Annotated in this window: 40 protein-coding genes (2 of these 40 cut by a window edge); 12 read left to right on the top strand and 28 right to left on the bottom strand. The window is 59.0% G+C overall.

Annotated features, from left to right (window positions below; translation table 11 throughout):
* The 12 genes from xylB to FFH90_RS16525 all read right to left on the bottom strand — a co-directional run.
* Positions 1-93, bottom strand: partial view of a xylulokinase gene (gene xylB, locus FFH90_RS16580; RefSeq protein WP_138867615.1) — the 5' end (the start) only. It extends 1404 nt beyond the left edge of the window; only the first 93 of its 1497 coding nucleotides appear in the window; the start codon lies at positions 91-93; its stop codon lies beyond the left edge, outside the window.
* A gap of 126 nt (positions 94-219) precedes the next feature.
* On the bottom strand, positions 220-1695 hold the full coding sequence (locus FFH90_RS16575) for a mannitol dehydrogenase family protein (protein ID WP_138867614.1): 1476 nt from the start codon (positions 1693-1695) through the stop codon (positions 220-222).
* Positions 1696-1711: 16 nt separating this feature from the next.
* Positions 1712-2815 carry an ABC transporter ATP-binding protein gene (locus FFH90_RS16570; protein WP_138867613.1) on the bottom strand — a complete coding sequence of 368 codons (1104 nt, stop codon included), beginning with the start codon at positions 2813-2815 and terminating at the stop codon, positions 1712-1714.
* Positions 2816-2847: 32 nt separating this feature from the next.
* Positions 2848-3678, bottom strand: a complete 831-nt coding sequence (locus tag FFH90_RS16565) for a carbohydrate ABC transporter permease (RefSeq protein ID WP_018926039.1) — start codon at positions 3676-3678, stop codon at positions 2848-2850.
* A gap of 10 nt (positions 3679-3688) precedes the next feature.
* Positions 3689-4618, bottom strand: a complete 930-nt coding sequence (locus tag FFH90_RS16560) for a carbohydrate ABC transporter permease (RefSeq protein WP_064618053.1) — start codon at positions 4616-4618, stop codon at positions 3689-3691.
* A 183-nt stretch (positions 4619-4801) separates the two neighbouring features.
* The gene (locus FFH90_RS16555; protein WP_111453622.1) at positions 4802-6112 is read right to left on the bottom strand and encodes a sugar ABC transporter substrate-binding protein; all 1311 of its coding nucleotides are present in this window, start codon (positions 6110-6112) and stop codon (positions 4802-4804) included.
* 288 nt (positions 6113-6400) lie between these two features.
* Positions 6401-7306, bottom strand: coding sequence for an AraC family transcriptional regulator (locus FFH90_RS16550; protein WP_111453623.1), 906 nt, complete (start codon positions 7304-7306; stop codon positions 6401-6403).
* A gap of 80 nt (positions 7307-7386) precedes the next feature.
* Positions 7387-8268: a phospholipase gene (locus FFH90_RS16545; protein ID WP_138867612.1), complete on the bottom strand. Its 882-nt coding sequence runs from the start codon at positions 8266-8268 to the stop codon at positions 7387-7389.
* A 189-nt stretch (positions 8269-8457) separates the two neighbouring features.
* Positions 8458-9324 carry a phospholipase gene (locus tag FFH90_RS16540; RefSeq protein ID WP_111453624.1) on the bottom strand — a complete coding sequence of 289 codons (867 nt, stop codon included), beginning with the start codon at positions 9322-9324 and terminating at the stop codon, positions 8458-8460.
* 149 nt (positions 9325-9473) lie between these two features.
* Positions 9474-10769, bottom strand: coding sequence for a glycosyltransferase (locus FFH90_RS16535; protein ID WP_064618045.1), 1296 nt, complete (start codon positions 10767-10769; stop codon positions 9474-9476).
* Positions 10770-10915: 146 nt separating this feature from the next.
* Complete coding sequence (locus FFH90_RS16530; RefSeq protein WP_138867611.1) at positions 10916-14707, bottom strand: hypothetical protein; 3792 nt, start codon at positions 14705-14707, stop codon at positions 10916-10918.
* A 200-nt stretch (positions 14708-14907) separates the two neighbouring features.
* Complete coding sequence (locus tag FFH90_RS16525; protein WP_138867610.1) at positions 14908-15270, bottom strand: response regulator; 363 nt, start codon at positions 15268-15270, stop codon at positions 14908-14910.
* A 258-nt stretch (positions 15271-15528) separates the two neighbouring features.
* Here FFH90_RS16525 and FFH90_RS16520 point away from each other — a divergent pair, with 258 nt between their 5' ends.
* From FFH90_RS16520 to FFH90_RS16505, 4 genes are all read left to right on the top strand, one after another.
* Positions 15529-19020: a response regulator gene (locus FFH90_RS16520; protein ID WP_138867609.1), complete on the top strand. Its 3492-nt coding sequence runs from the start codon at positions 15529-15531 to the stop codon at positions 19018-19020.
* Positions 19020-19832, top strand: coding sequence for a protein-glutamate O-methyltransferase CheR (locus FFH90_RS16515; RefSeq protein WP_018926029.1), 813 nt, complete (start codon positions 19020-19022; stop codon positions 19830-19832). The genes FFH90_RS16520 and FFH90_RS16515 overlap by 1 nt, the downstream gene beginning before the upstream one ends.
* Before the next feature lie 78 nt (positions 19833-19910).
* On the top strand, positions 19911-21125 hold the full coding sequence (locus tag FFH90_RS16510) for a hybrid sensor histidine kinase/response regulator (RefSeq protein WP_138867608.1): 1215 nt from the start codon (positions 19911-19913) through the stop codon (positions 21123-21125).
* Positions 21126-21169: 44 nt separating this feature from the next.
* The gene (locus tag FFH90_RS16505; protein WP_018926027.1) at positions 21170-21547 is read left to right on the top strand and encodes a response regulator; all 378 of its coding nucleotides are present in this window, start codon (positions 21170-21172) and stop codon (positions 21545-21547) included.
* Between the two features lie 29 nt (positions 21548-21576).
* Here the strand turns inward: FFH90_RS16505 and FFH90_RS16500 are convergent, their stop codons facing one another.
* The 4 genes from FFH90_RS16500 to FFH90_RS16485 all read right to left on the bottom strand — a co-directional run bounded on the left by FFH90_RS16500 (position 21577) and on the right by FFH90_RS16485 (position 26918).
* Positions 21577-23247 (bottom strand): ATP-binding protein, encoded by a 1671-nt coding sequence (locus tag FFH90_RS16500; protein WP_138867607.1) that lies wholly within the window; start codon positions 23245-23247, stop codon positions 21577-21579.
* On the bottom strand, positions 23244-24746 hold the full coding sequence (locus tag FFH90_RS16495; RefSeq protein ID WP_138867606.1) for an ATPase domain-containing protein: 1503 nt from the start codon (positions 24744-24746) through the stop codon (positions 23244-23246). The genes FFH90_RS16500 and FFH90_RS16495 overlap by 4 nt, the downstream gene beginning before the upstream one ends.
* Positions 24747-24886: 140 nt before the next feature.
* Complete coding sequence (locus FFH90_RS16490) at positions 24887-25942, bottom strand: tetratricopeptide repeat protein (protein ID WP_018926026.1); 1056 nt, start codon at positions 25940-25942, stop codon at positions 24887-24889.
* Between the two features lie 76 nt (positions 25943-26018).
* Positions 26019-26918 carry a bestrophin family protein gene (locus tag FFH90_RS16485; RefSeq protein WP_138867605.1) on the bottom strand — a complete coding sequence of 300 codons (900 nt, stop codon included), beginning with the start codon at positions 26916-26918 and terminating at the stop codon, positions 26019-26021.
* Positions 26919-27128: 210 nt separating this feature from the next.
* Between FFH90_RS16485 and FFH90_RS16480 the strand changes: the two genes are divergently transcribed.
* The 7 genes from FFH90_RS16480 (at position 27129) to FFH90_RS16450 (ending at position 41549) form a co-directional block, all read left to right on the top strand.
* Positions 27129-29276: an FUSC family protein gene (locus tag FFH90_RS16480; protein WP_138867604.1), complete on the top strand. Its 2148-nt coding sequence runs from the start codon at positions 27129-27131 to the stop codon at positions 29274-29276.
* Complete coding sequence (locus FFH90_RS16475) at positions 29266-29466, top strand: DUF1656 domain-containing protein (protein ID WP_008026537.1); 201 nt, start codon at positions 29266-29268, stop codon at positions 29464-29466. Before FFH90_RS16480 ends, FFH90_RS16475 begins: the two co-directional genes overlap by 11 nt.
* A 180-nt stretch (positions 29467-29646) precedes the next feature.
* Positions 29647-29805 carry a DUF3309 family protein gene (locus FFH90_RS16470; protein WP_105341824.1) on the top strand — a complete coding sequence of 53 codons (159 nt, stop codon included), beginning with the start codon at positions 29647-29649 and terminating at the stop codon, positions 29803-29805.
* Positions 29806-29926: 121 nt separating this feature from the next.
* Positions 29927-38431, top strand: coding sequence for a GH36-type glycosyl hydrolase domain-containing protein (locus FFH90_RS16465; protein ID WP_138867603.1), 8505 nt, complete (start codon positions 29927-29929; stop codon positions 38429-38431).
* An 86-nt stretch (positions 38432-38517) separates the two neighbouring features.
* On the top strand, positions 38518-38664 hold the full coding sequence (locus tag FFH90_RS16460) for a lmo0937 family membrane protein (RefSeq protein WP_105341819.1): 147 nt from the start codon (positions 38518-38520) through the stop codon (positions 38662-38664).
* Between the two features lie 18 nt (positions 38665-38682).
* The gene (locus FFH90_RS16455; protein WP_138867602.1) at positions 38683-40026 is read left to right on the top strand and encodes a glucoamylase family protein; all 1344 of its coding nucleotides are present in this window, start codon (positions 38683-38685) and stop codon (positions 40024-40026) included.
* The gene (locus tag FFH90_RS16450) at positions 40026-41549 is read left to right on the top strand and encodes a mercuric reductase (RefSeq protein ID WP_111453635.1); all 1524 of its coding nucleotides are present in this window, start codon (positions 40026-40028) and stop codon (positions 41547-41549) included. Before FFH90_RS16455 ends, FFH90_RS16450 begins: the two co-directional genes overlap by 1 nt.
* Here FFH90_RS16450 and tkt read toward each other — a convergent pair.
* From tkt to FFH90_RS16420, 6 genes are all read right to left on the bottom strand, one after another.
* Positions 41520-43610: a transketolase gene (gene tkt, locus FFH90_RS16445; RefSeq protein ID WP_138867699.1), complete on the bottom strand. Its 2091-nt coding sequence runs from the start codon at positions 43608-43610 to the stop codon at positions 41520-41522. The two genes, FFH90_RS16450 and tkt, sit on opposite strands and share 30 nt — an antisense overlap.
* 190 nt (positions 43611-43800) lie before the next feature.
* Positions 43801-44055, bottom strand: a complete 255-nt coding sequence (locus FFH90_RS16440; protein ID WP_111453637.1) for a DUF1652 domain-containing protein — start codon at positions 44053-44055, stop codon at positions 43801-43803.
* A 114-nt stretch (positions 44056-44169) separates the two neighbouring features.
* Entirely contained in the window at positions 44170-44898 is a 729-nt protein-coding gene (locus tag FFH90_RS16435) for a Crp/Fnr family transcriptional regulator (protein WP_105342226.1), read from the bottom strand.
* Between the two features lie 253 nt (positions 44899-45151).
* Positions 45152-46174 (bottom strand): sensor histidine kinase KdpD, encoded by a 1023-nt coding sequence (locus FFH90_RS16430; RefSeq protein ID WP_138867601.1) that lies wholly within the window; start codon positions 46172-46174, stop codon positions 45152-45154.
* A 9-nt stretch (positions 46175-46183) separates the two neighbouring features.
* Positions 46184-47659 carry an ATPase domain-containing protein gene (locus FFH90_RS16425; RefSeq protein WP_111453638.1) on the bottom strand — a complete coding sequence of 492 codons (1476 nt, stop codon included), beginning with the start codon at positions 47657-47659 and terminating at the stop codon, positions 46184-46186.
* The gene (locus tag FFH90_RS16420; protein WP_225602876.1) at positions 47656-48090 is read right to left on the bottom strand and encodes a hypothetical protein; all 435 of its coding nucleotides are present in this window, start codon (positions 48088-48090) and stop codon (positions 47656-47658) included. Before FFH90_RS16420 ends, FFH90_RS16425 begins: the two co-directional genes overlap by 4 nt.
* Before the next feature lie 383 nt (positions 48091-48473).
* Here FFH90_RS16420 and FFH90_RS16415 point away from each other — a divergent pair, with 383 nt between their 5' ends.
* The gene (locus FFH90_RS16415) at positions 48474-49445 is read left to right on the top strand and encodes an HlyD family efflux transporter periplasmic adaptor subunit (protein WP_371924272.1); all 972 of its coding nucleotides are present in this window, start codon (positions 48474-48476) and stop codon (positions 49443-49445) included.
* Positions 49446-49682: 237 nt separating this feature from the next.
* Here the strand turns inward: FFH90_RS16415 and FFH90_RS16410 are convergent, their stop codons facing one another.
* From FFH90_RS16410 to FFH90_RS16385, 6 genes are all read right to left on the bottom strand, one after another.
* Positions 49683-51104 (bottom strand): efflux transporter outer membrane subunit, encoded by a 1422-nt coding sequence (locus FFH90_RS16410; protein WP_018926021.1) that lies wholly within the window; start codon positions 51102-51104, stop codon positions 49683-49685.
* Positions 51101-54292 (bottom strand): efflux RND transporter permease subunit, encoded by a 3192-nt coding sequence (locus FFH90_RS16405; RefSeq protein ID WP_018926020.1) that lies wholly within the window; start codon positions 54290-54292, stop codon positions 51101-51103. Before FFH90_RS16405 ends, FFH90_RS16410 begins: the two co-directional genes overlap by 4 nt.
* Positions 54293-54307: 15 nt before the next feature.
* Positions 54308-55561 carry a multidrug efflux RND transporter periplasmic adaptor subunit MexE gene (gene mexE, locus FFH90_RS16400; protein WP_111455248.1) on the bottom strand — a complete coding sequence of 418 codons (1254 nt, stop codon included), beginning with the start codon at positions 55559-55561 and terminating at the stop codon, positions 54308-54310.
* Positions 55562-55872: 311 nt separating this feature from the next.
* Entirely contained in the window at positions 55873-56577 is a 705-nt protein-coding gene (locus FFH90_RS16395; protein ID WP_138867599.1) for a YafY family protein, read from the bottom strand.
* Between the two features lie 2 nt (positions 56578-56579).
* On the bottom strand, positions 56580-57320 hold the full coding sequence (locus FFH90_RS16390) for an NAD(P)-dependent alcohol dehydrogenase (protein WP_256663579.1): 741 nt from the start codon (positions 57318-57320) through the stop codon (positions 56580-56582).
* Between the two features lie 40 nt (positions 57321-57360).
* Positions 57361-57671: the 3' end of a Gfo/Idh/MocA family protein gene (locus FFH90_RS16385; RefSeq protein WP_111455245.1), read on the bottom strand. 724 nt of this gene lie beyond the right edge of the window; the window shows 311 of its 1035 coding nt (coding positions 725-1035); its start codon lies off the right edge, out of view — the gene reads right to left on this strand; the stop codon is at positions 57361-57363.

Genomic DNA, 57671 nt, shown 5'->3' with positions numbered 1-57671 from the left:
ACCGAGGACCTGACCGCTGTGTGCGTCGAGGATCACGGCTTTGGTGCCTTGGGTGCCGCAGTCGATGCCCAGGAATAGTTGTTGGTTTGCCATGGAAACACCCTACCGAAGATTGTTCCCACGTTCTGCGTGGGAATGCATCAATGGACGCTCTGCGTCCGCTTCTGGATGGGACGCGGAGCGTCCCGGGCTGCATTCCCACGCAGAGCGTGGGAATAATCAGACGGCCAGCACTCGTTCGAGCGTCTGCGTCACGCCAACTTCCCGCAAGCTGTTACAGCACCACTCGAACGCCGCGACGAACTCTGGCGAACGCGGAATCGCCGTGCCGAAAATCTCCTCAACCTCCAGCAGCCGCTGGGTGATCAATGCATCATCGGCCACCAGCGCCTGACAGAACGCCGCCCGCGGATCCGGAATTGCATAGGTCTGACCGTTCTCATCCACGCCTTTGAGGTACAGCGCCCAGGCCGCCACCACCAGCGCCGCACGTTTGGTCTCGCGGCCGTCGGCGATCAAGCGGTTGAGGGTCGGCACGGTGAATTTCGGAAACTTCGATGAGCCGTCCGAACACACCCGCTCCAGTTGATCGGCAATCGCCTGATTGGAGAAGCGCGCCACCAGGGTGTTTTTGTACTCGGTCAAATCGATGCCCGGCACCGGCGCCAGTTGCGGCGTCACGTCCAGGTCCATGTAGGCGCGCATGTAGCGCACGAACAGCGGGTCGTTCATGGTTTCGTGAACGAAGCGGTAACCCTTCAAAAAACCCAGATAAGTCAGGGCCAGGTGACTACCGTTGAGCAGTTTGATCTTCATCTCTTCGTAAGGCGTGACGTCGTCGGTGAACTGCAGGCCGACTTTTTCCCAGGCCGGGCGACCATTGACGAATTTATCTTCCAGCACCCACTGCACAAACGGTTCGCAGACCACTGGCCAGGCGTCGTCAATGCTGTGTTTGTCGTGCAATTGCAGGCGATGCTGGATGCTGGTCATCGGCGTGATGCGGTCGACCATGGCGTTGGGGAAGCTGACGTTGCGCTCGATCCAGTCGCGCAGGTCGGCATCGCGCAGGGCGGCGAATGCGAGCAAGGCTTTGCGGGTCACCGCGCCGTTGTGCGGCAGGTTATCGCAGGACATCAGCGTGAACGCGGGCGTGCCGGCGGCACGCCGTTTGGCCAGCGCGGCGCAGAGGAAGCCGAACACGGTTTTCGGCGTGTTCGGATTGCTCAGGTCGTGCTGGATCTGTGGCAGATGCGCCATGAACTCGCCGTTGCTGTCGTCGATGCAGTAGCCGCCCTCGGTGATGGTCAGCGAGACGATGCGGATCTCGGGGCTGGCCAGTTTATCGATCAGCGCCTCGGCGCCGTCTTCGGCCAGCAGCATGTCGCGGATCGCGCCGATGACTCGCACTTCGGTGTCGTCGGTATCGCCGAGTTCAAACAAGGTGAACAGGTAATCCTGTTCTTTGAGATCGTCCCGGGCACGACGGTCTTCGGCGCGCAGGCCAACCCCGCAGATGGCCCAGTCCAGTGCTTCGCCGGTGTTCATCAAGGCGTCGGTGTAGTACGCCTGATGTGCGCGGTGGAAACCGCCGACGCCAATGTGCGCGATGCCCTGGCGGGTGTCGCTCAGGGTGTAGGCGGGCAGGGCCACCTCGGGGGCGAGGCGGTTGAGGTTGGATTTATTCAGTTTCATCGCATGTTCTCTGATATCAGGCTGCGGCGCGCAGTGGACGGGTCAGCGCCACGCCGTCGGCATCGAATAAATGGCAGTGTTCGGCGTCCAGGTGCAGGCTCAGGGTTTCGCCATAACGGCTGGCCAGATCGCCGCGAACGCGCATGGTCAACGCTTCGCCGGACGACGTCAGCACATGGCAGAAGGTGTCGCTGCCCAAACGTTCGCTGACATCGGCGGTGACTTGCAACGTGCAGTCGCCAGGTTGCGCCAACTCCAGGTGTTCCGGGCGAATGCCCAGGGTCACCGCGCCGCCGACGCTCAGGTTGGCCGCGCTCAGCGGCAGAGTGATGCGGGTGCCGGCGTCCAGCAGCACTTCGCAGCCCCGGCTTTCAATACGGGTGACTTTGCCTTTGAGGAAGCCCATTTTCGGTGTGCCGAGAAAACCTGCGACAAACAGGTTGGCCGGCTGGTGATACAGGTCCAGTGGCGAACCGACCTGCTCGATCTTACCGCCATTGAGCACGACGACTTTGTCGGCCATGGTCATGGCTTCGACCTGATCGTGGGTCACGTAGATCATGGTGGCTTGCAGTTCTTTGTGCAGGCGCAACAGTTCCAGGCGCATTTGCACCCGCAGGGCGGCGTCGAGGTTGGACAGCGGTTCGTCGAACAGGAAAATTTTCGGGTTACGCACGATGGCCCGGCCGATCGCTACGCGCTGACGCTGACCGCCAGACAGCTGTTTCGGTTTACGTTCGAGCATCGGCCCGAGCTCCAGGATGCGCGCTGCTTCGCCGACCTTCTTCTCGACTTCGGCTTTCGCTACACCGGCCAGGTCGAGGGCGAACGACATGTTTTTACGCACGCTCATGTGCGGGTACAGGGCGTAGGTCTGGAACACCATCGCCAGGTCGCGCTTGGCCGGGCTGACTTCGGTGATGTCGCGGCCATCGAGCTCGATGGTGCCGCCGCTGACTTCTTCAAGGCCGGCGATCAGCCGCAGCAGGGTGGACTTGCCGCAACCCGACGGGCCGACGAACACCACGAATTCCTTGTCGTTCACTTCCAGGTCGATGCCTTTGATGATGGAAAAACCTTCGAAGCCTTTTTGCAGATTTTTGATTTTCAGGTTGGCCATGATGGCGCTCCTTTATGTTTATTCTTTGAGGGCTATTTCACGGCGCCAAACGACAGGCCGCGGACCAGCTGTTTCTGGCTGATCCAGCCGAAGATCAGGATCGGCGCGCAAGCCAGGGTCGACACCGCCGACAACTTGGCCCAGAACAAACCTTCGGGGCTTGAGTAAGAGGCGATCAGTGCGGTCAGTGGCGCGGCTTTGGACGAGGTCAGGTTCAGCGACCAGAACGCCTCGTTCCAGCACAGGATCAGCGACAGCAACACCGTGGAAGCCAGGCCGCCCTTGGCGATCGGCAGCAGCACCCGGACCATTTCCTGCCACAGGGTGGCGCCGTCCAGGCGTGCGGCTTCGAGGATGTCCTTGGGGATGTCTTTGAAGTAGGTGTAAACCATCCAGACCACGATCGGCAGGTTGATCAGCGTGTAGATCACGATCAGCGCGATTCGCGTATCCAGCAGGCCAAAGCTCTTGGCCAACAAGTAGATCGGCATCAGCACGCCCACTGGCGGCAGCATCTTGGTGGAGAGCATCCACAGCAGCGTGCCTTTGGTGCGCTGGGTTTCGTAGAACGCCATGGAATAGGCGGCCGGCACCGCGATCAGCAGGCACAAAGCGGTGGCGCTGAAGGAAATCACCACCGAGTTCCAGGCGAAGCTGAAGTAATCGCTACGCTCGTTGATGTGCAGGTAGTTCGAAAGCGTCGGCGTGAAGATGAACTGCGGTGGCGTGGCGAAGGCGTCGATTTCGGTCTTGAAACTGGTCAGCACCATCCAGAAGATCGGGAAGAAAATCAGGATCGCGATGGCCCAGGCCAGGGTGCCGAGCAGCAGGCTTTGCAGACGACGGGATTGTTGAAGAGTCATGGCGCGGGCCTCAGGCTTTGTCTGTCAGGTTTTTGCCGATCATGCGCACCAGCACGATGGCCGCGATGTTGGCAATCACCACCGCGATCAAGCCACCGGCGGAGGCCATGCCGACGTCGAACTGCACCAGCGCCTGGTTGTAGATCAGGTAGGCGAGGTTGGTCGAGGCGTAACCGGGGCCACCGTTGGTGGTGGTGAAGATTTCGGCGAACACCGACAGCAGGAAGATGGTTTCGATCATCACCACCACCGCAATCGGCCGCGCCAGGTGCGGCAAGGTCAGGTGCCAGAAGATGGCGATCGGGCCGGCACCGTCCAGGCGCGCGGCTTCCTTTTGTTCCTGGTCGAGGGACTGCATGGCAGTCATCAGGATCAGGATCGCGAAGGGCAGCCATTGCCAGGACACAATGATGATGATCGACAGCAGCGGGTAGTGCGCCAGCCAGTCCACCGGCTGCGCGCCGAACAGCTTCCAGATGTAGGCGAGAATTCCCGAGACCGGGTGAAAGATCAGGTTCTTCCAGATCAGTGCACCGACGGTGGGCATGATGAAGAACGGCGAGATCAACATCACCCGCACGATGCCGCGACCGAGAAACTCACTGGCCTCCAGCAACGCGCTGATCAACACGCCGAACACCACGCTGATCAGCAACACACTGCCCACCAGCAACAGGGTATTGGTTGCGCCGGGCAGGAAACCCGAATCGCTCAGGAAGTAGCTGAAGTTCTCCAGCCCCACGAATTCGTTTTCGCCGGGGTAGAGCAGGTTGTAGCGGATCATCGAAAAGTAAATGGTCATGCCCAACGGCACGATCATCCACAGCAGCAGCAACGCCACCGAGGGGCTGACCAGAAACCAGCCGGGGTTGGTCAACCGGCTTTTACGCACCGGTTGCGGGATGTCCATGTGAGCTTTGACAGTGGTTGAAGTATTCATGGCGATCAGAACCGATTGGGAACAGACAAATGAAGATCAACTGTAGGGGCGAGGCTTGTGTGGTGAGGGAGCTTGCTCCCGCTGGGTCGCGAAGCGGCCCCAAAAACACTTTGCGACTGCTTCGCAGCCGAACGGGGGCAAGCCCCCTCGCCACACAAACCTGTTCCCACATGGGGGCGCTGGTTATTTGGGATAACCGGCGCGCTTCATTTCACGTTCGGTGGTTGACTGGGCGGCGGTCAGGGCCTGGTCGACCGTGGTCTGGCCGATCAGCGCCGCCGAGAACAGCTTGCCGACCTGGGTGCCCACGGCCTGGAATTCAGGAATGGTTACCAGTTGGATACCGATGTAGGGCACGGGCTTTTGCGACGGTTGGCTCGGGTCCGCGGCTTTCAGCGATTCCAGCGTCACCTTGGCGAACGGCGCGGCATTCATGTAAGCCTCGGTGTAGGTCGAGGCGCGAGTGCCTGGTGGCACGTTGGCGATGCCGTCTTTTTCCGCGACCAGGGCTCCGTACTCCTTGGACGTGGCCCAGGCGCTGAAGGTTTTCGCCGCTTCCTTGGCCTTGGAACTGGTGGGGATAGCCAGTGCCCACGAATACAGCCAGGCCGAACCTTTGTCGGTGACCTGATGCGGTGCGTAAGTAAAGCCGACGTGGTCGCTGACTTTGCTCTGGGTTTTGTCGGTCACGAACGAGCCGGCCACACTGGCATCGACCCAGATCGCGCATTTGCCGCTGTTGAACAGCGCCAGGTTCTCATTGAAACCGTTGCTCGATGCGCCGGGCGGGCCGGACTTTTTCATGGTGTCGACGTAGAAATTCAGTGCATTTTTCCACTCAGCACCGGTGAATTCCGGCTGCCATTTCTCATCGAACCAGCGCGCGCCATAGGCGTTGGCGACAGTGGTGATCAGCGCCATGTTTTCGCCCCAGCCAGCCTTGCCACGCAGGCAGATGCCGTACTGTTCTTTATCTTTATGGGTGAGTTTGCTGGCGAATTCGCCGATCTGTTCCCAGGTCGGGCGTTCCGGCATGGTCAGCCCGGCGTCCTTGAACAGGTCGGTGCGGTAATAGGTGATGGAGCTTTCAGCGTAGAACGGCAGGGCATAGAGCGAGCCCTTGACCGAAAGACCTTCACGCACCGAAGGGAAAACGTCGTCGAGGGCGTAGTTGGCCGGCAAGTCCTTCATCGGTTCCAGCCAACCCTTGGCACCCCAGAGTGCGGCTTCGTACATGCCGATGGTCAACACATCAAACTGCCCGCCCTGGGTGGCGATGTCGGTGGTCAGGCGTTGGCGCAGGACGTTTTCTTCAAGCACCACCCAATTGAGTTTGATGTCCGGATGCTCAGCTTCGAAGGTTTTCGAGAGCTTTTGCATGCGGATCATGTCGCTGTTGTTGACGGTGGCGATGGTCAGGGTCTGAGCGCCGAGGCTGACGCTGCTGAGGGTCATGCAGGTGAGGGCAAGCAGAGCTTTTACCGAAGGTTGCATCGTGCACTCCTTTTCTGCACCCGGGGGTTACAGAAGGACAGTTATTGTTTTTGTGTCTTCCTGCGGAGGGAAGAATGTGCAGCGATTACAGCCTTCAATTGACAGGCTGACAAATCATCCATCGCACTGTGATCGATACTTTTTTGCACTGGGCTTTGGCGGGGGAGATGCAAGGACAGGCTTTGCAGAGGCGAGCGGTCATTGAATTTGTACAGGTTTCATCGGCCTCTTCGCGGGTAAACCTCGCTCCTGCAAAAGCGAGGCTTGCCCGCGAAGGAGATCTAAAAATCAGCCGAGGTTTTGCTCAGTCAACCGTTGCACCGCCAGCCGCCGGTAGTGCGACGGCGTCATGCCCTTGAGTTGCTGAAAACGCCGGTTGAAGTTGGAAATGTTGTTGAAGCCCGACTCGAAACACACATCGGTCACCGTTTTGTCGCCATCGGCCAGCAGCTCGCAGGATTTGCTGATGCGCAGGCGATTGACGAACTCGATGAAGCAGCGTCCGGTGGCCTGTTTGAACACTCGGCTGAAGTAGGTCGGCTTCAGGCCCAGATGCTCGGCCACCTCTTCCAGCGTTAAATCCCTGGCGTAATGGGCAAAGATGTAATCCACCGCCCGGTTGGTACGGTCGATATTGTGTTCATCGGCCAATTGCGGCGTTGTGGCACCGGACAGCAACTGGTAGTCATCGGACGCCGCCAGCAACTCCAGCAGAATGAAAAAATACCCGAGCCGGGTCATGCCTTGGGTGTCGGCGATGCGCTGCATCAAGGTCATGGCCTGGCGTATGGTGCGCTTGCAGCGAAACTCGATGCCGTACTGCGCGCGCTCCAGCAAGGGCGCAATTGTCTTGAGTTCGGCGAATACCTGATGGCCACTTTCGAACAGCTCGTCAGTGAAATTGACCAGCATGTCGCGCTCGGGCACCACTTCGTCTTCGGCCACCTGGCTGATCCAGTTGTGGGGCAGGTTGGGGCCGGTCAGGAACAGTGTTTCCGGGTAGAAGTTACCGATGTAGTCACCGATGAACACCTTGCCGGAGCTGGCGATGATCAAGTGCAGTTCGTATTCCTTGTGGAAATGCCAGCGCACCAGGGGGCAGGGGAATCCGTGTTGGCGATAGATGATGGACAACCCGTTGTGGTCGTCCATCAATTCGTAGGAAGGATCGGTGACTCTGGCTGTTCGGGTCATGTCAGGGCGCTTTTATTGTTATCGCCTCTTGATCATGCCTCTTTCGGGGCGCCTAAGGCCAGCTTGCAACGCGACTGTGCTCAGGCGGGGGCATGCAAGGCATCACCGTATACCGCTTTCATGCTGGTGGCACTCCAGCAGTAACGAACGATTTCGGATTCGTCGAAAAAGTAGGTATTGATGATGCTGCAGCGCGTGACCCAGTCCCGGGTGGGATTGAACCAGTCATTGATGTGGTTTTTGATGTCTTGAGGCCCTCCCAGAAACGCGTAGCTGGTGGCCGATAACGACCATAAAAATGTTTCGTATGGCGCGTCTTTGAGTGTGTTGGAAATATGGGTTTTCAAATCCTCGGTGTCGGTAAACCGCTTGTTGATCCACTTGTGTGCAATACGCGGCCAGAAATAATTCTCATCCAGTTCCCGCCGTACGGGCGCCGCTAATATCACCCGGCGCAGAGCACTGATCCGCTTGAGCTCGCCGATCGTTTTTGTGGCGTTGTCGGGCGGTATCACTCGCTGTCCGAGTTGGCTGACCAGAAGCTCATTGAGTTTCTGATAGTCAAAGCGATTGTTACCGTCCCCTAGCTGATGAAAGTCCAAAACCACGAATTCATCCGGGTTTCGGTCCAGGAAAGATGAAACTGCGCTGATGAGTTCATCGAGAACCCGATGTGATTGATATCCATGGTGATGGAAATAGAAAATCGACTGCTCAGCCCCCTCGGTGTAGCCCAGGCGGATATCGAATGCCCGTGCGCCATTGGACAATTGCCATGCAAATGAACCGTTTTGACATGTCGTCCAGTTGCCGACGACCACCTCATAATTAGGCGCCTGTTTATCCATGCCGGCGTTATGGGCGCCGGGCCAGATAACATCAGTCAGTTTTATACGATCGATGTCGAGGGCATTACTCATCCATTTTTGTTTATCCAGCGTGATTACTGCGTTATGGGTCATGACAGTTCCTTGTCGTAGACTCGTCCCCTCCATGGAGGGGACGAGGTCCATGTTTCGGGTGTGGCTGCGTGCCATACCTCTATTGCTCGCCTGCGTAGAAAGGCTTTCATGACCCAGCATAGAAGTGCGCGACTGCATTGCCAGTCACGGAAATACTTGCATAAGAATTAACCCTTTAATGGCTCGGCGCTAGTTGGCGCGCTTGGCCGCTTTACTCAGGTTTGCGGTCAGGCAATACGAAACGATGTTGCTTTCTTCAATAAAGTCGACATTGATAATGTTGCACCGTGTTGCCCAGTCGCTTTTATTCGGGTCAAACCACGAATTAAGCTCATCGTGAATATCTACCGGACCACCGAGAGCGCTATAACTGGTCGCGGACAGGGACCATGGTGCCCATGTGCCTGGCGGGAATTTCAGCACTTTTATAATGTGCTGTTCCAACTCGGAGGCACTGGTGAGGCCGTTGCCAGACCATTTGTGCTCGATTTGCTGAATGAACACGTTCTTGTCAATTGCCCAGTGCCAAGGCGCAGCAACCACAACGCGTTGGCTGTCGCTGAGACGTTTGAGTTGGCCGATGCTCAACGAGCGATTTTGGTTGGGAATCAAGCGGTATCCAAGGAAATGGATCATCATCTTATTGAAGTAAGCGTAATCAAAGGTATCCCCATTCAACTCATGAAAATCCAGGATGATGAATTCATTGGGGTTTTCTTGCAGAAATATTTCTACGTCTTTGACAAGGTGCCCAAACGTGCGGCCGTTACGGTAGCCGTTGTGATGAATGCAGAACTTGCCGAGCCCCGGCGCACTGGCGTCATACGTCAAACGGATGTCAAGCACTCGGGAACCATGGCGCAGTTGCGAGTAAAACGATTCGTGCTGACACGCCAGCCAATGGGCGCCTGGGATCAGCGGCCAGGATGCCTTCCAGTCGCTGCCGGCGTTATGGGTGCCTGGCAGTGTCAATTCGGCGAGCGACAAAGTATCAATCGCCGGCGTGGCGCCCATCCAGTTTCTAAATGCGTAGTTGTTCTGAACAATGTTGTCCATTTAATGCTTCCTTGCATAGTTTGATAGGTGTTGTTGGTTGGCCGAAGTGAGTGACTGCCACCCACTTCGGTCAAGAATTTATAAAGGGAAAGAGAGGGGTGATCAATTGTCGTGATAATGCAAGATGTGTGTATTTAGTTGTGTGTAACTTAGGCGGGGTTTCGGTTTTTCGCCTCAATCCATTGCGCCATGTATTGCGTACTTTTATGGTGGTGATGGCGCAACATACTACCGGTAAAGTTATCGCGTCTAAGTTGAGTCAAGTGCTGTTGGCAGTGCAACAACTTCTTGATCAATGCCGGGCCATGTTCCGACATTTTATATCGATCGGCCAGCAACCTCTGCCCGTGGGATTGGGCCTGCGCCCAAAGCGCTTCATCCTTATACAGCCGCACCGCACAGTCAGCCAGTTCCCGTGCCGTGCGGGCCACGGTCCCAGGCCAGGGATGATTGCCATGCATGGCTTCGGCGCCGATGGGCGTCGTCACCGTGGGGGTGCCACATAACATGGCGTCGACGATCTTGCCTTTGATACCGGCACCGAAGCGTAGAGGCGCCAGACAAATGCGTGCCGCCGACATCACTTGCAAAGCATCTTCTGCCCAGTTCATGACATGAAAACCCTGGGCCGGGTTGTGCAGCGCGGTAGCTTTGGGGGGCGTGTAAGCACCGTAGATATGCAACTGAGCCGTGGGCAGTTGCTCGCGGATCAACGGCCAGATGGCTGTTTTCATCCAGAGCACCGCATCCCAGTTCGGCGCATGTCGAAAATTGCCGATGCTGAGAAAGTGCGCCCGATCTTCAAAGGCTGTCGGCGGCACGAGCTCAGGTTCGACCATCAGCGGACACCAGTGCAACAAGTTGCGCGGCAGCTTGAATTGCTCGACCAGCAATTCGATCTCCACTTCAGAGATCATCAGGTTCAAGTCGCAACGGTACAGCGCAGCAATCTCCCGTTTGGCGAGATCGGTATCAGCCATCAGTTCGAACTCTTCGCGCAACGCCGGCGCGAACAAGTCGCTGAAATCATTATTGTCGTCATTGACCTTCAAGCGATCCTTGAGGCGCTGATGCCGGGCGTGCCGCAAGCTTTGCAGATCCGATGTCTCGAGGACACGCAGGGCATCGGGACAGTATTTTTCGACCCGCCAGCCAAACTGCTCCTCCATCATGAACTGGTCGAACAGCACTATGTCCGGAGCAAGTTCACTGACGAAGTCGTCGAAACTGCTGTTGTTCAATTCAATCGGAATTTCACGAATGCCCAACGCCGTCAGATCAGCCCGATGTTCGCCGGTGCCGGCCGGGCTACTGAAGGTGACGTCCCAGCCTTGCTGCAAGAATGTTTCAAGGATTTGCATGACGTGCCCACCGGCCGCTGAAGAACGGGGCTCGGGCCAGACGTAACCAATGACCAGGACTTTGGTTGCGTTGAGCTGACTCATGACAGTGTTCCTTGGTGTAGGCGAGGAGGGACGAAGAAAAGGCCGCAATTAAACCACAGGAGGCGATTCCTGTGAGTTTGCGGCCGTTTACTTGAGTCGACGGGAGGTCAGCGCCCCCGTTGACAGAGATTTTCTGTTCCAGGCATCTAGGCGAGTGTAGACAGATTAATGATCACAGCCTCCGTGATGTGCTTACCAGTTGCGGTATCGAACTTGCTCCTCATCCGGCCCAGGTTTTCGAGAAAGCGCGGGTAATTGGCCGATCGTTGATTCAGCAAGCCAATAGCCAGGGCGTAAGAGTCGGCGTTCAGGAGTGCAGGAGCCTCGGCAACGATCTTGGGCAAGTCTTTTTTAAGCTGGTTAAACTCACGGAACCCCTTGTGATCGGCATCCCGCAATGTGAAAGGATCTAATCCTTCCGGATGCTTCGCCAGATTCATCAACTGAGTCACATCGACATCGCCGGCCTTACCAAATGCGGGATCCGGGTTGCCATACATCAGGTCAATCGTACGTTGTGAGCCATGAGACATCTCATGCACCACGCCATCAGCGATCCGTCCTTTGTCGAACCTTTCCTTTTGGAAAAAGTCAGTCATATTGTCCGAGTAGATCTTAATGAATCGACTTTCAACCGAGTCAGCGGAGTAATTCGCTGCTTTCCATCGCGCGAAGGTCTCGGGAAGCATTGCCGCCAGCGCGCCGTCCGAAGGTTTTTTTACAATATCTATGTTCTTCAGGGAGATGTGATTGAGGTCTTTTTTCATTTTGCGTAATGCTTCGGTCAGGTGCTCAACAGTTTGAGCGGAACTGTTGCCGAAGAAATACTTTATTACTGCTTTTACTTCGAAATCAGCACTGTTCGCCACCAGTTGATGCAGTGCGGTGTCAATTTTTGTCTGGGCGATCGGTAAGCTTCTTTTGACATAGGCGGAGACGAAGCTATCCGGGAGGAGTTTCTTGCGAACGTAGGACTTGAAACTCAAGTCGAAGTTTTTGAGTTTCTTTCCCCACGGCTGCCCCAGCCGGTTGAGAGCGTACCAGTCATCCTGCATGCGGACCGCCGACACGACGAGAGTATCTCCAGAGCTACCCAGCGGACGCCAGGTTCCTTGTCCGATATCAGTTCGTTGCGCCGCTTTGATCAAGTCATAAGCGTCAGCGCTGCCGGTCAGTCTTCGAAGCTGATGGGTTGCACTTTCCAAAGAGTTCAAGCCAGCTCGACTGATACCCCATACACCTTTCTTTAAATACTTTCCGACGCCCAGGATCAGCTCTGGCGTACCGTCCAGCGGGTTGAACACAGAGTGGAGAAACCCTAGGCCCAACTTGGCTAGCGCTCTGGTCTTCGAGGCCGTGGAAACGGCCTTTGCCGCAACGCTAGCGGCTTTTGCGGCGACGCCAACAACCAGCAAAACGGTCATCGCTAGTTCAAGCGTGCAGGACAACGTACTGCCCCTGTTACGGTCCGGATCGTCGGAGAAGAAGTCTTCGATGCAGGATTTAAAAGGCACAATAATATTAATGAATGTCTCGAATTGTTGTTCTTCCTTTGAGTGTCTTTGCTCCAGTTCCGTTCGGCCCCGTGCGTCTTCTATCAGTTCGTCGTACGTCCAGAGGGGGCGATGCTTCAAAATGAAATTTGTCAGGGGGCTGAATTCTTCGCTTTGATAGCTCTCATAATAACCAGGCTTAATAGTGCGTGTTGTTTTTACCGATGCGTTCAATGATCCCAGTTTTTCAATTACCCCATGACTGGACCGGGTGTTGCCGGGTGGAACTCCATGGGTATAGCTCTCTATATCAGTTGGCAAATTGTGGATTTTTTCGGCTTTGCTCAAACTGTTGATGTGATCGGTAAAGTCCAGTCTCGCAGGTTGTGCCAGCAGACCTTCTTTTTGCACAAGTGCTGCCAGTTGAGGGTTCTCCCTGCATTCACCGTGTAAGGTGAACAGTTCATAACAATACAACCGGCCTTCATATTTCGAGCACATCACGACGCCATAGCGACCCGTGGCTTCATCTTTGGCTTTCTGTTTTTCCTGAGGAAACAAATCGGGAGGCTGGATGATGGCAACCGAGGGTCGGATAGTGAAGAAAGTGACTTCACCGCACAGCAAACGAACCCGGTCAGCCGGCGGTAACGCCGACAAAGCCAGCTTGACAATACTGGCCATCGCTTTTTCCAATGGCGCATAAGCCTGGTCAAAACGACGTTTGAAAATCCCCTCCGTAGAGACCAGATTAGGCACAAGGTGCGGAAATCTCTGGTAGAGACTAGGGCTTCTTTTCAAATCCCAGTTCAGTGTCCCCAGATGGTTGGACATGTTGAGCTCTACCATGGACATGGCTAACGGCTCGAAATTGTTGAACTCGTGCCAACCCCGTTGTTTCTCGAACAGTATTTTTTCGTCGATGAAATCGCAGTCCGGCACGATCTGCTCAAGTATCTCCCGGGAAATCGCTTTTCGGCTGGGCAGTGGGGTCGATAACGTGGCGACTGCTTGCGAATAGGCATCTGCAAAGGTCTGATAAGCCTCAATGGCACGATCACCAGAACCTTTATAGTCACTGACCACCTGCTCAAGAGTAATCACGTTGTTCAACAGCGCCCAGTCAATAATCGGGTCGACTGACAGCACGCTGTGCAGAATTTCCTGCTCCTTGTTGACTGGCTCAATCGCTTCAAGTTGCATGACGTTGGCAAATGTCATGGAAAGCACGGAACCGCAAGCGTTGGCTTCTGCTATGGCAACGCCCCGACAGAACGTAATCCATTCGGGGGTGCCCAGTCGCAATGATTCGGGCAGATTTCTTACCAGAAATTCGGGTGCCCTGCCTGCCAGCAGCAAGTAGGCGGCGAGCGTACTGGTGTTAGAAGGAATGTCATGCTCATTCTCAAGATGCCGTTCCAGTTTGGTGAAAACCTCTGGAACCGATTTCTCTATGTTTTCAGGTGCATAAAGGTTGTAACCCGCGATGTGATTTCGACGCTCGTCGCCTCCCGCGTCCGGGTAAATGTCGAGAATAATTGCAGTCATGAGCACCTGCTCGAGGTTCAACTCTGAGACGGACTCACCTGATTTGGATCCGTACCAGTCAAGCGCTTTTAAATAACTTTCGGACCAGCTTTTGAAATAGGGGTGTACACCCAATTCATGCAGCAGTTCGCGGCAATTCAATCGGTTTGCTGTTTTCGAACGATTTCCCAATGCAATGCTACACAGGTCCACCAGCAGTTTTCCGCGTCCGCCGATGTGCTGAGCGGTCAAGGTACGAATTGTTTGCCTGTCATCCGCCGACAACACCAAAGCCCTGTCCTCACTGCTCGTGATGGCTTCCCAGTAGTTACCCAATGCAGGGGAAGGGTGGTAGTCAAACTCTAGATGTTTGATCAGGTTTTTTATGCGTTTTACATCTTCGGGCAGTTCGTATTCGTGGAATGTGATCCATTGAGCAACACCCAGCCGATTGTCGAAGAACACCACTCTGTCGATGGTTGCTGCAATATCCGCGATTGCAACCAAATCATCATTGAGGTCCGGATCAAGTTTGGTCTTTGCGGTCAATCGTATTTCGCGGCCATTATGGGAGGCGATGATGTGACCTGCATCGACAACATAGAACGAAGCATCGGGATGGACGGAATAGTAGGCGAGCACTTCTTTAAAGGCGGGCTTGTCGATCATGCTCTGCAACATGACAGCGCCGGGGCGCAGCGCCTGTTCGAACGAAGAACCTTCGGTCACTGTAATGAATAGCTCTTCCCAGTCTATCTGCTCATTGTTTTCTTTTCCGGAAATAGCCTTTTTAAGCTGTGCGATGATTTCGCCTCGCTCGATTTTATCGCTCTCAATGCCTTGTTTAAGTCGAGGGGTGATGTCTTGAGGGTTGGATAGTTGCAAATTATAATTCGCAGCTGTGTGCTGTTGGTCCATTAGTAGTTCCTTCTACTGGTTGTTGCTTAAAGGTGTGGGGATCCTCTTTTAGTTTAAGTTATTGGGCAACTGGCATTGTATTAGTGCCTGTTTCAGGTGGGGTTATAAAGTATTTATGGGTGCGGACTGTTCCGTTGCGGAACAACTAAGAAGCACCGCTATTTTCAGGAGCAGGTGCTTGGCGCGGCTTAAGCGCTTAGTTACGTTTCAAGTATGCCCTTGACCTTATCCCGCAGTTGATCAATCGAGAACGGCTTGCCGATCACATGCATGCCGTCAGGCACCTCGATGCTTTCGGCATAACCGCTGGCGAACAGAATCGGCAACTCGGGGCGCAGCATGCGTGCCTGCTTGGCCAGCTCCCGACCGTCCATGATTGGCAGCCCCACATCGGTCATCAGCAGGTCGATGTGCTGGTCCTCATCGTTGATGAAATCCAACGCCTCTTCACAGCCATCGGCCTCAAGTACCCGGTATTCCAGTTCCTCCAGCACATCGACGATCAGCGTGCGCACGATGGCATCGTCTTCGACGACCAGGATGGTGGATGTGTTGGTGGACATAGTGGGGCTCTCAAAGGTTGGATTTACGATAGCGTCGATCGAAATCGCCGGGCTCTTGCATCAGTATGGGACGGATCACGACAAGTTCCCGAGGCGTTACAAAGAACAATAGCCGCACAAGAGCCGCGAAGAATAACCGCTCCTTTGCGCCGGAGCAGTGAAATGCAGGATATTGCCGAAAAACGTGTCAGAAAAATGGATCCCCTCGGCCGATTTGGGGCAGACTCGATGGCTTCCAACAGTTCGACAAGGCTTCCCATGACCTCTGCGCCTGCGGTTGATGAGCAACGATTCCGTAAACTCCTGAGCCGCAACGTCAGCCTGCCGTTGGGTGTCGGTGTCATCAGCGCGGCGTTCTTTGTCTTGCTGATCACCTATCTGTTGTCGGTGATCCAGTGGGTCCAGCACTCGGACCGGGTGATCAATAATGCCAATGAAGCGGTAAAACTGACCGTCGATCTGGAAACCGGTATGCGCGGTTTCCTGCTCAGTGGCGACGAGCATTTTCTCGAGCCCTATGAGACGGCCAAGCCAAGAATAGTGGCCGCCCTCAATACCTTGCTCGAACTGACCGCGGACAATTCGGTGCAAACCGACCGCTTGCACCGGCTCCAGGCCTTGCAGACGGAATGGGCCAATTACGCGCAATCGATAATCGATTTGCAGCGCGCAGGCGGTGATTACCGCAGCGTCGTCAAGGTCGGGCGCGGCAAACGGTTGACCGATGAGATCCGCAAGCAATTCGAAGACGTGATCGACATGGAGCAGCAGTTGCGTGCCACGCGCAATGAAGAAGTGCGAAGCGCCACAATCTGGAGCATCGCCCTTTATCTGTTGTTCGTAGCCGGTATCAGCGGATTGCTGGCCTATGTCGGCCGCCGGGATCTACTCAACCTGTCCCGCAGCTACAGCGTCAACCTCGCCGCGCAACAGGCCAGCGCCCGGCGTCTGGAACAGCAGGCCTGGTTGCGCAATGGCCAGACCGAACTGGCCGAGCAAGTCCTGGGGCAGTTATCGCTCAATCTGTTGGGCCGCAATATCCTGCAGTTCTGCGCGCAATACCTGGGCAGCGCCGTCGCGGCGATCTATGTCCGTGAGGAGCATGGTGGCCTGAAGCGCATCGCGTCTTACGGTTTCTCCCGGGAACAGGAAGCACTTGAGCAGCAGATTTACAATGGCGAAGGGATTGTCGGCCAGGTGGCGCAACAGGCGCGTCTGATTCGTCTTGATGAGGTGCCAGGGGACTACTTCAAAGTCAGCTCCGGCCTGGGCGAAGGTTTACCACGCAGTGTACTGGCGGTGCCGACCTGCGATGACGATCGCGTCAACGGGGTGATCGAGCTCGGTTTCCTGCGACCGCTGACAGATCGTGACATCGAGTTGCTCGAACTGGTTGCCGGCAACATCGGCACCTCGATCGAAGCGGCGCGCTATCGCCAGCGCTTACAGGAAGTGCTGGCCGAAACCCAGCAACTCAATGAAGAGTTGCAGGTTCAGCAAGAAGAACTCAAGAGCGCCAATGAAGAGCTGGAAGAGCAGTCGCGGGTTCTCAAGGAGTCCCAGGCTCACCTGGAAACCCAGCAGATCGAGCTGGAGCAAACCAACGAGCAACTCGCCGAACAGGCGCAGATCCTGGCCGAGCAACGCGACGCCATGGACCTGAAGAACAGTCAGCTGAATCAGGCCCAGCTCGAGCTCGAGGCCCGCGCCGAAGAATTGCAGCGTGCCAGCAAGTACAAATCCGAATTCCTTGCCAACATGTCCCACGAATTGCGCACGCCGCTGAACAGTTCGTTGATTCTGGCGAAATTGCTGGCGGAAAACCCGCAGGAAAACCTCAGCGCCGAGCAGGTCAAGTTCGCCGAGTCGATCTATTCCGCCGGCAACGACTTGCTCAACCTGATCAACGACATTCTCGACATTTCCAAGGTTGAGGCCGGCAAGCTTGAGGTGCGTCCGGAGAACACCAGCGTTGCGCGCCTGGTGGAAGGCCTGCGAGGAATGTTCGAGCCGTTGGCCGCGGACAAGAAACTGGATTTTGAAGTCGAATTGCGCGCTGACGCACCGCTGATGCTGTTCACCGATCGCCAGCGCCTGGAGCAAGTGATCAAGAACCTGTTGTCCAACGCGGTGAAGTTCACCGAAAAGGGCACAGTCAGCCTGATTGTCGCGGCTCAGCCAGGCGAGGGCATCGCCTTTATCGTCCGTGATACCGGGATCGGCATTGCGCCGGATCATCAGGACAGCATTTTTGAAGCCTTCCGTCAGGCCGACGGCACTACTAACCGTCGTTACGGCGGAACCGGCCTGGGCCTGTCGATCTCTCGTGATCTGGCCACCTTGCTGGGCGGCTCCGTCAGCCTGACCAGCACGCCGGGGCAGGGCAGTGTGTTCACCCTGGTGTTGCCGCAGCACTACATCGAACCGGGCGATACGGCTGTCGAAACGATGAAAGCCACGCCGGTGACCATGCCGCAAGCCATCGTGGTTACCGCGCCTGTGCCGCAGGTTGCCGAGGTCGAAATCGCGCGTTTCGATGATGATCGCTACGGGGCGCCGTTCGCCACTCGTTGCATCCTGGTGGTGGAAGATGAGCCGGACTTTGCGCGTATCCTCTACGATCTGGCCCATGAACTGGGTTATCAGTGCCTGGTGGCCTACGGCGCCGATGAAGGCTACGACCTGGCCAGGCAATTCATCCCCGACGCGATCCTGCTGGACATGCGCCTGCCGGATCATTCCGGGCTGACGGTGTTGCAGCGCCTGAAAGAGCAAGCCGAAACCCGGCACATTCCCGTGCATGTGATCTCGGTCGAAGACCGTGTCGAGGCCGCCATGCACATGGGCGCCATCGGTTACGCGGTCAAACCGACTACGCGCGAGGAGCTCAAGGAGGTGTTTGCCCGCCTCGAAGCCAAACTGACCCAGAAGGTCAAACGCATATTGCTGGTCGAAGACGACGATCTGCAGCGTGACAGCATCGCCCGATTGATCGGCGACGAGGACGTCGAAATCACTGCCGTCGGCCTGGCGCAGGATGCACTCGATTTGCTGCGCACCACGATTTTCGACTGCATGATCATCGACCTGAAACTGCCGGACATGCTTGGCAACGACTTGCTCAAGCGCATGTCCTGCGAGGATATCTGCTCGTTTCCACCGGTGATCGTCTATACCGGACGCAACCTGACCCGGGACGAAGAGGCCGAACTGCGCAAGTATTCGCGCTCGATCATCATCAAGGGCGCGCGTTCGCCCGAGCGGTTGCTGGATGAAGTGACACTCTTCCTGCACAAGGTCGAATCCCGGTTATCCCATGAACGCCAGACCATGCTCAAGACCGCCCGCAGCCGCGATAAGGTGTTCGAGGGGCGCAAAGTGCTGCTGGTGGACGACGATGTACGCAATATCTTCGCCCTGACCAGTGCGCTGGAGCACAAGGGCGCGGTGGTGGTGATTGGCCGTAACGGTCGTGAAGCAATTGAGCGATTAAATGAAGTCGAGGACATCGACCTGGTGCTGATGGACGTGATGATGCCGGAAATGGATGGTTTCGAAGCCACCCAGGAAATCCGCAAGGATCTGCGCTGGCGCAAGCTGCCGATCATTGCGGTGACGGCCAAGGCGATGAAGGACGATCAGGAGCGCTGCTTGCAGGCCGGCTCCAACGACTACCTGGCCAAGCCCATCGACCTGGATCGCCTGTTCTCGCTGATTCGTGTGTGGTTACCGAAGATGGAACGCCTCTAATGGAGCGCAGCGAAATCGAACTGAGGTTGTTGATCGAAGCGATCTACCTCAAATACAGCTACGATTTTCGCGATTACTCCGGCGCGTCGATCAAGCGTCGGGTCAACCATGCATTGAGCCAATTCGAGTGCAATACCATCTCGGCGCTGCAAGAGAAGGTCCTGCACGACCCAACCGCGTTCATGCAGCTGCTGCAATTGCTGACGATTCCGGTCAGCGAAATGTTTCGCGACCCTTCGCACTTCCTGGCGCTGCGTCAGGAAGTGGTGCCGCTGCTCAAGACCTATCCGTCGATCAAGGTCTGGATTGCCGGTTGCAGCACCGGCGAAGAGGTCTATTCGATGGCGATCCTGCTGCGCGAAGAAGGCTTGCTGGAGCGCACCATCATCTACGCCACCGACATCAACCCGCGCTCGCTGGATAAAGCCAGGCAGGGGATTTTCTCCCTGCAGAATGTTCGGGCCTACACTCACAATTATCAGCAGGCCGGTGGTCAGCGTTCGTTCGCCGATTACTACACGGCGGCTTATGACTACGCGATTTTCGACAAGAGCCTGTGCGACAACGTAACGTTCGCCGATCACAGCCTGGCCACTGATAGCGTATTCTCCGAAACTCAATTGATTTCGTGTCGTAATGTGCTGATTTACTTCAACAAAAAGCTTCAGGATCGAACGTTCGGCTTGTTTCACGAATCTTTGTGTCATCGGGGCTTTCTGGCACTGGGCAGCAAGGAAACCCTGGATTTTTCGGCCTATGGCAATCAGTTTGAGCCGTTGGTCAAACAAGAAAGGATCTACCGCAAATCATGAACCGTGCAGGTATTCCTTGTGTAGAAGCTATCGTGATCGGTGCTTCGGCCGTCTTCGTGTCGAGCGGGAACAAATCCCATGCCAAGTGACATCCAGACCAAACTACTGATCGTCGACGACCTGCCGGAGAACCTGCTGGCGCTTGAGGCGTTGATCAAGCGGCAGGACCTCATCGTCTACAAGGCCTTGTCCGCCGACGAAGCCTTGTCGTTGTTGTTGCAGCACGAATTCGCGCTGGCCATTCTCGATGTGCAGATGCCCGGCATGAACGGCTTTGAGTTGGCCGAGTTGATGCGCGGCACGGAAAAAACCAAAAGCATCCCGATTGTGTTCGTCAGTGCCGCTGGCCGTGATCTCAACTACGCATTCAAGGGCTACGAAAGCGGAGCCGTGGATTTTCTGCACAAGCCGCTGGATGTTCACGCGGTCAAGAGCAAGGTCAATGTCTTCGTCGATCTGTATCGCCAGAGCAAGGCGATGAAGCAACAGGTCGAAGCCCTGGAGCAAAGTCGCCGCGAACAGGGGGCGTTGCTCGAACAGTTGCAGAACACCCAGAAAGAACTGAAGCAGGCGGTGCGCATGCGCGATGACTTCATGTCCATCGTTGCGCATGAAGTCCGTACACCGCTCAATGGCCTGATCCTCGAAACCCAGTTGCGCAAAATGCACCTGGCCCGGGATAACGCCGCGGCGTTCACCCTGGACAAAATGCACGCCATGGTCGAGCGCGACGAACGGCAGATCAAAAGCTTGATCCGCCTGATCGAAGACATGCTTGATGTGTCGCGGATCCGCACCGGCAAGCTGTCTATCCGCCCCAGTCGGTTTGACCTGGTGCAACTGGTGCACAATCTTTTGCAGAACTTCGCACCGCAGGTTGAGGCCGCAGAGTCGTCAGTCAGCTTGATCGCCGACCAGCCCGTGATGGGCGACTGGGACGAGTTTCGTATCGAACAAGTGATTTGCAATCTGCTGACTAATGCGTTGCGCTATGGTGCCAAGAGCGCGATCGACGTTCGCGTGTACAATCACCACGGGCAAGCGCGGGTTGAGGTTCAGGATCGCGGTATCGGGATCGGTGTAGAGAATCAACAGCGCATTTTTCAGCAGTTCGAGCGGGTTTCCACCAGGGCCGTGGTGGCGGGGCTGGGCCTGGGGTTGTTTATTTCGCAGCAGATTGTCGCCGCCCATGGTGGCTCCATTACCGTCGAGAGCCGGATTGGCGAAGGCGCCTTGTTTCGCGTTTGTCTGCCGCTGCAGGAAAACAGCCCGATGAACGCAACCTCTGATTGACCACATGGTCGTATCAGCAGCTATTGACCGAACAAAGGTTTTCCATGAGTGAAGATGCACAAGACGTGGTACTGATCGTTGAAGATGACCCTTCGATTTTGATGGTGCTGTCCGCTTATTTGTCGGGTGAAGGTTACCGGGTGCTGCAAGCCGAAAATGGTGAGCAGGCCTTTGAGATCCTGGCGAGCAAACCAAACCTGGACATGATGATCACCGATTTCCGCCTGCCTGGCGGGATTTCTGGCGTGCAAATCGCCGAACCAGCCGTGAAGCTGCGACCGGAACTCAAGGTGATCTTCATCAGCGGTTACCCGCAGGAAATCCGCGAGACCGACAGCCCGATCACCCGCAAGGCACCGATCCTGGCCAAGCCATTCGATCTGGATGTGTTGCAACAGATCATGCAGGACATGCTCTCCTGAAGCTGCGGCAGCTCCTATGCAAGAGTGCTTCAGATTCTGATCATTTCCCGTACCTTCGCCGTCAGCAGGTCGAAAGTGAACGGCTTGGTGATCATCTGCATGCCGGGGTCAAGAAAACCACCGCGCACGGCAGCGTGTTCGGCATACCCGGTGATGAACAACACTTTGAGGTCGGGCCGGTATTGGCGGCCGATTTCCGCCAATTGTCGGCCGTTCATCCCGGGCAACCCCACATCGCTGATCAACAGGTCGATACGCTGCCCGGAGTCGAGTATCGGCAGCGCGCTATCGGCATCGCCCGCCTCAACGAAGGCATAGCCCAATTCACTCAATACGGCGCTGACCAGGACTCGTACCGCGGGATCGTCCTCGACGATCAGCACGGTTTCGCCTTCCCGGGCGTAAGGCGCGTGTTGCAGATCGGCTTGTGTATCTTGAACGAGCTCACCACGAAAACGCGGTAGAAACAGACTGACCGTGGTGCCTTTTCCGACTTCACTGTGGATGGTGACGTGGCCGCGGGACTGTTTGCTGAAACCGTAAATCATCGACAACCCCAGGCCCGTGCCCTGGCCGATGGGTTTGGTGGTGAAGAACGGGTCAAAGGCCCGGTTGATGGTGCTTTCCGGCATACCGTAACCGGTATCGGTGACGCTCAGGGCGATGTAATCACCGGGTTGGAGATTGTTATGGGCTTGGGTGTATTGCGCATCCAGATGCTGGTTGGAGGTTTTGACCAGCAGTTTTCCGCCGTCGGGCATGGCATCCCGGGCATTGAGTACCAGGTTGAGCAGGGCGCTTTCGAGTTGGTTGGGGTCTGCCTCGGCCACCCACAGCTGGTCGTCCAGTTGCATTTCCAAGTGAATGCTTTCGTTGATGCTGCGCTGTAACAGTTCATCCATGGATGCCACCAGGACGTTCATCTCCACGGGTTTTGAATCCAGCGACTGGCGTCGGGAGAACGCCAGCAGTCGGTGAGTCAGGCCCGCCGCGCGGTTGGCGGACGTCACCCCGAGGTCGATCAGGCTGTCCAGGTCCTCGGTGCGCCCTCGGGCCAGGCGTCGACGCAGCAGCTCCAGGCTGCCGATGATGCCGGTCAGCATGTTGTTGAAGTCATGGGCAATGCCGCCGGTGAGTTGACCGACCGCTTCCATTTTCTGCGATTGTCTGAGGGCTTCTTCGTTGTGACGCAATTGTGCCGTGCGTTCTTCGACCTGTTGTTCGAGGGTTTCCAGGGTATTTTGCAGGCGCAGTTCGCTTTGGCTCAGATCAATCAGTCGGTCCCGGGCTTCATACTGCCGTCGTCGCCCGCGCAACGCGGTGGTGACCAGGCTGATCAGGGTCACGGGATGAAATGGCCGCTCGAGAAACGTTACATTGCCCAACTGAGGGCCGAGCCGCGATGCCGGGTTCTGTTCCGGGCCTCCGTGGTGGGTCAGCAGTACGATCGGCAGGTCGGACCATGCCGGTTGCTGCTCGATCAGACCGAGCAGCGGTTCCAGGTCTGCGCCCAACAAGGCCTCGGACGCGATCACCAGCAATCCGGCGCCTTGCTCAAGTTCACTGCACAACGCAACAAGATCCGGGGTGATGATCCCGTCGAACCCGGCTTCGTTGAGTATCATCAGCGCGATCTGGCTGTCGCGTCCCACCGGCGCAAGAATGATTGCGCGTTCGGACATCGCCTCGATGACGGTCACTTGACGTCTTCCTGAAGCAACGGATTACTCGCGCCCATGTAAGTCGGCACGCCGCGCAACACACCCTGGAATGCATCCAGCGGCTCACCGATGGTGATGCCCTGGCTGCTGATGCGGTATTCGCGAATGGTCGATTCGTGGCTGCCGGTGCGTTTCTTGATGATCGAGATTGCCCGGCGAACCTTGCCCAGCGCCTCGAAGTAGCGCAACAGAATGACGGTGTCGGCCAGATAGGTAATGTCGACGGGCGCCTGCATGTCCCCCACCAGCCCATGCTGAGCGACGGTCATGAACGTCGCGGCGCCCTGACGATTGAGGTACAGCAGCAACTCGTGCATGTGCAGCACCAGCGCATTTTCCTCGGGCATCGCGGCCTGATAACCGTTGATGCTGTCGATCACCACGGTTTTGATCTGGCCCTCATCGACATAACGGCGAACCCGGTGGGAGAACTCGCCGGGGGACAATTCGGCGGCGTCCACTTGCTCGATCATCAGGTTGCCGGTGTCTTGCAATGCCTGAAGGTCGATGCCGATGTTTTTCATCCGTTCGAACAGCAGTCCCAGCTCTTCATCGAAGATGAACAGCGCGGCCTTCTCACCACGGGCCACTGCCGCAGCGGCGAAGATCATCGAGATCAGCGATTTGCCGGTCCCGGCCGGACCGAGAATCAACGTGCTGGAGCCCGTCTCGATACCGCCACCGAGCAGGGCGTCCATTTCCGTGATGCCACTGGTCAACTGCTGGCGGGTATAACGCCCGCGGTGTTCGGCTGCGACCAGTCGCGGGAACACATGCACGCCGTCGCCCATGATAGTGAAGTCATGGAAACCGCCACGGTATTTCTGGCCGCGGTACTTCACCACGCGGATGCGTCGGCGTTCGGCACCGTAGGTGGGCGTCAGCTCTTCGAGACGAATCACTCCGTGGGCCACGCTGTGTACGGTTTTGTCGAGGGATTCGGTGGTCAGGTCATCGAGCAGCAGCACCGTGGCGTCGTAGCGCACGAAGTAATGCTTGATGGCCAGAATCTGCCGGCGATATCGCAAAGAACTCTGGGCCAACAGACGGATTTCGGACAGGCTGTCGAGCACCACGCGAGTCGGCTTGACCCGTTCGACCACTTCGAAAATCTGTTTGGTGGTTTCACCCAGCTCCAGGTCCGAGGAGTACAGCAGGCTCTGCTGATGCTCGGCATTGAGCAGGCTTTCCGGCGGCGTCAACTCGAAGATGTGGATGTTCTCATCGAGCTCCCAGCCGTGAGACAACGCGCCCTGGCGCAGCTCGCGCTCGGTTTCCGACAGCGTGATGTACAACGAGCGTTCGCCGGCAGAGGCGCCAGCCAACAGAAAATGCAACGCGACGGTGGTTTTGCCGGTTCCGGGTTCACCCTCCAGCAAGAACAGATGGCTGCGGGACAATCCACCGGCCAGGATGTCATCCAGACCTTCGATACCGGTACCGGCTTTTGCGCTGATCAACTCGTTAGATGTAGTCAAAAAATGCCCTCTCATGACTAGGGGAAGCGAGGCAGCAGGCTTCAAGTGCCTGAAATGGGCTGCCTGATCACTTGACCTTTCGTCGAGTCGGCGGTTCAACCTTTTCTTGCTCTGATTTGTAGCGGCTACCGAGAGATCGTTTATAGCCCTTGCTGCAACGCCGGATCATCCGGATTGAGCTGCTCGAGCTGCGCCAACAGGATCTGTACGTTCTGCAACTGTCCGCTTTCCTTCCAATAGTTGATCAACAGCACGCGCGCTTTGCGATCGGCCGGGTGGCGCTGGACGATTTCCTGCAGCTGTTTCTGCGCGGCCTCCAGCTCTTGTTCACCATGCAACGTGGTGGCCAGGTCGTAGCGGTAATCCTTATTGTCGGGTTCAAGCTCCACGGCTTTGGACAGCCCGAGCAAGGCGAACTCACTTTGCCCGTGATGCAGCAACCAGAGCCCCAACGCATGTTGCAAGTAGGCCGAATCGGGCTGGGCCTTTAACTGCTTCGCCAACAATTGCTGGGCGGCATCGCTTTGGCCCAGTCGATCCAGCACGTCAATCTGCATCACCAGTGCCGGCAAGTTGCCGGGCGCCAGTTGCAACGTGCGCTCCAATGCCTGCTGCGCGTCCTTCAGTTCGGCATTATGCAAATGCAGGCGCGCCAGTTGGTACTGGGTGTCGGCGCTTTCCGGCTGCTGCTTGAGGACCTGCTCCCAAGCGTCAATGGCTTGCTCCAGGGGGCCGAAATACAACCCCAGCTCATCCGGAGACAGCCCCAGCAAGGCGTTGACCGCCGCAAACCGGACGCTTGGGTCGCTGTCATCGAGCAAGGGCCCGAGCAACAGACTTCGCTGTCCATTGGGCACTAAACCGCTGATGCTTTTGATCGCCGCGATGCGTACCTCCGCCGATGGATGTTGCAGGTCCGCATCCGCCAGTTTCAAGGCTTGCGGGCTGGGGTAGTTGGGCAGTTCGGCATGCAGCCAGACGCGGCGTTTGTCGGACAGGTCAGGGCGGCCCAATTGCTGGTAAAGAACCCGCGCCGCCCCCGGTTGACCCATGCGTGCCTGGGTCAGCGCTTCGCTGTAGCCGCGTCGAATTGCCTCCGGCACCACGGGCGTCGTGCTGCGCAAAAAAAACCAGGCAAGGGCGAGGGCAAACAGTGCACAGAGGCTGATGAGCAGATAGCGGCGGGACTGAGGCATGCAGGAATCCGGGAGCTGACAGGCTTTTACAAGGTCACCAGCTTCGGTCAGGCCGGGCTGTGAGTCAAACCCTGGCTCAGTTCAGCACGTAGTCATCGGGCTCAAGGGCCGGTGGCAAGTCGGTTTGCCCCAGCGCTGCCAGCACTTCGCGCTCCAGCGTGCGCAAAATCGCATTGCACGGCAGATCGTTCTCATCGAAGCCGAACGGGTCTTCCAGATCGTCGCCAATTTCGTCGAGGCCGAAAAAGGTGTAGCTGACAATGGCGGTAATCACCGGTGTCAGCCAGCCAAGAGATTCGGCCATGGCGAACGGCAACAAGATGCAGAACAGGTAGATGGTGCGGTGCAGCAACAGGGTGTAGGGGAAGGGCAGCGGCGTACTTTTGATGCGTTCGCAACTGGCCTGGACCTGACTGAGGCTGACCAGTCGCGTTTCCAGTTGGGTATAACGCCATTCGCTGATCTGGCCGCGTTCGGCAAGGGCCGAGCACCGGACGCCGATCCGCTGCAAGAGCGCGTCAGTGATGTTCGGATGCTCTGCGTCCACGGCATCCTGCGTCCACGGCTTGATGGCGCTCATCTCGTTTTCAACGCGCAGGCGGGCGATCAGGCCATGGGCGAACCCGCAGAGCTCACGCAGCATAAGTTCACGTTCGGCCGCCACCATCAGCCCCTGGGTTTGACGAATCAGCGATCGCACTTCGATGATCAACTGCCCCAGATGCTTGCGGCCCTCCCACCAGCGGTCGTAGCAGGCATTGTTGCGAAAACTCATGAAGATCGACAACGACAGACCCAGCAGGGTGAACGGCGTGGCGTTGACCTTGGAGAAATACGCCGGGTGCCAGATCTCCACCAGCACGATTACCGACGCCAGCAGGGTCACCAACAGACTGCGCAAGGCAATGCGCTTGGCAATCGAGCCTTTAAGGGAAAACAACATGCCGAGCAGGTTCGGCTTGGGACGCACAATCATGGGCAGGGGCTTTATAGAGAGAGTGACGCTTTCGCAGCGATTTCAGCCTAGGGGCATGGGGGGATCCTGTCCAATCGCTTTGGCTGACGAAGTGATCGACAGGCTCTATCGACGCAGGCGTGTCCATCGGCGAAATGGCCTACAGGTCTTGTCGACATTGAAACTCGTCGAAGCAAGGAAGCAATGACTACGCTTCCAGGAGATGACTCGATGAGCGCTCCCATGCAACCGCTGCTTCAATACTTCAAGGCCATTCTCAACCCCGGACGCGAGGTGCTGCTGTTTGCCCTGAGAACCATCGTGGCCGGGTTGCTGACGCTGTACCTGGCCTTTGTGTTCGACCTCGACCAGCCCAAGTGGTCGATCATGGCGGTGATCATTGTCAGTCAGCCATTGGGCGGCATGGCCCTGGCCCGAAGTTTCGGCCAGATCATCGGCACCACGTTGGGCGCGGCGGTCGCGGTGTTGATCATGGCCATTTTCCCCCAGGCGCCGCTGCCCTTCATCATCACCCTGGCCTTGTGGTTGGCGCTGTGTACCGCCGGCGGCACTTTGTTGCGCTACACCAGTTCCCAAGCGTTTGTCCTGAGCGGTTACACGGCGGTGGTGGTGGCACTGCTGGCGCAACCCGATCAGGAGGGTACGTTCCTGCTGGCAGTCACTCGCGTGACAGAAACATTGCTGGCGGTGGCCTGCGTGTGCGTTGTCAGCCTTCTGACGGCGCGACCGGAGGCGGTGGCCAAGGGTTACTTCGCCAAGATCGATCAAGTGATCAAACTGCTCGCGACTCACGCGGCAGCGGTGATTCGAACCGAGGAAAGCGAGGCCGATTTCCACAAGCGGCAAATGCAACTGTTGGGCGAGATCAGCGCCCTTGAAGGGCTGCGTCGACATTTGTACTTCGATGCACCACGGTTGCGCAGTTCCAATAGCCTGGTGCAATTGCTTGGCAATCAACTGGTGCTGCTGACTTCGCGGCTGACGGCTTTGCGTCACCAGCGGCAATTACTCACCGAACGTTGGGAAGGCGCGCTGCCGGAAGAGATACAGCGTTTGCGCAGCGAGGAACTGGCATTCCTTGATGAGCTGGCCGTGCAAGGTCGCTCATTGTCGATTGAGGCGCGGCATCATTTTTTGACGCTGCAACAGCGTTTCGATGACCAGGCCTACAAGGCCGAACAACTCACCGAGACGATGCCTGCCACGCTGCGTTCATTGGCCTGGGCACTGCGCTGGGAGCAGGCACGGATGTTGGAGCAACTGGGGCAGATTCTGGAACTGAGCGACGCGATCCAGGAAGGACGGGAAGCCAGTTGCGTGTTCCGCGGCCAGGACAACCCGTTGCATCTGGACTTCACGTTGGCAGCAATGAACGCAATCCGGGCATTTACCGCGTTACTGGTGGCGGGGCTGATCTGGATCGAGACTGCTTGGGATGGGGCCCGTGGCGGGATGATTGTAGTGGGGATTCTCTGTTCGCTGATGGCGACTTTTCCGCGGCCGTTGCTGGCCAGTCAAAGCTTTGCCAGGGGGCTGGGTCTGGCCTTGGTGGTGTCGGCGTTCTATCTGTTCATGCTGATGCCGATGATCAGTGACTTCGAGTTGCTCGCCTTGTTGTTTGCGCCATTGCTGTACGCGGTCGCGGTGGGGCTGGCCAGTCCGCCAACCACTGGCACAGGCATTGGTCTTGGACTGACGACCATGCTGTTGCTGGGGCCGCAAAACGCAGGAATCGGCCAAAACAATGCCATTCAGTGGTTCGAGTTTGCCGGTGCGTATATCTGCGCGGCCGCGATGGCGCTCAGCGTGTATGCCTTGATCTTCCCGTTCAGGCCCGATTTACGAATGCGCCGGCTGTTCAATGAAAGCTGCGAGCAGGTCTACGCTTTGTTGAAGACGCCGGCCACCGATGAACAGCAATTTGCGTTTGAAAGCCGTATGGTCGATCGCCTGACCATGATGTTGGGACTATTGCCGGCGACCAGCGACAAGCACTCTCGCGAGCTGTTCGAAGTCAGCCTCGGGTGCATGGCACTGGGGGTGGCATTGAACCAGCTCAGGCAGCAGGGGCAGAGCAATGCGTTGTTGAGTACGCAACAACAGAACCGTTTGCTGGCGGCAGTCCGAGAGACAGGGCGATTGATCGCCGGGCGACCCGGGGTTGACCTTGTGCAGTTGCTCGGAAGCTTGCATGTCTTGGGCGATGAAATGGACGACTTGCATCTAGACGTACATGAACACCTGTGGTCGGTATTCAGGATGCGCGTGGCGTTGTTGATCGTGGTGTCGTTTCTGGAGCGCCATCGCAAATACTTTCAACCCGCAGACAAGGAAGGAGTGCCAGCCCTTGCCCATTGATCTGGAAGTGGGGGGCGTCTATCTGCCGCCAATCGCCCAGGCGCTGTTGCTGGCCTTGCCGATTTTTCTGCTGTTGGACTGGACCTTGCGCCGCCTGGGGGTATTGCGATTTGTCTGGCATGAAGCCCTGTTCGAAGGCGCGTTGTATGCCTGCGTATGCGCAACGTTGATTCTGGTGATGGGCGCCTGAACTGTAATTTCAACTGGGGCCATTAACGTTGAACCGCGCATCAGCTTCTGAGCGGACTCTGTGCGTTGGCGTACAGACTCGTGCCTGTGAATACACTCAATCTGGGCTCTGTCAGATTGCTGGACGCGCTTTGAGCGATAGTCAACCAGCCAGTTTCTTCATGCGTCCGAGGAGATAGCCATGAGCTTGGGCACAATTCTGTTAATTATTCTCATCCTGCTGTTGATCGGTGCGTTCCCGAGTTGGCCGCATAGCAGGAGCTGGGGATACGGGCCAAGCGGTGGGTTGGGCATTGTGGTGATCATCGTCATCGTGCTGCTGCTAATGGGGCGACTTTGATTGACTGGCGCCGGGCTTGACTGAACAGCGGCATGTTGCTGTTTCGAGCCCCTTGCCGCCTTGTCTGAGGTTCGCTACCTAGCTTGCTGATGAGACCGATGCGCGTCTCGGAACGTTATTTATGCATTCAATCTTCCGCCGGGCACTTGGGCAGCGCGTTCTATCACCCCCCTGGAGTGACCATGCGCCGGTACGGGAGACGCTTTTCGGTATCGAGCGACTTGAGCAGCATGCCGAGAGTCTGGCCATCGCCCAGCAGGTGACACCCAGGCCGCCCACTGTGCTTTCCTTGCATGTACGCCTCGACGACAACGCTTCGGTCCTGCTCGCCGCCTACCGGGCGAGCGCCGCGGAGCTTGAGAGCGGCCACAGCGTGGTGCCCGCCGCCGAATGGTTGCTGGATAACTACCATATCGTCGAGGAACAGATCCGGGAAATTCGCGATGATCTGCCACCTGGCTACTACCGCCAGTTGCCGAAGCTCGCCGAGGGACCGTTCGCTGGCTACCCGCGGGTCTTTGGCCTGGCCTGGGCCTTCGTTGCGCATACCGACAGTCATCTCGACCTCGACATGCTGCGGTGTTTCATCGATGCGTACCAGCGGGTCCAGCCGCTGACCATCGGTGAGTTGTGGGCTGTGGCGATCACTCTGCGTATCGTCCTGATCGAGAACCTGCGCCGACTCGCCGAGCAGATCGACGACGGTCGTATGGCCCGCGCGGACGCCGACGAACTGGCCGATCGTTTGCTCGTACCTGCCAGCGCCCGTTCGGCGCTGGCAGACATCGCCGCGCGTCCGCTCGGGCGGTTGCCCGAGCTGTTCGCCGCTCAACTCGCTAAACGCCTGCGCGACCAGGATCCGCGTACGACCCCGGCGCTGGGCTGGCTGGACGAACGTCTGCAAGCACAGGGTGTTTGCGTCGAGGAGGTGGTGCAGCACGCCCAGCAACGCCAGGGTGCCTCCAATGTCACGGTGCGCAACATCATCACCAGCATGCGGCTGATTTCCGATATTGACTGGGCCAAGCTGTTTGAAAGTGTCAGCCTGGTCGATGCGCGCTTGCGCGCGGGCAGTGCGTTTGCCCTTATGGACTTCCCGACGCGCAACCTGTACCGCAGCGCCATCGAGCAACTGGCGCGTGGCTCGGCTCTCTCGGAACTGGAGGTCGCCGACCGGGCCTTGGAGGCTGCCCGCCTGGCTGAGAGCGCCGAGCAGGGCGAGGAGTGGGGTGGGCGAGCGAGCGATCCTGGCTACCACCTGATCGCCGAGGGACGCCCGGCGCTGGAGCGGGCCATGGGCTTTCGCGCACCTCTGCGCTTGCGCATCAGCCGCTTCAACATTCGCCTGGGCATCGGCGGCTATGTTGGCAGCATTTTCTTGCTGACCACGCTGCTACTGGCGCTAATGGCCTGGGCCTTGGCGGTGCCGTCCGTGGCTGTTGGCTGGATCCTGTTGTTCCTGCTGTCGATGTGCGTGCCGGTCACCGAGGTGGCCACGGCGCTGGTCAATCGCATAGTCACCTGGAGTTTCGGCGCCATTACTCTGCCGGGGTTGGAGTTGTCCGCCGGCGTGCCGCAGGCGCTACGTACGCTGATCGCTGTGCCGACGCTGTTGACCAGCGAAGCCGATCTGTTGGAGCAGATCGAGCGACTGGAGGTCCACCATTTGGCGGGCATCGGCGGCGATCTGGCCTTTGCCTTGCTGGCCGATGGCGTCGATGCGCAGCAAGAGGAGCTCGACAGCGATGCGCATTTGCTGACGGTAGCAACCGAGGCGATCGAACAGCTGAATCGCCGCTATGGGCCTGGGCCCGGCGGCCAGCGCTTCTTCTTGCTCTGTCGGCGGCGCTTGTTCAATGCCCGCGAGCAGTGCTGGATGGGCTGGGAACGCAAGCGCGGCAAACTGCACGAGCTAAACCGCCTGTTGCGTGGGGATGGCGAGACGAGTTTCATGTCCATCTTCGGCGAGGCACCGAAAGTGCCGGCCGGGGTGCGCTACGTGATCACCCTTGACGCCGATACCCGCCTGCCGCGGGAGGCGGCGCTGCGGCTGATTGGCAAGATGGCTCACCCATTGAACCACCCACGTTTCGACGCCGCGCTGAAGCGCATTGTCAGCGGCTACGCGATCCTCCAGCCACGGGTCACGCCCTCTCTGCCGCTGGGCGGCGAGGGCTCCTTTTACCAGCAGGTGTTCTCCGGTCCCGGCGGCATAGATCCCTACGCGGCGGCGGTTTCGGATGTTTACCAGGACCTCTTCGGCGAAGGTTCCTACACCGGTAAAGGTATCTATGATGTGGATGCCTTCGAAGCCGCGCTCGGTGGCCGGGTCGGCGACAACCGGCTGCTCAGTCATGATCTGTTCGAGGGCATCTTCGCTCGCGCCGGCCTGGCCTCGGATGTCGAAGTGATCGAAGAGTCCCCGGCGCGCTTCGATGTCACCGCCAAACGTCTGCACCGCTGGACGCGCGGCGACTGGCAATTGCTTCCTTGGGTATTCGGGCACTGGACGGGGGCTCAGGCGGTACCGCCGATCGGCCGCTGCAAGATGCTCGACAACCTGCGTCGCTCGTTGTTCGCGCCCTTCGCCCTGGCCAGTCTGGTGTTCTGCTGGTGGCTGCCGTTGCCGCTGGCGCTGCTCGCTACACTGTTCGTGCTGGCGACCCTGATGATTCCGGCCCTGCTGCCAACCGTCTGCTCCCTGCTGCCGCAGCGGCGCGGCATCCGTCTGCGCAATCACTTCGGCATGTTAGGTGCCGACCTGCGTCGCGCGGCTCTGCAGATTGTGCTCTCGCTGGCCTTTTTGGCGGACCTTGCATGGCGCATGGGTGACGCTATCGGGCGCACCTTGGTGCGGATGTTCTCCAGCCACGATCACCTGCTCGAATGGACCACCGCTGCGCAGGCGTCCAGCTGCCCTTTGCCAGACCTGCGCGGCAGTTACCGGCTGATGGCTGGTGGCACCGCGCTTGCGCTGCTGATAAGCGCAGTTGGCCTGGCCTTGGTGCCCAGCTCCTGGCCGCTAGCCGGTCCACTAGCGTTGCTCTGGTTGGCAGCGCCGGCGTTGGCTCTGCTGAGCAGCCGGCCATCGAAGGTCGCCCGCCAGCGCACGGCTTCGCCGCTGGACGCGCATGCCCTGCGCTTGACCGCGCGACACACCTGGCGCTTCTTCGAAACCTTCGTTACAACGGAGGATAATCTGCTGCCGCCGGACAATTTCCAGGAACAGCCCAAACCGGTACTCGCACATCGCACCTCGCCGACTAACATTGGGCTCTACCTGCTCTCGGCAGTCGCTGCCCGCGACTTTGGCTGGGCCGGCAGCATTGAGACGCTCGAGCGCCTGGAAGCGACCATGGCAACCCTGGAGAAGCTGCCGCGTTACCGCGGGCATTTTTTCAACTGGTATGCGACCCACGACCTGCGAGCCTTGCATCCGGCCTACGTGTCGTCGGTCGATAGTGGTAACTTCGCCGGGCACCTGATCGTGCTCGCCAACGCCTGCGATGAGTGGCGGGAAAGCCCGTTGGCGCAGGAGGCCTGTCGTGGCCTGATGGACGACCTGTGGCTGGTCCAGGAGGCCATCGGCGGGCTGTCGGGCGCCGGTGGCGAGCCGCTGCGGCAACTGCGCGACGATCTGGAGGAAGTCCGCGTCCACTTGGCGGGGCTGCAAGCATTCGACGGACTGCTGCCGAGTCTGAAGCGGCTGACCGAGAAGGCCGCCAAGGTGGCCGTCAGGGTCGTTCCGGTCGGCGAGGGTGATGACCTGCTGTTCTGGGTCGAAGCGCTGCGCAAGGCAGTGGCTGAACACCTGCGCGACCGCACGCTGCCGGACGAGGCGCGGTCTACATTGGCGCCGCGCTTGCAAGCGCTCGCCGATATGGCCCGGGCGATGGCCGGGGCGATGGACTTCAGTTTTCTGCTCGACCCCGAACGAAAGCTGCTATCGATCGGCTACTCCCAAACCGATAATCGCCTCGATCCGAGCTGCTATGACTTGCTCGCCTCGGAAGCACGACTGGCCAGCCTGTTCGCCATTGCCAAGGGGGATGTCCCGACTCGTCACTGGTTCCGCCTCGGACGCATCGCAACGCCGGTCCCCGGCGGCTCGGCGCTGATCTCCTGGTCCGGCTCGATGTTTGAATATCTGATGCCGTCGCTGGTGATGCGAGCGCCGGCTGGCAGCCTGCTGGAACAGAGCACTCGTCTGGTGGTGGCGTTACAGGAAGCCTACGGCCGTTCGTTGGGCATCCCCTGGGGGATCTCGGAGTCCGCCTACAACGCCCGCGATCTGGAGTTCACCTACCAGTACTCCAATTTCGGTGTGCCCGGGCTTGGCCTCAAGCGCGGGCTGTCCGAGAACGTGGTGGTCGCGCCTTATGCGACCGGTCTGGCGGCGATGATCGATCCGCAGGCGGCGCGCCGCAATTACGAGCGGCTGGCCGGGATGGGCGCGCAGGGCCGCTATGGTTTCTACGAGGCGCTGGACTTCACCCGCTCACGGCTGCCGGATGACGAGAATGTGGCGATCGTTCGCTGCTTTATGGCCCACCACCAGGGCATGACCATCGTTGCCATCGCCAATGCCTTGCACGATGGCAGGATGCGCTGCCGTTTCCACCGCGAGCCGATGATTCAGGCCTGCGATTTGCTACTGCAGGAGCGCGTGCCACGGGACGTACTGTTGGCGCATCCACGAGCCGAAGAGGTGACTGTTTCCGCGACCGAGGGCCGCAGCGAAACCCTGCGGCGCATCGATGCGGGAGGCGGCGGCGCGCCGATCACCCATCTGCTCTCCAATGGCCGCTACGCGCTGATGCTCACCTCGGCAGGCGGCGGTTACAGTCGCTGGGGGGATATCGACGTGACGCGCTGGCGTGAGGATGCCACCCGCGATGACTGGGGCAGCTTCATCTTCCTGCGTGACACCCAAAGTGGGGAAGCCTGGTCGGCGACGCTGCAGCCCAGTGGCCGCGACGTTGAAAACGGCGAGGTGCTGTTCCACGAGGATCAGGCCGAGTTCATTCATCGCCAAGGCTCGCTGGTCACCAGCCTGGAAGTACTGGTGTCCGGCGAGGACAACGGCGAAGTGCGGCGAGTTTCGCTGGTCAACAACGGGCGCAGGCCACGCGACATCGAACTGACCTCCTATGCCGAGGTGGTCCTGGCGACTCGGGCCGCTGACAGCGCGCATCCAGTGTTCTCGCGAATGTTCGTGCAGACTGAATACCTTGCCGAGTTCACGGCACTGGTCGCCACTCGCCGCCCGCGTGGACCGGAGGAAACGCCGGTATGGGCGGCGCACTTCGTGGTGGTGGAAGGTGAGCTGATCGCTGATCCGCAATACGAGTCCGACCGCGCGCGTTTCCTTGGCCGCAACCGTAGCGTGCGCGAGGCGCTGGCGATCACCGGGCATCGGGCGCTGTCGAACAGCCAGGGGACGGTCCTCGATCCGATCTTTTCCTTGCGTCAACGTCTGCGGGTTGGGCCCGGCAAAGTTGCGCGGGTAGCCTTCTGGACGGTGGTCGCAAGCTCGCGAGAGGAATTACTGGATCTGATCGACAAGCACCATGAACGCAATGCCTTCGAGCGCGCCAAGACCCTGGCCTGGACCCAGGCCCAGGTGCAATTGCGCGACCTTGGCATCGACTCCGAGGAGGCGGCGGACTTCCAGCGCCTGGCCGCGCCGATTCTCTATGTTGACCCACGTTTTCGCGCTTCGGCGCCGGCCATCATACGAGGGGCGGGGTGCCAGTCGGGGCTATGGCCGCTGGGGATTTCTGGTGATCTGCCGTTGGTTCTCTTGCGCATCGACGAGGTCGAGGACCTCGCCCAGGTCCGTCAGTTGCTGCGTGCCCGTGAATACTGGCGGATAAAGGGCCTGCACGTCGACCTGGTCATCCTCAACGAACGGGCGTCGTCCTATGTGCAGGACCTGCAGGAGGCGATAGAAACCGCAGTACGCAGCACTCAGTCTCGCCTGCACTTTGGCGAGGAGCGCAGGCGCGGTGCGGTCTACACATTGCGCACCGACCTCATGACCGTAGAAACACGGGCGTTGCTGCAGGCCGTGGCGCGAGTCGAGTTGATCGCCCATCGTGGTTCCATTGCAGACCAGCTCGAGCGCCTGCCAAAGCCTGCGCCGCGCAACTGGCTTGCCGCCCGCCAGCCTCCGTCAATGCCAGTGTGGCCGTTGCCGGAGGCACCGGTCGGGGATGACGGCCTGGAGTTTTTCAATGGCCTGGGCGGCTTTGATCGCAACGGGCGGGAATACCTGATCACGCTTGAGCGCGACCAGACGACGCCCGCGCCGTGGATCAATGTGATCGCTAACCCGGCGTTCGGCTTCCAGGTCTCGGAGCACGGCAGTGGCTACACTTGGGCCGAGAACAGCCGTGAAAACCAACTCACCCCCTGGTCCAATGACCCGGTCGCTGACCCGGGGGGCGAGGCGCTGTATATCCGCGACGAGGAGAGTCACCAGCTTTGGAGCCCTACCGCGCAGCCGATCCGCGACGACGGCGTCTACCGCGCTGCGCACGGCTTCGGCTACAGCCGCTTCAACCATTCGGCACACGGCATTCACACGCAATTGCTGCAGTATGTGCCGCTGGACGACTCATTGAAAATTTCCCGACTGACCCTGCGCAATCTGTCCGGGCGGCCACGTCAACTGTCGGTGACGGCCTATGTGGAATGGGTGCTCGGCACCTCGCGCGGGACCAACGGGCCGTTCATCCAAACGGAGATCGACGCCGCCAGCGGCATGCTGCTGGCGCACAACCCATGGAGTATCGCCTTCCCGGGCCGTGTGGCATTTGCTGATCTCGGCGGCCGGCAAAGCGCCTGGACCGCCGACCGCCGCGAATTCCTCGGTCGCCATGGCGGGCCGGCGGCGCCTCGGGCGCTGCTTGGTAGAGCTCCGTTGTCCGCGGCCTGCGGTGCCGGTCTGGACCCATGCGCGGCGCTGCAGTGCGTCGTCGAGCTGGCCCCCGGCGAGTCTGTCGAGGTGCTGGTTTTGCTGGGGCAGGCCGTATCGACCGATGCTGCCCGGGAGATGGTTATGCGTTACCGCGAGCGTGACCTGGACGAGGTACTTGCAGCGGTCAAACGGCACTGGGACGAAGTGCTCGGTGCAGTGCAGGTACGCACGCCCGACCGCGCCCTGGATATCCTGCTTAACGGTTGGCTGCTCTACCAGACTCTGGCTTGCCGCATCTGGGCTCGTTCGGCGTTCTACCAGGCCAGCGGTGCCTATGGTTTCCGTGACCAGTTGCAAGACTGCATGGCACTGGCATTCGCACACCCAGCGCAAACCCGGTCTCATCTGCTGCGTGCTGCCGCCCGGCAGTTCGTCGAGGGCGATGTGCAGCACTGGTGGTTACCGCATTCGGGGCAGGGGGTCCGTACGCGGATTTCCGATGATCGTGTCTGGCTGGCCTTTGCCTGCGCCACCTATGTCACGTCTTCCGGGGATGCCGGGGTGCTGGACGAGAGCGTGCCGTTCATCGAAGGGCGGCAGTTGCTCCCCAGCGAAAGCGACGCGTTCTTCCAGCCGATGCCCGCGGACGAGTCGGCTTCGCTGTTCGAACATTGCGCCCGCGGTCTCGACCAGTGTCTGACGCTGACCGGTGCCCACGGCTTGCCGCTGATCGGCAGCGGCGACTGGAACGACGGTATGAACCGGGTTGGCGTGGGCGGGCAGGGCGAGAGTGTCTGGCTCGGCTGGTTGCTGTTGAGCACCTTGAACAGTTTTGCGCCTTTGGCCGACGGCCGCGACGATCAGCGTGCCAAGCGGTGGCGGGCGCATGCGGGGTTGCTGCGCAAAGCGTTGGAGCGTGAGGCCTGGGATGGCGACTGGTATCGCCGGGCGACGTTCGACGATGGTACGTGGCTCGGCTCGGCGGCGTGCGAGGAATGTCGGATCGACTCCATTGCGCAGTCCTGGGCGGTACTCTCAGGTGGCGCCGATCCCGCCCGCGCGAGGCTGGCGATGGCCTCGCTGGAGCGTCTGCTGATCCGCCGCGACGACAACCTGGCGTTACTGTTCGCACCCCCGTTCGCGCACACTTCGCTCGACCCCGGCTATATCAAAGGCTACCCGCCAGGCCTGCGCGAGAATGGCGGGCAGTACAGCCATGCGGCGATGTGGACGATCCTGGCGTTGACCCGACTCGGGGAGGGCGACAAGGCCGTCGAACTGTTCGCGCTGCTCAATCCGATCAACCATGCGCGCACGCCAGAGCAGGTCGAGCGCTACAAGGTCGAACCTTATGTGATCGCCGCGGATGTCTATTCCGTTGCGCCGCATATAGGCCGGGGTGGCTGGACCTGGTACACCGGCTCGGCCGGCTGGATGTACCGCGCCGGCGTAGAGGGGATTCTGGGGTTGCGCCGAGAGGGGGCGTTTCTCGTTGTCGATCCCTGCATCCCGCGTCACTGGCCAGGTTTTGAAGCCCGTCTGAGGCTGGACGGCAGCGACTACACGATCAGCCTGAAGTCGGCGGGACGACGTTGCCGGGACCTCGAGCAGGCGCTGCTCGATGGTGTACCGCAGACCTGCGAGCAAGGGGCCGTTCGCGTGCCGCTGGACGGATGTGCGCATCGTCTTGAGCTTGTTCTCTAATGGGTACGCTGGCGCACAGAACTACGTTGCCGATGCGTTCAATCTGGAGGTGTTCAGAAGTCCTGGATCACAATCGGAGAATCGTCATGCTACAAACAATCGTGGTCGTCCTGATCGTCCTGTGGTTACTTGGGCTGGTAACGTCGTACAGCCTGGGAGGCTTCATTCATGTCCTGTTGATCGTGGCGCTGATTTTGCTGGCGGTCAGTTTCTTTCAGAGCAGGCGCTCATAAGCCTCTTCGGTCCTGCCGATGAACAGGGTTGAGCGCCGCTCGCGGACAGTACAGTCCACACTCGCCGATGAAGCGCTTTTCGATCGCCTGCAGCGTGCCGCCTTGGGTTATTTCCTGCAGACATTGAATCCGTTTAACGGACTGGTGGCCGATACCTCGCGTCCCGGTTCGCCCGTCAGTATCGCGGTGGTCGGATTCGCCCTGTCAGTGTATCCGCTGGCCGTAGATCGGGGCTGGTTGACACGGGCCGACGCGCTGCGGTTCAGCCTCGCCGCACTGCGTTTCTTCCAGGCCAGCGATCAAAGCGGTAGCCCCGGGGCGACAGGATATAAAGGGTTTTATTATCACTTCCTTGATATCCATACGGGTGTGCGGGTTTGGCGCTCGGAACTGTCGATGATCGACACCGCTTTGCTGATCGCCGGCGTGTTGACAGCAAGCCTGTATTTTTGCGCGGATACCGCTGACGAGAACGAGTTGCGGGGCCTGGCCGACTTTCTTTATCGGCGCATCGACTGGCGCTGGGCACAGGACAGTGGTGAGACGATAAGGCAGGGTTGGAAACCCGAATGCGGGTTCCTGCATTACGGCTGGGAGGGCTACAGCGAGGCCATCCTGCTGTATGTGTTGGCGCTCGGCTCGCCAAGCTGTGCCATCGTGGGCGACTGCTACCGGGCATGGACCTCCACCTATCAGTGGGAAAACCTCTACGACCATGACTATCTCTATGCCGGGCCGCTGTTTGTCCACCATTTCTCCCATGCATGGATAGATTTTCGCGGCATCCACGATGGTTTCATGCGTGAGAAGTGCTCGGACTACTTCCAGAACAGCCGACGCGCCGCTTACATCCAGCGTGAGTACGCGCGGCGTAACCCGCAAGAGTTCGCCGGCTACGCTGAAAATTGCTGGGGCTTGTCCGCTTGCGATGGGCCGAGCGATGAGCAGCCACAGCTGTCCAATGAGCCGCGGCGATTGTTCGGTTATGCCGCTCGTGGCGTACCGTACGGGCCGGATGACGGCACACTGTGCGCCCCCTCGGTGGTGGCGTCGTTGCCGTTTGCGCCGGAAATTGTCCTCGACGCGGTGCGGCATATGATGGAGCGCTACCCGGAAATGTGCGTCGAAGGGCGCTTTTCCAGCAGCTTCAATCCGAGCCTCGCCGATGACAACGGGCGCGCCTGGGTGTCCCCAGGGCACTACGGGCTCGATCAGGGCATTGTACTGATGATGATCGAGAACCATCGTAGCCAACGGATTTGGGAGCTGATGCGCGCCTGCCCCTACATCCGCGACGGTTTGCAGCGCGCCGGGTTCCACGGCGGCTGGTTGCAGCAACCGCCATTTGCGGGAGCAGGCTGATGACGCAAGACTACGATGGGTCGATCACCACGCCGCAGGATGCTTATGAGCGTCAACGCCTGGCCAGTGTGCATCCGCCGCGCTGGGTCAATCCGCACGCTGCCGAGCGCTACCACTTGGTGATAGTCGGTGCGGGGCCTGCGGGTCTGGGCGCCGCGAAAACCGCTGTAGCGCTCGGCGCCAGGGTGGCGTTGATTGAATGCAGGTTGATCGGCGGCGATTGTCTGAACAATGGTTGTGTACCGTCGAAGGTGATTATCCGGACGGCGCAGTTGTATGCCGAAATGCGCGATGCCCGGCACTATGGCGCGCAAGTGCCGAGCGACATTCAGGTCGACTTCGCTGCCGCGATGGAGCGCGTACGGCGTATCCGCAGTCACCTCAGCGGCGGCGATTCGGCGGCACGATTGAGCGCAATTGGCGTGGATATGTTCTTCGGCGAAGTGCGCTTCACGGGGGCTGATTCGCTGACCGTCGATGGGCAGACCCTGCGCTTTCGCAAAGCCTTGATTGCGACTGGCGCGGCCCCGAATATCCCGCTGATTCCCGGTCTCGCGCAAGCCGGTTACCTAACCAATGAAAACGTTTTCGATCTGACCGAGTTGCCGCGCCGCCTGCTGGTGATTGGTGGTGGCCCCCTTGGCTGTGAACTGGCCCAGGCCTTCTCCCGGCTTGGCGCACAAACCACCATCGTGCAAGACATGCCGCTGTTCCTCGGCAACGAGGAACGGGACGCCGCGCAACTGCTCTCGGATGCCTTCGCTCGCGACGGCATCGAGGTCCGTCTGAACACCCAGGTCGTTGCCGTGCGCGTAGAGGGTGGGCAGAAACTGGTCGACCTGGTCAGCGACGATTACCGCAGTACGGTTGCCGTCGATGCGATCCTCGCCGGCATCGGCCTCTCGCCGAATGTCCAGGGCCTGAACCTGGAAGCCGCCGGTGTCGACTACGACGCCAGTGAGGGAATCCGTGTCGATGACTTCCTGCGCACCAGCAATCCGCTTATCTACGCTGCCGGGGATGTCTGCCTTGAGCACAAGTACACCCATACCGCCCTGGCTTCAGCCCGCATTGTCGTGCAGAACGCCCTGCTGCGCGGTCGCGAGCGGATGAGCCGGCTGGTAATCCCCTGGTGTACCTACACCGATCCGGAGATTGCTCACGTCGGTTTGTATGTGCGTGAGGCCAACCGTCGGGATATTCCGGTGAAAACCTTCACCATTCCCATGCATCAGGTCGATCGTGCGGTCACTGACAGTGAGGAGGAGGGTTTCGTGAAAATCCACGTCAGGGAGCGCACGGACCAGATTCTCGGTGCCACCATCGTCGCTCGCCATGCCGGCGACATGATCAACGAAATCACCCTGGCCATGGTGGCGGGCGTCGGCTTGCGCACATTGGCCCTGGTGATCCATGCCTATCCCACGCAGGCGGAGGCGATCCGCAAGGCCGCCGATGCCTACAATCGTACCCGCTTGCCTCCTCGCGTCAGGTCACGTTTGGCGCGTTGGATGGAGCGCTGAGTCAGTAGCCTGAAGCCGTCCCAGCAGCGCCTTGGCGCGTGCACAGACATTGTCGATGCTGAAGCCGTATTCGCGCAGCAGTACGTCGGCCGGTGCCGAGGCGCCGAAGTGTTCTACCCCGAGCATGTCCCCCCGCGCGCCAATGTAGCGCTCCCAGCCTTGCCGCACACCCAACTCGACCGCCAGCCGCGCGCCGACTGACGGCGGCAGTACCGCGTCGCGCTCGGCCTGCGGCAGGGCCTCGAACAGCTCCCAACTGGGCATCGAGACACAGCGCACGGCAATGCCTTCGCGTTCCAGGCGCTCGCCCGCCGCCAGGATCAAGGCGACTTCCGAGCCACTGGCGAGCAGGATCAGTTCGGGCTCGCTGTTCGCCGCATCGCTCAGCACATAGGCGCCGCGACGCAATCCATGTGCCGGGGCATAGCGGTTGCGATCCTGGGTTGGCAACGATTGCCGGGTCAAGACCAGCAGCACAGGGCGGTCACGGGTGGTCACCGCAACCTGCCAGGCGACTGCGGCTTCATTGGCGTCGGCGGGGCGGATCAGCACCAGATTCGGGATGGCGCGCAGGCTCGCCAGTTGTTCGACAGGCTGATGGGTAGGGCCGTCCTCGCCGAGCGCCAGGCTGTCGTGGGTGAACACATGCACCACGTGCAGGCCCATCAGTGCCGCGAGGCGTAGCGGTGGGCGCATGTAGTCAGAGAAGATCAAGAAGGTCGCACCAAAGGCAATGAAGCCGCCGTGTGCGGCAAGGCCGTTGACGATGGCGCCCATTGCATGTTCGCGCACGCCGAAGTGCAAGTTGCGACCCGCTTTGCTCCAGCCGCCCACGTCAGAGCCTTGTTGATCCGTGCCCGTGGTAGGCGGCGGGTTGAAGTCTCCAAGGCCCTTGAGCGCGGTTTTCGTTGAGGGATCGAGGTCGGCGGAGCCTCCGCTCAATGCTGGCAGACGGGGCGCGATGGCATTGATCACCATGGCGCTGGCGTCGCGTGTGGCCAACCCCTTGGCATCGGTGGGAAACACCGGAATGTCTGCATCCCAGCCCGGCGGCAGTTCCCCGTTCAGGCGCTGCTCCAGTTCATGGGACAGTTCTGCAAAGGCCTTGGTGTAGACGTCCATGCGCATGTGCCAGGCAGCCTCGCTCCGCACCCCGTGTTCCACGGCCTTGCGGAAATGCGCCAAGGCAGCGTCGGGTATCAGGAAGTCCGGCTCGGTGGGCCAGCCCAGCTTCTCCTTGGTCTTGCGCACCTCTTCCACGCTGAGCGGCGAGCCGTGGGCCTTGAAGGTGTCCTGCTCGGGTGAGCCGTAGCCGATATGTGTACGAACGAGAATTAACGATGGCCGCGTGCTTTGCGCCCGTGCCGCCTGCAGCGCGGCATCTATCGCCAATAGGTTATTGCCATCTGCCACCGACACTGTGTGCCAGCCGTAGGCCTCAAATCGCCGCGCACGATCCTCGGAGAAGGTCATGGCGGTGCCGGCGGCCAGAGTAACGGCATTGTCGTCGTACAGGCAGGTGAGCTTGCCCAACCCGAGATGGCCGGCGAGCGAGGCGGCCTCGCTTGCCACGCCTTCCATCAGGTCGCCGTCGCTGACGAGGGCGTAGGTATGGTGGTCGACGACCGCATGACCGGGACGGTTGTAGCGCGCGGACAGTTGCGCCTCGGCCATCGCCATGCCGACCGCGTTGGCCAGGCCCTGACCAAGCGGCCCGGTAGTGGTCTCCACGCCGGGCGTGTGTCCGCGCTCGGGATGCCCTGGCGTCTTGCTACCCCATTGGCGGAAACGCTTGATCTCCTCCAGCGCAAGCTCGTAGCCACTGAGGTGCAGCAGACTATAGAGCAGCGCCGAGCCGTGTCCGGCGGAGAGCACGAAACGGTCGCGGTCGGGCCACTGCGGGTTGCGCGGGTTGAACTTTAACCAGCGCGTCCACAACACATAGGCCATTGGCGCGGCACCGAGCGGCAGACCGGGGTGGCCGCTATCGGCTTTTTGCACCATGTCGAGCGAGAGGAAGCGTAGGGTATCGATGCATTGCTGGTCGAGTTTGCTGGTCATGATGGTCTCTTGGTGAGGTAAAGGGGACTCAGCGCGTCGCGGGTGTTTCGGTTGTGGTCCACATCCATCATCGGGTTCACGTCCCTTTACTCGCGGTTCCCGCTTTGATCCAACGCTCATCAGGTATGTCGTGTATTCCACCAGCAGATAAAAAATGCCCGCCAATGCGCCGGGATTTCTCGTTCAGCCTCTACCCAATCCTGAGCGTTGGCCTCTGCCCATGAGTCGTTTCGAGGTCCTCCTGAATTTCAGCTATAAACTTGCCTATCGCTCGATTGCAATTGAGGCTGGCTGTACTAATTCCCGTAACCAACAGCTCTACTCGACCAGAGACAGGCTCGAATATCAGAGCTTGCAGTGATCCGCTTTGATCGACTCGGCACTCGCAGGACAGGGGACGGAGTGCTGACTCGATGATGTGACGCAACTCAAGCGTGGATAGCATGATGACTCCAGTGAAGACGGTGGACTCGGGAAGGGCGAGTGTTGAACCGTCTCATAGCTGGAGTGTGAGGGACGCCGTAGGGGTGGTCTGTTCGCTAGAACACGCAGGTGCGGGTCAGCAAGACGGTTTTAACGGAACATAGGGCAGCAGGCGCTCGGTTTCTTTTCTGACGACGGCGTAGCACTCGCAACTCAGTTGCTCAAGTGCGGCCCTGTCCAGCACCTTGATATGGCCACGGCTGTATTCGATGACGCCCAGGCGTTGCAGTTTGCCAGCGGCATCGGTCACGCCTTCACGGCGTACGCCGAGCATGTTGGCGATCAACTCCTGGGTCATGATCAGTTGATTGTCTTGCAGGCGATCGAGAGACAGCAGCAACCAGCGGCACAATTGTTGATCGATCGAGTGGTGGCGGTTGCACGCGGCGGTCTGCGCCATTTGGGTGATCAACGCCTGGGTGTAGCGCAACATCAGCAGGAGCATCTCCCCGTGGCGATTGAACTCATCCTTGAGTCGCTGGCTGGGTAACCGAAAGGCATGCCCGGCGCTCTGTACGATCGCCCGGCTTGGTGTGCTTTCACCACCCATGAAGACGGCGATGCCGATCAAGCCTTCATTGCCTACCACTGAAATTTCCGCCGATGCGCCGTTTTCCATCACATACAGTAAGGACACGATGGCGTCGGTGGGGAAGTAGACGTGCCGCAGGACATCCCCGGATTCGTAGAGCACCTTGCCGAGCGGCAGGGTGATCAGTTCGAAGTAGGGCAACAAGCGCTCCCTCGATTGTGCAGGAAGGGCCGCCAGAAGATGGTTCTGTTGTGGCTTGGGTGTATCAAACATATCAGCCAGCATCCGAGGTTGAGACTTCCAATACCTAAAGATTAATCCATGGCGCACGCCGTACGCTGCCATATGGGGCCGTCCGTCGGTTTTGCCGGCACATTCAATTCGGGCCAGGCCCTTGGACGGCCGTCGAGGATTGGCGGCTCCATAGGCTCCTTGTCATCTTTCAGGCCTTTGAAGAGCGGCGTAACGGAGGAAGACGATGCGAGCGCTTCGATCAGGCGTGAGTGCTATTAAGTGCAAAGAAGCGTCAATGGCTCACCAGCGGCAACATCACCACGAACTCACTTCCCTTACCATTACCCTCGCTCGTGGCGGTGACCTTGCCACCGTGCGCTTCGACCAGCTCCCGAACGACGGTCAACCCGATGCCCAAACCGGAGCCGTTGAAACCTATGGCGTGTTCGTCTTGAACATAAGGGTCAAAAATAAAAGGGAGTGCTTTAGCCGAAACGCCGATTCCATTGTCGGAAATACTTATCTTCAGAACGTCGGCCTCTACCGTGGCAGACAGCTTGATTCTGCCTTCGGCCGGAGTGTACTTGGCCGCATTCGCCAGTAGATTGTGAAGAATCTGAGCGAGGCGTCCTGAATCACCATTCACCATCAAGGTGCCATCTGGAAGATGGACGTCGAACTGCTGCTGTTGCGCGATCATCACAGGACCACACGCATCAACAGCCTCAATCAGAATTTGCATCATGTCGACATCGCGGCGATTGATTCGCAGCTTGCCCGTGCTGGCGCGGGAGACGTCGAGCAGATCGTCGACCAGCTGTGAAATATGCTGTACTTGACTCTCAATCAACTCTCGCATTCGCGGCAGTTGGTCGCTAGGCAGTCGAACCATACGCTCTGCAATCATGCTGATAGGTGTTAACGGATTTCGCAGCTCATGGGCCACCATAGCCAGTACGCTTTTCTGCTGGCTCAATGCGCGCTCGGCTGTAGCCTGAAGGTCTTGAGCGCTGAGCGCAGCCATTACCAGTTGCGCATTAGCCTCGCGCAATTGCTGGTACAAACGCTGCTCCTCCAGACGAGGGGGGGGTACAGCGTCTGATTGCGCCAAGAGTATCGCCACTACCAGCTGCTGATTGGCCTCGATCACTTGCTCGACCTGCTGGGTATCCACCAACCGGCTGCTGGCGTCGCTCAACTGTTTTTGCAGTGCTGCCAGTACGGCGCGCGCTTCAACAGTTTTTTGTCCAAGCAGGAAGAGTTCGTGAGCAGCATTGGCCATCTCACGTTCCTTCTTGCCACCGGCTTTACTCATGAGTCGGGCTCAAACATTTTTATCTCCCGTACGTACCGCTCCTGAACTCTGTTTTGTCGGTCGACCACCGAGCAGCCCCTCCTGGTCCGGCAGCATTTCGCCGATCTGGAGGCCGTTATCGTCGATGTGGTACTGGCGCAACTGATCTGAATGGGCGCTGGCTCGGACCTTGACCACGGCCATGATCCGCAACAAGCGGCTCTCTACTTCAATATAGCGTTGAACGATGATCGCATCGGTGAGAAAGGCGGTGCCGTAAGGACTGAAACGCAGATCGGTGTAGCGGTCTTCCAGCTCGGAGGTCATCAACACACTGACCCCGGCGCCGGTCAGCGCGGTGACCATGCGTGACAGCGACTCGCGGAAGTCATCGCGGAAGGTCGGCGCCAGCGCCAGTTCGAAGCCCGACAGCGAATCGATGACCACGCGGGTGGCTTTCAGCCGGGTGATCTCGCTCAACAGCAACTGCACGATTTCGTCGATGGAGAGGTCCGGGGCCCGGCTGTCCACCAGACCGACCTGGCCACTCTGGATCAGGCCAGCGAGGGTGGCATTCTGGGAGTGATTGGGCCGCTGTTCGAACACCGCGATCACGCCGGTTTCGCCATTGCGCGCGCCTTCAGCGAGAAATGTCGCGGCCAGAATGCTTTTGCCCGAACCCGAAGGCCCGGCTACCAGCAAGGAATAGCCACGGGGCAGACCGCCGCCGAGCATCTCGTCGAGCTGCGGCACGCCCATCTTCAGGCGCTTGATAGGGAACTCCAGCGGCGCTTCAACCGGGTTGGGGGCCGTCGGCGCAAAGACCTTGATCCCCGACGTCGCGATGCGGAAGGTATGCAGCCCCGGCAGTGTCGGTTGGCCGCGCATCTTCATGATTTCCATCTTGCGCACCATGGAATTGCGTTGAACGCTTTGACGCAGCCAGATCAGGCCATCGGCCACGGTGAAAATCGGGTTGGTGTCGGTTTCGGTGAAATATTCGCCGATCAGGAAGGTCGTCGCCTGCCAGGTGGTCATCAACATGCCCAGTTGCTGAATGAACTGCGGCAGGTTGTTGTTGGGGTTGTCCTGGGTTTGGCTGGCCAGCACCACCGAACGGAACGAGTCGACGAACACCAGCGACGGAGAGTGCGCCTCCACCTCGCTGACGATGCGCCGCAGCACTTCGTCCAGATTTCCGGCGAGGGTGTCGTTGGCCAGGTTGATATAGCGAATCGAATGGTTGATCGCTTCACTGTCGAAAAAATCGAATTGCTGTTGATAGCGCAGCATCTTCAGTGGCGGCTCGCCAAGCACCGTAAAGAACAGCGCCGGACGTTCGGGCGTCGCCAGGGCAAACATCATCTGGTGAGCGAGGGTGGTCTTGCCGCAGCCGGGAGGGCCGGCGATCAAGTTGAACGAAAACTCCGGCAAACCTCCGCCCAGCACCTCGTCCAATCCTGGCACGCCGGTGGCCAAGCGGTTGATAGTCACTTTGGTGCTCATGGCGAATTTTCCTGCGATGGGGTGTCGCTCAAAGAAGGTTCCCACACGTCACGAAGCAACCGTGCGGTGAGCGAGGGCCCGATCAGCGTGGTCAGCAGTTCGTAGAAGGTGATCAGCATCACTTCACCGAAAAACAACGCATCGGCTTCGCTTTGTTCAACGAGTACGGATTTGAGGGCAGCCAGATCCAGCGCGGCCTGCACGCGGTCATAGGTACCGGCCAGGCGCGGATGAGCGCAAGTGCAAAGCTGGAGGCTACGGCGGTAAAGCGCGGCAACCCCCTGCGGCCCAATGATGGGCGTGAGGGCTGCGTCCATATCCTGCAAGGTTGAAACGATCGCTTGGGCGACCCTCGCAATGTCCGCGTCGGGACCAACACGGTGCGCCAGAGAAGCTACGATCTGGCGGCTCTCTTCGCTTAGCGTGGACATGACGGACTAATATCTGATGGACAGAGCCTGATGGTACACCTTATCTCGAGTTTATCGAGACTCAGTTCTGAGGCAGTATTGAAAAAGCAGTCTGATTGTCCTTTTGGCTGTGATCTGAGCTTGATCCCATCGGTACGGGCTGGAGAATCGGTTAAAGCAAGGGTGTGATCGTCTCTTTTTCTGACGATGCCGAGAGAAAAGCCTCCTTTTTACCGGCGCCAGTGGCTCGCTGTGGGGCGGTACGGTGCTACGAGACGGACGCGTTGTGCTGGCTGTGCAATCTCATCTGCCCATTACAACCTATCTGAAAATATTCAAATCTCAGTGAAAATGACCGTCTACGCTTGCGTGTGTGCGGTGGTGATTTTGGTGATGGGTATCTCATGAGTCTGAAGAAAACCGTTGCACAACTGGTGACTTTGGCCGTAGTCGGGTTGGCGGTGCTGCTCGGTTGGTTTGCTTGGGATCATTACACTCGATCACCCTGGACTCGTGATGCGCGAGTGCGTGCCGATGTGGTGACGCTATCAGCCGAGGTCTCGGGACGCATCATTAGCTTGCAGGTGCAGGACAACCAGCATGTGCAGAAGGGCCAGTTGCTGCTGGAAATCGACCCGGCGCGTTACGCACTGGCGGTCGAACACGCGAAGCGCTCAGTCGAAGTGGCGAAAGCCACTGAGGGCCAGTCGAAGGCATCAATCATTTCCAGTGAGGCCTTACTCAAACAACGCCAGAGCGAAGAGCAGAGGCGAAGGACGCTCAAGCAGCGTTTCGCGATCTCCGGCGAAGAGTGGGAAAAGTCCAGTACCGAAGTGGCGGTAGCTCAGGCGGACCTGTTGAGAAACCAGGCCAACCTTGGCTTGGCGCAAGCCAATGTGCAGCTGGCTATTGCGGCCTTGACCCAGGCCGAGCTGGATTTACAACGAACCCGGGTGGTGGCGCCGGTCAGTGGCTATGTGACGAATCTGCTGACCCGCGAGGGTGACTTCGCTAGTGGTGGCGGTGCGCTGTTGGCGTTGGTTGACAGTCAATCCTTTTATGTTAGTGGCTACTTCGAAGAAACCAAGTTGCCGCGAATCAAGGAGGGTGATCGGGTCAGGATCGAGTTGATGAGCGGCGAGACCTTCGGCGGCACCGTACAAAGCATCGCTTTTGCTATCGCCGACCGTGAGAACTCCCCCGGCAGTCGCCTGCTGGCCAACATCAACCCCAGCTATACCTGGGTCAAACTGGCGCAACGAGTGCCGGTGCGGATTCAGATCGACGCCGACTATATCGCCAAAAACAGCTTGCGTGCCGGGACCACGGCTACCGTCACTGTCATGGAAAACCGGGATAATCAGGCAACCCACTAACCCCATATGGGGACGGGCTTATGTGGCGAGGGGGCTTGCCCCCGTTCGGCTGCGCAGCAGTCGTAGATTGGGGCCGCTTCGCGACCCAACGGGGGCAAGCCCCCTCGCCACAAAGGCTCGCTCCCACAGGGATATGCGTTGAATTAAAGACCGACAAAAAAAAGCCCCGTGACCGAATGAGGCACGGGGCAAAGAATTTGGTTGGGTTGCGGCCAACCAAAGGGGCACGTTAAAGCATTACTTGCTGGCGACCGTCTCTGGCTGCCAGCCGCCGCCGAGGGCTTTGTAGATCGCGACGATGCCGCGATACAAATCGACTTCGGCCTGGGCTTGGGTGTCTTCGGCTGCCAGACGCTCACGCTGGGCATCGAGCAGGACGAGGAAGTCCACGGTGCCTTCGCGGTAGCGAATTTCGGCGAGGTCCGCAGCGGCGCGGCTTGATTCGCTTTGACGAATCAGCGAAATCAGGCGCTGCTGGCGTTTGCCGTAATCACTGAAGGCGTTCTCCGATTCTTCCAGTGCCAGCAATACGTGCTGCTCATAGGTCGCCAGGGCGCCTTCGGCTTCAGCATCGGCACCGCGCAAACGGGCGCGCACGCTGCCCAGGTCGAACGCCGCCCAGGTGATGCTCGGGCCCAGTGCCCAGGCATTGGCCGCCGACGAGCCGATCTGCGAACCGCGCCCGGCAGTCCAGCCAAGAAAACCGCTGAGGCTCACCCGAGGGAACAAATCAGCCTTGGCCACGCCGATGCGGGCGGTGGCAGCCGCCAATTTGCGTTCGGCGCTGCGGATGTCCGGACGCCGTTGCAACAGCTCGCCCGGATCACCGATGGGCAGGGCCTTGGCGATCGCCGGCAAGTCTTTTGGACTCAGGTCGACGGTCAGTTTGTCCGGACGTTCACCCAGCAGGGTGGCGATGCGGTTGCGCTGACGAACCTGTTCGGCTTGCAGTTGCGGCACGCTGGCTTCGACAGACGCCAGGCGCGCATCGGCACGAACCACGTCCAGCTGATCGCCAACACCGGCGTCACGCAGGCTTTCGGTGATCTTGCGTGACTCCTGCTGATTGTTCAGGTTGGCCAGCGCGATTTTTTCTCGCAGTTGCGCGCCGCGCAGTTGGCCATAGGCGTCCACCAGTTCGGCAATCATGGTGACTTGCAGTTGGTAAAGATCGGCTTCGGCCGCTTGCTGCTCAGCGTCGCTGGATTCCAGGTTGCGCTGGATGCGACCGAACAAGTCCAGTTCCCAGGCCATGTCCAGGCCCAGGTCATAGCGTTCGCTGTTGACCCGTTTGGTGGTCTGACCCGGAATCTGCCCTTTGCCCAGATCGCTGCTCGCGCGGCTGGTGATGGTCGGCATGGCGTCATTGCTGGCGTCATCGCGAATCGCCCGGGCCGCTTTCCAACGGGCAAAAGCCACACGCAAATCACGGTTGCCCTGCAAGGATTGCTTCACCAACTGGTTGAGGGTCGGATCGTCGAATTGCTGCCACCAGATGCCTTCGAAACGGGCGCGGTCGAAGTTCTTCTGACCGGCGCTGCCATCGTTGGCGGCCGTGATGTTGGCCGCCTCGGTGGCTGGGGTTTTATAGTCCGGGCCGACGGCACAGGCGCTCAGCGCCAGTACCAGCAGGCTCGGCAGGAAGGCTTTCAGGCTCATTGTTGCGCCTCCAGTTGCTTTTCCAATTTCAGTGCCTTGGCCGCTTTGCGTTGCTCACCGCGCTCCACGAAGTTGCGAATCAATACGTAGAACACCGGCGTCAGCAACAGACCGAAGAAGGTCACCCCGAGCATCCCGGAGAACACCGCCACACCCATGGCATGACGCATTTCGGCACCCGCACCGCTGGAGAAAACCAGTGGCACAACACCCATGATGAACGCGAAGGAGGTCATCAGGATCGGCCGCAGACGCAGACGGCAAGCTTCCAGTACCGCTGCCAGCGGGCCGAGACCTTCTTCCTGCTTATCCTTGGCAAACTCGACGATCAGAATCGCGTTCTTACACGCAAGTCCCACCAGTACGATCAAGCCGATCTGGGTAAAGATGTTGTTGTCGCCGCCCGAGGCAATCACCCCGGTAATGGCCGACAGCAGGGTCATCGGTACGATCAGGATCACCGCCAGTGGCAGGCTCCAGCTTTCGTATTGAGCCGCGAGCACCAGGAACGCCAGCAGTACGCAGAGCGGGAACACGAACAGCGCAGTGTTGCCGGACAAAATCTGCTGGTAGGTCAGGTCGGTCCACTCGTAGGTCATGCCGTTCGGAAGTTCATCCTTGAGCAGTTTCTCGATGGCTTTCTCGGCCTGGCCGGAGCTGTAGCCTGGGGCTGCCGCACCGTTGATTTCAGCGGTGATGAAGCCGTTGTAGTGCATCACGCGGTCTGGCCCGGAGGTGTCGCTGACCTTGATGAAGGTCGCCAGCGGGATCATCTCGCCACGGTTGTTACGCACTTTCAGCTGACCGATCTGATCCGATTCGAGGCGGAACTGTTGCTCGGCCTGAACGTTGACCTGATAGGTGCGACCGAAGCGGTTGAAGTCGTTGGCATACAGCGAACCCAGGTAAATCTGCAGGGTGTCGAAGATGTCGCTGACGGCTACGCCGTGGGTCTTGGCTTTTTCCCGGTCGATGGCGGCATCGACCTGCGGCACGTTCACGGTGTAACTGGTGAACAGACCGGCCAGTTCCGGCACGCTGCGGCTCTTGGCGATGATGTTCATGGTTTCTTTGTACAGCTCGTCATAGCCCAGGTTGCCCCGGTCTTCGATCTGCAGGCGGAAACCGCCAATGGTCCCCAGGCCTTGTACCGGCGGTGGCGGGAAGATCGCCATGTAGGCTTCCTGAATCCCGGCGTACTGGCCGTTCAACGCACCGGCAATCGCACCGGCGGACATGCTCGGGTCTTTACGCTCGTCGAAAGGCTTCAGGGTGACGAACACGATGCCGGCGTTAGGACTGTTGGTAAAACCGTTGATCGACAGGCCAGGGAAGGCCACCGCGCTTTCCACGCCAGGCTGTTTCAGGGCCAGGTCGGACATGCGCTTGATCACGTCTTCGGTACGGTCCAGGCTCGCGGCATCCGGCAGTTGCGCGAACGCCACCAGGTATTGCTTGTCCTGGCCAGGTACGAAACCGGTCGGGGTGTTGGAGAAACCGAAGAAGGTCAACACCATCAAGCCTGCGTACAGCAGCAGGGCGATACCGCTGCTGCGGATTACCCGGCCCACGGTGCCGACATAGCCATGGCTGGCCTTGTCAAAGAAACGGTTGAACGGACGGAACAACCAGCCACCGAATATCTTGTCCAGCACCTTGGAGAAGCGGTCTTTTGGCGCGTCATGGCTCTTGAGCAACACAGCGGCCAGTGCTGGCGACAAGGTCAGCGAGTTGAAAGCCGAGATCACGGTCGAAATCGCAATCGTCAGGGCGAATTGTTTGTAGAATTGACCGGTCAAGCCGGAGATGAACGCGGCCGGGATAAACACCGCACACAGCACCAGCGCCGTCGCGATGATCGGGCCGGTCACTTCACGCATCGCACGCTTGGTGGCTTCTACCGGAGTGAGTCCGAGCCCGATGTTTCGCTCGACGTTCTCCACCACCACGATCGCATCGTCGACCACGATACCGATGGCCAATACCAGTCCGAACAGCGATAGGGCGTTCAGCGAGAAGCCGAACAGGTGCATCACGGCAAACGTACCGATCAGCGAAACCGGCACCGCCACCAACGGGATGATCGAGGCGCGCCAGGTTTGCAGGAACAGGATCACCACCAGCACAACCAGGATCAGTGCTTCGAAGAGGGTGTGAACCACCGCCTCGATGGAACCGCGCACGAAGATCGTCGGGTCATAGACGATGCTGAAGTCCATGCCTTCCGGGAAGTTCTTCTTCAGCTCGGCCATTTTCGCCCGAACGTCGTTGGAGATCTGGATCGCGTTGGAGCCTGGGCGCTGGAAGATCGGGATCGCCACCGCCGGTTGGTTGTTCAGCAAGGAGCGCAGGGCGTATTGGCTGGAGCCAAGCTCGACGCGAGCAATGTCTTTCAGGCGAGTGATTTCACCATTTTCGCCAGAGCGAATGATGATGTTCTCGAACTCTTCCTCGGACACCAGACGGCCTTGGGTGTTGACCGACAGCTGGAATGCCGTGGCATTCGGTGCAGGCGGAGCACCCAGGGCACCGGCCGCCACTTGACGGTTCTGTTCACGAATCGCGGTGACCACATCGGTGGCGGTCAGGTTGCGCGAAGCGGTCTTGTTCGGATCGAGCCACACCCGCAGCGAGTAATCGCCCATGCCGAACAGCTGCACATCACCGACACCGCCCAGACGCGCCAGCTCATCCTTGATGTTGAGCAAGGCGTAGTTGGACAGGTAGAGCATGTCGTAGCGTTTGTCCGGCGAGGTCAAGTGCACAACCATGGTGAGGTCGGGCGACGCCTTGTCGACGGTGATACCGATGCGCGTCACTTCCTCGGGAAGCTTGGGCTCGGACCGGGTCACGCGGTTCTGCACCTGCACCTGCGCGTTGTCCAGGTCGGTGCCCAGGGCGAAGGTGATGGTCAGGGTGATCTTGCCGTCAGCGGTGGATTGCGAGGACATGTACAGCATGTTCTCGACGCCGGTGATGGCTTGCTCCAGAGGAGCAGCCACAGTTTCACCGATGACTTTAGGGTTGGCGCCGGGGAAGTTGGCACGGACCACCACGGTCGGTGGCACCACTTCCGGGTATTCGCTGATCGGCAACTGGAACAGCGAGATGGCACCGGCGATCAGGATCAGCAGCGACAGTACCGCTGCGAAGATCGGCCGTGAAATGAAGAATTGGGAGAAATTCATCGGAGTAATTGCCCCTTAACCGCGTGGAGTCGCAGCAGCCAGTTTCACAACCGTACCCGGCGCGACCTTGGCAGGTGCGACTTGGGGCAGGTTGCTGGCTTCCAGCGCTTGTCGTTGTTGAGCAAGGGCCGCGAGGGTTTCCTTGCTGGCCATCGGGATCACTTCAGGGCTGACCGGCGAACCAGGGCGAACCCGTTGCAAACCCTTGACGATGATGGTGTCGTCTTTGTTCAGGCCGCTGCGCACGATGCGCAAACCTTCGATTTTCGGACCCAGCTCGACGGGGCGATAAGCCGTTTTGTTGTCGGCATCCATCACCAGCACGAACTTTTTACCCAGGTCGGTACCGACCGCTTCGTCGTTGATCAACACCGCGGAGTAGGTGCCGCTGCCCACCAGTTTCAGGCGTGCATAAAGACCCGGGGTGTAGCTGCCGTCTCTGTTGTCGAACACCGCACGACCGCGGATGGTGCCGGTCTTCGGGTTGACTTGGTTGTCGACGAAGTTCATCTGGCCCTGGTGCGGGTTGCCGTCTTCATTGGACAGGCCCATGTAAACCGGGGTAGTGGCGCCGCGTTGACCCTGGCGGGCGAGCTGGTTGTACTTGAGGAACACACGCTCGTCGGCGTCGAAGTAGGCGTAAACCTTGTCGGTGGACACTACGCTGGTCAGCGCGGTGGTGTCGGCGGTCACCAGGTTGCCGGCGGTGATTTCCGCACGGCTGACACGACCGCTGATTGGGGACGTCACGCGGGTGAAGCTCAGGTTCAGTTTGGCCAGGTCCAGTTGCGCCTGGAGTGCACCGACGGCGGCGCGAGCCTCTTGAGCGGCACTGGTGCGCGAGTCGGCGAGTTCGGCGGAAATCGCGTTGCTGGTGCGCAGGCGTTCACCGCGTTGGGCTTCGTTTTCACTGCGGGTAGCCGTGGCGCGAGCTTGCGCCACCAGGGCTTCGAGGCGGCGGACCTCAGCCTGGAACGGGCGCGGGTCGATCTGGAACAACAGATCGCCTTTCTTGACCAATGCGCCTTCGGTGAAGGTTACGTCATCGATCTGGCCGGAGACCCGTGGACGAATCTCTACCGTTTCTGGCGCTTCCAGGCGCCCGGTGAATTCGTCCCACTCGTTGACCGGTTGCTCCAGCACCTTGGCCACGCTGACTTTGGCCGCGGGCATGGTGGCGGCAGCGTCCGGAGTCTTGCCGCAGGCGCTCATCACCATCACGGCCAACAGGGCCAAGGGGAAGCGCAAATGTTTGAGTGACTGTTCCATGGATGCATCCGCCAATGTATTGAGATGGGCGGATAATGCTTGGCGGGGCGATATCAAACGAATCGAACGAGGCAAAGGTAACTATCATTCGGAATGATATAAGCCAGAAGCAAGCCCTCTAGCATGCACCTTTCGTTAGCCGGCTATCAAATGAAATGATGACAATTGTGTGTTGCGTGGAGTGCAAAGGTCTGGCTTGAAACCGTGTCGCGGCCTTCGCTGAGGATGGATGGGGCCCCGCGCCCCGGGAATTTTTGCGAACTGTTTGTTTTCGTCACACGAAGCTCCAACCAACGTATGCTCGACTCCGTTCAGCAAGTCTCGCCGCGGCTGTTACAAGGCAGGATTTCCTGAGCTCGCCATTCCTTAATCAGCCCGCGACGATTGCGAGAGTAGCGTTCGACAAGCACCTCAGCGTGTGCGACGTCATCCAGGTCTATCACCCGGAACTTGCTGTCAGCCTCGCACCATGCCGCCAGGGAACGCTTGGATTCGATAAACCCCAGCATGATCGGCCAGATAATTTGCTCATCAACAGGCGCATGAGCAATCGATAGCGTGATACGCAACTTGCATTGGTCGCGCAGTGCACGGCGGATTTCGCTTAAGTCGATCGGTGTGGAAAGAGTGGCGGGCCTACTTACGTAGAATGTCTCATCGTCGAAGGCCGGACGCATTTCCAAAGGCAAGACGGCGTTAATCTTGGCCAATGCGTTATTAACAGCGAAGGCAAACTTGTCGTCCATCTGACGACTGATCCATTGGGCGCCGGCTGCAAGCGCTTGTATTTCTTCTTCTGTAAATGAGAGAGGGGGAAGAAGAAATCCAGGCTTGAGAACGTAGCCCAAACCAGGTTCACCCTCGATGTCGGCCCCCATACCCTGCAGTGTCAGTACATCGCGACGTATGGTGCGAAGTGACACCCCCAACTCCTGGGCGAGTGTCCGTCCCGATACCGTTCTGCGATGTCGACGGAGAACTTGCATCAGTTCAAACAATCGGTCACTTCTGGACATTCCTACTCCATTTCGATGACGCCTTTACCGCCGAGTTTTCGACCTTTTTCGAGTTCCCCGATCAGTTGAATAGCGTCGCTTAGGGAAACGGTTTTTCCTATCGGGATCCTGAAGCGTCCCTCACTGGCCGCTTTGGCAAGCTTATCCAGAATTTCAGCGCGCGGTGATCCGATGATTGGTTTGAGTCTGCGATCAAAAATAGCTCGAATAAACTTGCCAGGGCCTGGGTTCAGATCCAGAAACACGCCTCCCGCTCGCAACATCCCAATGCCTGTCGAAACCGGTAGCGTCGCCGCAGTGTCGTAAACCAAATCGAATCGTGTGGCGATACTCGATACCTGCGTGTTCCGATAATCATAGACGGTCTGCACCCCCAGCGACTTTGCTCGCTGGATGTCCTTGGCGCTGCAACTGCCCGAGACGACAGCGCCATGTATCAGCGCTATTTGTACGGCTGCTTCGCCGACGGCACCGGCACAACCGTTTACAAAAACGTGCTGGCCGGCTTGCGGCTTCGCTTTGTCGATTAGTCCGTTCCAAGCGGTTATACCGGGCGTGCCCAGACACACGGAATCCTCGAATGAAACATCATCGGGCTTATGCGCTAGAAATGCTTCTTTTGTGATGACGGCTTCGCCAAACGCGCCGCTTTCTTTGAATCGGGCCAGACCGAAAACCGCATCGCCCACCTTCAGCCGCTTGACGCCTGGGCCGACCGATAAAACTGTGCCGGAACAAATCATGGATGAAGTTCTTCAATGCCGGGCGGGCCATTACAGTTTGTCATCCCACGCAACGCTGCTGTGGAGTCGGCGTAAGTGTCAAAAGCGTACCTCCTTGCCGAGCTGAATCGTAGGCAGCGTCCATGACCTGCATGATTGCCTCGGCGTCGCGTAATGATGCAATTGGCTTGGCCCCGTTACGGCACTCAGCAAGCACTTGTTTGACGAACAGTGGGTAATAGACGTCTGTGTCCAGTTGTAGTCGGCGGCTTCGAGTGCCGGCCGCAAGGTTCTGTCGATCCCTTATTTCGATTCGGTCGGGACCGGATTTGGCATACATGTGATCAGATGAAAGGGTGAAGGAGAACTCGC

Source organism: Pseudomonas sp. ATCC 43928 (genome assembly GCF_005938665.2).
Classification (GTDB): Bacteria; Pseudomonadota; Gammaproteobacteria; order Pseudomonadales; family Pseudomonadaceae; genus Aquipseudomonas.
Note: the sequence above shows the minus strand (reverse complement) of the source record. Positions and strands in the feature narration are given on the sequence as shown.

Excerpts from the sequence above, each read along its gene's own strand:
- FFH90_RS16570 (WP_138867613.1), bottom strand. The coding sequence starts at position 2,815 with ATGGCCAACCTGAAAATCAAAAATCTGCAAAAAGGCTTCGAAGGTTTT.
- FFH90_RS16460 (WP_105341819.1), top strand. The coding sequence starts at position 38,518 with ATGCTACAAACAATCGTGGTCGTCCTGATCGTCCTGTGGTTACTTGGG.
- FFH90_RS16530 (WP_138867611.1), bottom strand. The coding sequence starts at position 14,707 with ATGGACCAACAGCACACAGCTGCGAATTATAATTTGCAACTATCCAAC.
- FFH90_RS16435 (WP_105342226.1), bottom strand. The coding sequence starts at position 44,898 with ATGTTTGATACACCCAAGCCACAACAGAACCATCTTCTGGCGGCCCTT.
- FFH90_RS16415 (WP_371924272.1), top strand. The coding sequence starts at position 48,474 with ATGAGTCTGAAGAAAACCGTTGCACAACTGGTGACTTTGGCCGTAGTC.
- mexE (WP_111455248.1), bottom strand. The coding sequence starts at position 55,561 with ATGGAACAGTCACTCAAACATTTGCGCTTCCCCTTGGCCCTGTTGGCC.
- FFH90_RS16420 (WP_225602876.1), bottom strand. The coding sequence starts at position 48,090 with ATGTCCACGCTAAGCGAAGAGAGCCGCCAGATCGTAGCTTCTCTGGCG.
- FFH90_RS16560 (WP_064618053.1), bottom strand. The coding sequence starts at position 4,618 with ATGAATACTTCAACCACTGTCAAAGCTCACATGGACATCCCGCAACCG.
- FFH90_RS16390 (WP_256663579.1), bottom strand. The coding sequence starts at position 57,320 with ATGATTTGTTCCGGCACAGTTTTATCGGTCGGCCCAGGCGTCAAGCGG.
- tkt (WP_138867699.1), bottom strand. The coding sequence starts at position 43,610 with ATGACCAGCAAACTCGACCAGCAATGCATCGATACCCTACGCTTCCTC.
- FFH90_RS16465 (WP_138867603.1), top strand. The coding sequence starts at position 29,927 with ATGCATTCAATCTTCCGCCGGGCACTTGGGCAGCGCGTTCTATCACCC.
- FFH90_RS16430 (WP_138867601.1), bottom strand. The coding sequence starts at position 46,174 with ATGAGTAAAGCCGGTGGCAAGAAGGAACGTGAGATGGCCAATGCTGCT.
- FFH90_RS16455 (WP_138867602.1), top strand. The coding sequence starts at position 38,683 with ATGAACAGGGTTGAGCGCCGCTCGCGGACAGTACAGTCCACACTCGCC.
- FFH90_RS16540 (WP_111453624.1), bottom strand. The coding sequence starts at position 9,324 with ATGGACAACATTGTTCAGAACAACTACGCATTTAGAAACTGGATGGGC.
- FFH90_RS16485 (WP_138867605.1), bottom strand. The coding sequence starts at position 26,918 with ATGATTGTGCGTCCCAAGCCGAACCTGCTCGGCATGTTGTTTTCCCTT.
- FFH90_RS16520 (WP_138867609.1), top strand. The coding sequence starts at position 15,529 with ATGACCTCTGCGCCTGCGGTTGATGAGCAACGATTCCGTAAACTCCTG.
- FFH90_RS16525 (WP_138867610.1), bottom strand. The coding sequence starts at position 15,270 with ATGTCCACCAACACATCCACCATCCTGGTCGTCGAAGACGATGCCATC.
- FFH90_RS16505 (WP_018926027.1), top strand. The coding sequence starts at position 21,170 with ATGAGTGAAGATGCACAAGACGTGGTACTGATCGTTGAAGATGACCCT.
- FFH90_RS16535 (WP_064618045.1), bottom strand. The coding sequence starts at position 10,769 with ATGAGTCAGCTCAACGCAACCAAAGTCCTGGTCATTGGTTACGTCTGG.
- FFH90_RS16405 (WP_018926020.1), bottom strand. The coding sequence starts at position 54,292 with ATGAATTTCTCCCAATTCTTCATTTCACGGCCGATCTTCGCAGCGGTA.
- FFH90_RS16510 (WP_138867608.1), top strand. The coding sequence starts at position 19,911 with ATGCCAAGTGACATCCAGACCAAACTACTGATCGTCGACGACCTGCCG.
- FFH90_RS16555 (WP_111453622.1), bottom strand. The coding sequence starts at position 6,112 with ATGCAACCTTCGGTAAAAGCTCTGCTTGCCCTCACCTGCATGACCCTC.
- FFH90_RS16450 (WP_111453635.1), top strand. The coding sequence starts at position 40,026 with ATGACGCAAGACTACGATGGGTCGATCACCACGCCGCAGGATGCTTAT.
- FFH90_RS16575 (WP_138867614.1), bottom strand. The coding sequence starts at position 1,695 with ATGAAACTGAATAAATCCAACCTCAACCGCCTCGCCCCCGAGGTGGCC.
- FFH90_RS16395 (WP_138867599.1), bottom strand. The coding sequence starts at position 56,577 with ATGTCCAGAAGTGACCGATTGTTTGAACTGATGCAAGTTCTCCGTCGA.
- FFH90_RS16425 (WP_111453638.1), bottom strand. The coding sequence starts at position 47,659 with ATGAGCACCAAAGTGACTATCAACCGCTTGGCCACCGGCGTGCCAGGA.
- FFH90_RS16490 (WP_018926026.1), bottom strand. The coding sequence starts at position 25,942 with ATGCCTCAGTCCCGCCGCTATCTGCTCATCAGCCTCTGTGCACTGTTT.
- FFH90_RS16470 (WP_105341824.1), top strand. The coding sequence starts at position 29,647 with ATGAGCTTGGGCACAATTCTGTTAATTATTCTCATCCTGCTGTTGATC.
- FFH90_RS16440 (WP_111453637.1), bottom strand. The coding sequence starts at position 44,055 with ATGCTATCCACGCTTGAGTTGCGTCACATCATCGAGTCAGCACTCCGT.
- FFH90_RS16515 (WP_018926029.1), top strand. The coding sequence starts at position 19,020 with ATGGAGCGCAGCGAAATCGAACTGAGGTTGTTGATCGAAGCGATCTAC.
- FFH90_RS16410 (WP_018926021.1), bottom strand. The coding sequence starts at position 51,104 with ATGAGCCTGAAAGCCTTCCTGCCGAGCCTGCTGGTACTGGCGCTGAGC.
- FFH90_RS16565 (WP_018926039.1), bottom strand. The coding sequence starts at position 3,678 with ATGACTCTTCAACAATCCCGTCGTCTGCAAAGCCTGCTGCTCGGCACC.
- FFH90_RS16480 (WP_138867604.1), top strand. The coding sequence starts at position 27,129 with ATGAGCGCTCCCATGCAACCGCTGCTTCAATACTTCAAGGCCATTCTC.
- FFH90_RS16550 (WP_111453623.1), bottom strand. The coding sequence starts at position 7,306 with ATGACCCGAACAGCCAGAGTCACCGATCCTTCCTACGAATTGATGGAC.
- FFH90_RS16545 (WP_138867612.1), bottom strand. The coding sequence starts at position 8,268 with ATGACCCATAACGCAGTAATCACGCTGGATAAACAAAAATGGATGAGT.